The 56,946-nt window shown below is 60.4% G+C and carries 55 protein-coding genes (2 of these 55 running past the window's edge); 26 read left to right on the top strand and 29 right to left on the bottom strand.

Annotation, left to right across the window (positions count from 1 at the left end; all coding sequences use genetic code 11):
• The 4 genes in view from HEP89_RS14610 to HEP89_RS14595 are tightly spaced (at most 9 nt apart) and all read left to right on the top strand, a layout consistent with a single transcriptional unit that may run on beyond the window.
• Positions 1-1,466, top strand: partial view of an ABC transporter ATP-binding protein gene (locus HEP89_RS14610; protein ID WP_168692356.1) — the 3' portion only. Its footprint begins 82 nt before the window's first position; the window shows 1,466 of its 1,548 coding nt (coding positions 83-1,548); the start codon falls outside the window, past its left edge; its stop codon occupies positions 1,464-1,466.
• A complete protein-coding gene (locus HEP89_RS14605) occupies positions 1,463-2,545 on the top strand; it encodes an ABC transporter permease (protein ID WP_168692355.1) in 1,083 nt (360 codons plus the stop codon). The genes HEP89_RS14610 and HEP89_RS14605 overlap by 4 nt, the downstream gene beginning before the upstream one ends.
• A complete protein-coding gene (locus HEP89_RS14600) occupies positions 2,542-3,486 on the top strand; it encodes an ABC transporter permease (protein ID WP_022998093.1) in 945 nt (314 codons plus the stop codon). The genes HEP89_RS14605 and HEP89_RS14600 overlap by 4 nt, the downstream gene beginning before the upstream one ends.
• A gap of 9 nt (positions 3,487-3,495) precedes the next feature.
• Complete coding sequence (locus HEP89_RS14595) at positions 3,496-4,788, top strand: amidohydrolase family protein (protein ID WP_168692354.1); 1,293 nt, start codon at positions 3,496-3,498, stop codon at positions 4,786-4,788.
• Between the two features lie 181 nt (positions 4,789-4,969).
• Here the strand turns inward: HEP89_RS14595 and HEP89_RS14590 are convergent, their stop codons facing one another.
• Positions 4,970-5,740 carry a hypothetical protein gene (locus HEP89_RS14590; protein ID WP_168692353.1) on the bottom strand — a complete coding sequence of 257 codons (771 nt, stop codon included), beginning with the start codon at positions 5,738-5,740 and terminating at the stop codon, positions 4,970-4,972.
• Between the two features lie 87 nt (positions 5,741-5,827).
• Between HEP89_RS14590 and HEP89_RS14585 the strand changes: the two genes are divergently transcribed.
• Complete coding sequence (locus tag HEP89_RS14585) at positions 5,828-6,394, top strand: MarR family transcriptional regulator (protein WP_168692352.1); 567 nt, start codon at positions 5,828-5,830, stop codon at positions 6,392-6,394.
• A complete protein-coding gene (locus HEP89_RS14580) occupies positions 6,391-7,077 on the top strand; it encodes an MOSC domain-containing protein (RefSeq protein WP_168692351.1) in 687 nt (228 codons plus the stop codon). Before HEP89_RS14585 ends, HEP89_RS14580 begins: the two co-directional genes overlap by 4 nt.
• A 1-nt stretch (position 7,078) precedes the next feature.
• Here HEP89_RS14580 and HEP89_RS14575 read toward each other — a convergent pair whose 3' ends face one another.
• Positions 7,079-7,426, bottom strand: coding sequence for a TfoX/Sxy family protein (locus HEP89_RS14575; protein WP_168692350.1), 348 nt, complete (start codon positions 7,424-7,426; stop codon positions 7,079-7,081).
• A 344-nt stretch (positions 7,427-7,770) separates the two neighbouring features.
• Between HEP89_RS14575 and HEP89_RS14570 the strand changes: the two genes are divergently transcribed.
• On the top strand, positions 7,771-8,394 hold the full coding sequence (locus HEP89_RS14570) for a 50S ribosomal protein L25/general stress protein Ctc (RefSeq protein WP_022998099.1): 624 nt from the start codon (positions 7,771-7,773) through the stop codon (positions 8,392-8,394).
• Between the two features lie 160 nt (positions 8,395-8,554).
• A complete protein-coding gene (pth, locus tag HEP89_RS14565) occupies positions 8,555-9,343 on the top strand; it encodes an aminoacyl-tRNA hydrolase (RefSeq protein WP_168692349.1) in 789 nt (262 codons plus the stop codon).
• 51 nt (positions 9,344-9,394) lie between these two features.
• On the opposite strand, the gene HEP89_RS14560 is transcribed toward pth, so the two are convergent.
• Both HEP89_RS14560 and HEP89_RS14555 read right to left on the bottom strand, forming a co-directional pair.
• Entirely contained in the window at positions 9,395-10,000 is a 606-nt protein-coding gene (locus HEP89_RS14560) for an OmpA family protein (protein WP_168692348.1), read from the bottom strand.
• Entirely contained in the window at positions 9,997-11,691 is a 1,695-nt protein-coding gene (locus HEP89_RS14555; protein ID WP_168692347.1) for a DUF4384 domain-containing protein, read from the bottom strand. The genes HEP89_RS14560 and HEP89_RS14555 overlap by 4 nt, the downstream gene beginning before the upstream one ends.
• 232 nt (positions 11,692-11,923) lie before the next feature.
• On the opposite strand from HEP89_RS14555, the gene ychF reads away from it, so the two are divergent.
• The 4 genes from ychF (at position 11,924) to HEP89_RS14535 (ending at position 17,419) form a co-directional block, all read left to right on the top strand.
• On the top strand, positions 11,924-13,024 hold the full coding sequence (gene ychF, locus HEP89_RS14550; protein ID WP_168692346.1) for a redox-regulated ATPase YchF: 1,101 nt from the start codon (positions 11,924-11,926) through the stop codon (positions 13,022-13,024).
• A 160-nt stretch (positions 13,025-13,184) separates the two neighbouring features.
• Positions 13,185-14,483 carry an MFS transporter gene (locus tag HEP89_RS14545; protein WP_168692345.1) on the top strand — a complete coding sequence of 433 codons (1,299 nt, stop codon included), beginning with the start codon at positions 13,185-13,187 and terminating at the stop codon, positions 14,481-14,483.
• Positions 14,484-14,648: 165 nt separating this feature from the next.
• The gene (locus tag HEP89_RS14540; RefSeq protein ID WP_022998105.1) at positions 14,649-15,332 is read left to right on the top strand and encodes a fumarylacetoacetate hydrolase family protein; all 684 of its coding nucleotides are present in this window, start codon (positions 14,649-14,651) and stop codon (positions 15,330-15,332) included.
• Between the two features lie 311 nt (positions 15,333-15,643).
• Positions 15,644-17,419, top strand: a complete 1,776-nt coding sequence (locus tag HEP89_RS14535; protein WP_168692344.1) for an SLC13 family permease — start codon at positions 15,644-15,646, stop codon at positions 17,417-17,419.
• A gap of 8 nt (positions 17,420-17,427) precedes the next feature.
• Here the strand turns inward: HEP89_RS14535 and HEP89_RS14530 are convergent, their stop codons facing one another.
• Positions 17,428-18,327 carry an AraC family transcriptional regulator gene (locus HEP89_RS14530; protein ID WP_168692343.1) on the bottom strand — a complete coding sequence of 300 codons (900 nt, stop codon included), beginning with the start codon at positions 18,325-18,327 and terminating at the stop codon, positions 17,428-17,430.
• Between the two features lie 189 nt (positions 18,328-18,516).
• Between HEP89_RS14530 and HEP89_RS14525 the strand changes: the two genes are divergently transcribed.
• The 4 genes from HEP89_RS14525 to HEP89_RS14510 all read left to right on the top strand — a co-directional run bounded on the left by HEP89_RS14525 (position 18,517) and on the right by HEP89_RS14510 (position 20,904).
• Positions 18,517-19,416: an NAD(P)-dependent oxidoreductase gene (locus HEP89_RS14525; protein WP_168692342.1), complete on the top strand. Its 900-nt coding sequence runs from the start codon at positions 18,517-18,519 to the stop codon at positions 19,414-19,416.
• 118 nt (positions 19,417-19,534) lie between these two features.
• A complete protein-coding gene (locus HEP89_RS14520) occupies positions 19,535-19,897 on the top strand; it encodes a hypothetical protein (RefSeq protein ID WP_022998109.1) in 363 nt (120 codons plus the stop codon).
• Positions 19,898-19,969: 72 nt separating this feature from the next.
• Complete coding sequence (locus HEP89_RS14515; protein WP_168692341.1) at positions 19,970-20,428, top strand: MaoC family dehydratase; 459 nt, start codon at positions 19,970-19,972, stop codon at positions 20,426-20,428.
• Complete coding sequence (locus tag HEP89_RS14510; RefSeq protein ID WP_055655912.1) at positions 20,425-20,904, top strand: MaoC family dehydratase; 480 nt, start codon at positions 20,425-20,427, stop codon at positions 20,902-20,904. The genes HEP89_RS14515 and HEP89_RS14510 overlap by 4 nt, the downstream gene beginning before the upstream one ends.
• Before the next feature lie 113 nt (positions 20,905-21,017).
• On the opposite strand, the gene HEP89_RS14505 is transcribed toward HEP89_RS14510, so the two are convergent.
• Both HEP89_RS14505 and HEP89_RS14500 read right to left on the bottom strand, forming a co-directional pair.
• Entirely contained in the window at positions 21,018-21,260 is a 243-nt protein-coding gene (locus HEP89_RS14505; protein WP_055655914.1) for a hypothetical protein, read from the bottom strand.
• A 114-nt stretch (positions 21,261-21,374) separates the two neighbouring features.
• Positions 21,375-22,397 (bottom strand): methyltransferase, encoded by a 1,023-nt coding sequence (locus HEP89_RS14500; RefSeq protein WP_022998113.1) that lies wholly within the window; start codon positions 22,395-22,397, stop codon positions 21,375-21,377.
• A gap of 288 nt (positions 22,398-22,685) precedes the next feature.
• Here HEP89_RS14500 and HEP89_RS14495 point away from each other — a divergent pair, with 288 nt between their 5' ends.
• On the top strand, positions 22,686-23,582 hold the full coding sequence (locus HEP89_RS14495) for an agmatinase (protein ID WP_168692340.1): 897 nt from the start codon (positions 22,686-22,688) through the stop codon (positions 23,580-23,582).
• A gap of 78 nt (positions 23,583-23,660) precedes the next feature.
• Here the strand turns inward: HEP89_RS14495 and HEP89_RS14490 are convergent, their stop codons facing one another.
• From HEP89_RS14490 to HEP89_RS14425, 14 genes are all read right to left on the bottom strand, one after another.
• On the bottom strand, positions 23,661-24,140 hold the full coding sequence (locus HEP89_RS14490; protein ID WP_022998115.1) for a GNAT family N-acetyltransferase: 480 nt from the start codon (positions 24,138-24,140) through the stop codon (positions 23,661-23,663).
• 117 nt (positions 24,141-24,257) lie between these two features.
• The gene (gene bluB, locus HEP89_RS14485; protein ID WP_022998116.1) at positions 24,258-24,920 is read right to left on the bottom strand and encodes a 5,6-dimethylbenzimidazole synthase; all 663 of its coding nucleotides are present in this window, start codon (positions 24,918-24,920) and stop codon (positions 24,258-24,260) included.
• A gap of 7 nt (positions 24,921-24,927) precedes the next feature.
• The gene (locus HEP89_RS14480) at positions 24,928-25,476 is read right to left on the bottom strand and encodes an adenine phosphoribosyltransferase (RefSeq protein WP_022998117.1); all 549 of its coding nucleotides are present in this window, start codon (positions 25,474-25,476) and stop codon (positions 24,928-24,930) included.
• A 135-nt stretch (positions 25,477-25,611) separates the two neighbouring features.
• Positions 25,612-26,490 (bottom strand): S-methyl-5'-thioadenosine phosphorylase, encoded by an 879-nt coding sequence (locus tag HEP89_RS14475; RefSeq protein WP_062487617.1) that lies wholly within the window; start codon positions 26,488-26,490, stop codon positions 25,612-25,614.
• A 61-nt stretch (positions 26,491-26,551) separates the two neighbouring features.
• Entirely contained in the window at positions 26,552-27,043 is a 492-nt protein-coding gene (locus tag HEP89_RS14470; RefSeq protein WP_022998119.1) for a heme-binding protein, read from the bottom strand.
• A gap of 71 nt (positions 27,044-27,114) precedes the next feature.
• The gene (locus HEP89_RS14465; RefSeq protein ID WP_022998120.1) at positions 27,115-27,999 is read right to left on the bottom strand and encodes a cytochrome c1; all 885 of its coding nucleotides are present in this window, start codon (positions 27,997-27,999) and stop codon (positions 27,115-27,117) included.
• Positions 28,000-28,029: 30 nt separating this feature from the next.
• Positions 28,030-29,295 carry a cytochrome b/b6 gene (locus HEP89_RS14460; protein WP_022998121.1) on the bottom strand — a complete coding sequence of 422 codons (1,266 nt, stop codon included), beginning with the start codon at positions 29,293-29,295 and terminating at the stop codon, positions 28,030-28,032.
• A 25-nt stretch (positions 29,296-29,320) separates the two neighbouring features.
• Complete coding sequence (gene petA / locus HEP89_RS14455; RefSeq protein WP_022998122.1) at positions 29,321-29,881, bottom strand: ubiquinol-cytochrome c reductase iron-sulfur subunit; 561 nt, start codon at positions 29,879-29,881, stop codon at positions 29,321-29,323.
• A gap of 306 nt (positions 29,882-30,187) precedes the next feature.
• A complete protein-coding gene (locus HEP89_RS14450; RefSeq protein WP_062487611.1) occupies positions 30,188-32,026 on the bottom strand; it encodes an ABC transporter ATP-binding protein in 1,839 nt (612 codons plus the stop codon).
• A 2-nt stretch (positions 32,027-32,028) separates the two neighbouring features.
• A complete protein-coding gene (locus HEP89_RS14445; protein WP_168692339.1) occupies positions 32,029-32,457 on the bottom strand; it encodes a hypothetical protein in 429 nt (142 codons plus the stop codon).
• Between the two features lie 394 nt (positions 32,458-32,851).
• Positions 32,852-34,714 carry an EAL domain-containing protein gene (locus HEP89_RS14440; protein WP_077292110.1) on the bottom strand — a complete coding sequence of 621 codons (1,863 nt, stop codon included), beginning with the start codon at positions 34,712-34,714 and terminating at the stop codon, positions 32,852-32,854.
• A 132-nt stretch (positions 34,715-34,846) separates the two neighbouring features.
• Entirely contained in the window at positions 34,847-36,166 is a 1,320-nt protein-coding gene (locus tag HEP89_RS14435) for a HAMP domain-containing methyl-accepting chemotaxis protein (RefSeq protein ID WP_168692338.1), read from the bottom strand.
• Between the two features lie 182 nt (positions 36,167-36,348).
• Entirely contained in the window at positions 36,349-36,747 is a 399-nt protein-coding gene (locus HEP89_RS14430; RefSeq protein ID WP_082444575.1) for a DUF2177 family protein, read from the bottom strand.
• A gap of 104 nt (positions 36,748-36,851) precedes the next feature.
• On the bottom strand, positions 36,852-38,705 hold the full coding sequence (locus tag HEP89_RS14425; protein ID WP_077292108.1) for an ABC transporter ATP-binding protein: 1,854 nt from the start codon (positions 38,703-38,705) through the stop codon (positions 36,852-36,854).
• Positions 38,706-38,905: 200 nt separating this feature from the next.
• On the opposite strand from HEP89_RS14425, the gene HEP89_RS14420 reads away from it, so the two are divergent.
• Positions 38,906-39,388 carry a tRNA (cytidine(34)-2'-O)-methyltransferase gene (locus HEP89_RS14420; protein ID WP_168692337.1) on the top strand — a complete coding sequence of 161 codons (483 nt, stop codon included), beginning with the start codon at positions 38,906-38,908 and terminating at the stop codon, positions 39,386-39,388.
• A gap of 54 nt (positions 39,389-39,442) precedes the next feature.
• Positions 39,443-40,369 (top strand): oxygen-dependent coproporphyrinogen oxidase, encoded by a 927-nt coding sequence (gene hemF, locus HEP89_RS14415; protein ID WP_022998130.1) that lies wholly within the window; start codon positions 39,443-39,445, stop codon positions 40,367-40,369.
• A 1-nt stretch (position 40,370) separates the two neighbouring features.
• Here the strand turns inward: hemF and HEP89_RS14410 are convergent, their stop codons facing one another.
• The 5 genes from HEP89_RS14410 to HEP89_RS14390 form a co-directional block, all read right to left on the bottom strand.
• Positions 40,371-41,483, bottom strand: coding sequence for an HD domain-containing phosphohydrolase (locus HEP89_RS14410; RefSeq protein WP_077292105.1), 1,113 nt, complete (start codon positions 41,481-41,483; stop codon positions 40,371-40,373).
• A gap of 107 nt (positions 41,484-41,590) precedes the next feature.
• Positions 41,591-42,835 (bottom strand): CCA tRNA nucleotidyltransferase, encoded by a 1,245-nt coding sequence (locus HEP89_RS14405; RefSeq protein WP_168692336.1) that lies wholly within the window; start codon positions 42,833-42,835, stop codon positions 41,591-41,593.
• A 4-nt stretch (positions 42,836-42,839) separates the two neighbouring features.
• Positions 42,840-43,100, bottom strand: a complete 261-nt coding sequence (locus HEP89_RS14400) for a DUF6111 family protein (RefSeq protein WP_055655939.1) — start codon at positions 43,098-43,100, stop codon at positions 42,840-42,842.
• Positions 43,100-43,750 (bottom strand): CoA pyrophosphatase, encoded by a 651-nt coding sequence (locus HEP89_RS14395; RefSeq protein WP_152509855.1) that lies wholly within the window; start codon positions 43,748-43,750, stop codon positions 43,100-43,102. The genes HEP89_RS14400 and HEP89_RS14395 overlap by 1 nt, the downstream gene beginning before the upstream one ends.
• Before the next feature lie 39 nt (positions 43,751-43,789).
• On the bottom strand, positions 43,790-44,398 hold the full coding sequence (locus HEP89_RS14390; RefSeq protein ID WP_168692335.1) for a DUF1285 domain-containing protein: 609 nt from the start codon (positions 44,396-44,398) through the stop codon (positions 43,790-43,792).
• A gap of 281 nt (positions 44,399-44,679) precedes the next feature.
• On the opposite strand from HEP89_RS14390, the gene HEP89_RS14385 reads away from it, so the two are divergent.
• Genes HEP89_RS14385 through HEP89_RS14370 form a run of 4 tightly spaced genes read left to right on the top strand, consistent with a single transcriptional unit; the run spans position 44,680 to position 51,576 of the window.
• Positions 44,680-45,699, top strand: coding sequence for a MoxR family ATPase (locus tag HEP89_RS14385; RefSeq protein ID WP_022998136.1), 1,020 nt, complete (start codon positions 44,680-44,682; stop codon positions 45,697-45,699).
• A gap of 34 nt (positions 45,700-45,733) precedes the next feature.
• A complete protein-coding gene (locus HEP89_RS14380) occupies positions 45,734-46,669 on the top strand; it encodes a DUF58 domain-containing protein (RefSeq protein ID WP_055655945.1) in 936 nt (311 codons plus the stop codon).
• Between the two features lie 3 nt (positions 46,670-46,672).
• Positions 46,673-49,492, top strand: coding sequence for a DUF4159 domain-containing protein (locus tag HEP89_RS14375; protein WP_168692334.1), 2,820 nt, complete (start codon positions 46,673-46,675; stop codon positions 49,490-49,492).
• An 8-nt stretch (positions 49,493-49,500) separates the two neighbouring features.
• A complete protein-coding gene (locus tag HEP89_RS14370; protein WP_168692333.1) occupies positions 49,501-51,576 on the top strand; it encodes a hypothetical protein in 2,076 nt (691 codons plus the stop codon).
• A 235-nt stretch (positions 51,577-51,811) separates the two neighbouring features.
• Here HEP89_RS14370 and HEP89_RS14365 read toward each other — a convergent pair whose 3' ends face one another.
• Positions 51,812-52,324 (bottom strand): N-acetyltransferase, encoded by a 513-nt coding sequence (locus HEP89_RS14365; protein ID WP_062487590.1) that lies wholly within the window; start codon positions 52,322-52,324, stop codon positions 51,812-51,814.
• A 376-nt stretch (positions 52,325-52,700) separates the two neighbouring features.
• Between HEP89_RS14365 and HEP89_RS14360 the strand changes: the two genes are divergently transcribed.
• Positions 52,701-53,675 carry a glutathione S-transferase family protein gene (locus HEP89_RS14360; RefSeq protein WP_077292098.1) on the top strand — a complete coding sequence of 325 codons (975 nt, stop codon included), beginning with the start codon at positions 52,701-52,703 and terminating at the stop codon, positions 53,673-53,675.
• 77 nt (positions 53,676-53,752) lie between these two features.
• Here HEP89_RS14360 and HEP89_RS14355 read toward each other — a convergent pair whose 3' ends face one another.
• Entirely contained in the window at positions 53,753-54,238 is a 486-nt protein-coding gene (locus tag HEP89_RS14355) for an NUDIX domain-containing protein (protein WP_168692332.1), read from the bottom strand.
• A 532-nt stretch (positions 54,239-54,770) separates the two neighbouring features.
• Between HEP89_RS14355 and HEP89_RS14350 the strand changes: the two genes are divergently transcribed.
• Positions 54,771-55,709 carry a metallophosphoesterase gene (locus HEP89_RS14350; RefSeq protein ID WP_152505753.1) on the top strand — a complete coding sequence of 313 codons (939 nt, stop codon included), beginning with the start codon at positions 54,771-54,773 and terminating at the stop codon, positions 55,707-55,709.
• A 104-nt stretch (positions 55,710-55,813) separates the two neighbouring features.
• Here HEP89_RS14350 and HEP89_RS14345 read toward each other — a convergent pair whose 3' ends face one another.
• Entirely contained in the window at positions 55,814-56,395 is a 582-nt protein-coding gene (locus tag HEP89_RS14345; protein WP_023014621.1) for a hypothetical protein, read from the bottom strand.
• A 230-nt stretch (positions 56,396-56,625) separates the two neighbouring features.
• Here HEP89_RS14345 and mtnA point away from each other — a divergent pair, with 230 nt between their 5' ends.
• Positions 56,626-56,946: the 5' end (the start) of an S-methyl-5-thioribose-1-phosphate isomerase gene (gene mtnA / locus HEP89_RS14340; RefSeq protein WP_075284768.1), read on the top strand. It continues 786 nt past the right edge of the window; the window shows 321 of its 1,107 coding nt (coding positions 1-321); it begins with the start codon at positions 56,626-56,628; its stop codon lies off the right edge, out of view.

Here is a 56,946-nt window from a genome sequence, read left to right as displayed (position 1 = left end):
GCGACGTATCGCTCGATTTGAAACAGGGCGAGATCCTTGCCCTTCTCGGCGAGAACGGCGCCGGCAAGACCACCTTGATGAACATCCTTTTCGGGCACTACGTGGCCGACGAAGGCCGGGTCATGGTTTCGCCGGACGGCTCCGGCTTGAGCGAACTGGAACCAGGCTCGCCGCATGCCGCGCTCCAGGCAGGCATCGGCATGGTGCACCAGCACTTCACCCTTGCCGAAAACCTGAGCGCGCTCGACAACATCCTTCTGGGCACGGAACGGCTTGCCGCGCTTTCCTCTTCCCGGGCGCCTGCCCGCCGCAAACTGGAAGATCTGATGGCCCGCTCCGGCCTGACGGTTTCCCTCGATGCCCGCATTTCCCAGCTTTCCGTCGGCGAAAAACAGCGGGTGGAAATCCTGAAGGCGCTCTACCGCGATGCCCGCGTGCTGGTTCTGGACGAACCGACCGCTGTGCTGACGCCCCAGGAATCCGACACTCTGTTCGCGACCTTGAAAAAGCTGGCCGACGACGGACTCGGCATCATCTTCATCTCGCACAAGCTGGCGGAAGTCCTTGCCTCTTCGCACCGGGTCGCCGTGCTGCGCGGTGGCCGCAAGGTGGCCGACCTGCCGACAGCCGAATGCGACCGGCGCAAGCTGGCCGAGTTGATGGTCGGCCATGCCATTGTCGAGACAATGCGGTCCCCTGGCACACCGGGCGCACCGCTTTTCGTCTTGAACAAGGCCTCAGCCGGACATGGCCGCGATGCCTTGCACGCGGTCGACCTCACGCTGAAATCCGGTGAAATCCTCGGCATTGCCGGAGTTTCGGGTAACGGCCAGACGACGCTTGCTCGGGTCATTTCCGGTCTGGAACCGCTCACCCAAGGATCCATGACGCTGGAAGGCACGGTGATCGGCCACGCGAGTGCCCGAACCATGATCGACAACGGCCTTGCCCGCATTCCCGAAGACCGTCACCACGACGGCATTGTCGGAGCGATGAGCGTTTCGGAAAACCTTGCCATCGAAGCCATCCGCAAACCGGAAAACCAGCGCCTCGGTCTGCTGCGGTTTTCCGCCATGCGGGAGCGGGCGCGCAACCTGATCAAGGCTTACGATATCCGCTGCCAGAGCGAGGACAGCCCGGCGCGGCTGCTGTCGGGTGGCAATATCCAGAAGATCGTATTGGCCAGAACCCTCGAAACTGTTCCAAAGGTGGTGCTGGCCGCCCAACCCTCGCGCGGGCTGGACGTCGGCGCCACGTCCGATGTTCACAAGCGCCTGCTGGCGGCTCGCGACCGCGGGGCCGGTGTCATCCTGATCTCGGAGGATCTCGACGAACTCATGCGCCTTTCCGACAGGATCGCCGTGATCCACCGCGGACATCTGTCCGCGGCAGAACCGAGCGAGACGCTGGACCGCGGCTCTCTCGGCCTCAGGATGGCCGGTCATAATACGGAGGACGCAGCATGATCCGCTTCGAACCGCGTGGCCCCTCCTCCGTTTCCCGTATGCTGGGTGTATCGATTGCCGCCGCCGTTGCCGCCCTGGTGCTTGCCGCCATCCCCATGGCCTTTGCCGGCTTGTCGGTGTTTGAGGCCTACAGCCTCATGGCCAAGGGCGCCTTCGGCTCACTCTTTGCCTTCACCGAAATGCTGACAAGGGCGACACCGCTGATACTCACCGGCCTGGCGGCAGCCGTCGCCTTCCGGGCCAAGCTCTGGAACATCGGCGCCGAAGGCCAGCTTTATGCCGGCGCCCTTGCGGCGGTTGCCGTCGGCACCGGTGTCATTTCCGCGCCGCCCTACCTTCTCATTCCCATGGTGATTGTTGCCGGTGCGCTCGCCGGCGGGCTGGTCATGCTTGGTCCGACCCTTTTGAAAACACGGCTTGGCGTCGATGAAGTCGTCACCACCTTGCTGCTGAACTTCATCATCCTGCTCTTCGTGCAGATGATGCTGGAAGGCCCGATGAAGGACCCCATGGGCATGGGCTGGCCGCAATCGGAACCCATTCTAGATGAATCGGCCTTGCCCAAGCTGATGGACCGGATGCGTATTCACTGGGGCCTTGTAATCGCCCTCGTTTCGTCGCTCGGCGTCTATTTCCTCTTGAAACGCACCGTCTGGGGTTTCGAAATCCGCGCGGTTGGCGAGAACGCCGCTGCCGCACGTCACGCCGGCATTCCGGTCACCGCAACCTTCATTCGCGTCGGGCTTCTGTCCGGCGCGCTGGCAGGGCTCGCCGGCGTTGGTGAAGTTGCCGGTCTGAAAGGCTATCTGACCGCTGACCTATCACCCGGTTTCGGCTATTCCGGCATCGTTGTCGCCATGCTTGCCGGGCTTTCCCCGGCCGGTGTCGTTCTGGCAGCTCTCTTCATCGCCAGCATCTTTGTGGGGGCTGATTCCATGTCCCGTGCCACTGGTGTCTCCAACTATCTGGCAGACCTGATCGTCGCCATGGCGCTGTTGTGCGTCCTGGTCTCCGGTCTGTTCCTGCGCTTCAAGATCCGCTTCGTCGGCAGCCAGGCAAACCCGGAGGCGGCAGAATGACCGAGATCCTCGACATTCTCATCTCCGCCAACTTCTGGGCGGCCGCGCTCCGCATCGCGACCCCGCTGATCTTCGGCGTCATCGGAGCGCTTGTTTGCGAACGCGCCGGCGTCCTCAACCTCGGCATCGAAGGCATCTTCACCGCCGGTGCCATGGCCGGCTGGATGGCGGTCTGGCTCGGCGCAGGCCTGTGGGGCGGTGTTCTGGTCGCGGCGATGGCCGGCGCCTTCTTCGGACTGATCCACGCCATTCTGACCGTGCCTCTCGGGCTATCTCAGCACGTCTCGGGCATTGGCGTGACGCTGTTTGCCACTTCGCTCAGTTATTTCATCTACCGGACGGCCCTGCCGGATGTCTCGTCACCGCCCCGGATCGAGGCTTTCAAGCCGCTCGACATTCCGGGCCTGAGCGACCTGCCGTTCCTCGGGCCAGCCCTGTTCCAGCAGACGCCCCTGACCTTCCTCGCCCTGCTGTTGGTCGCGGTCACGGCCTATGTGCTCTACCGAACCCCGCTCGGCCTGGCTATCCAGGCGGTCGGCGACAATCCGGCTGCGGTGGAATCGCAGGGCCTCTCGGTCTATGCGATCCGCATCGGGACGGTGGTTGCGGGCTCAGCGATCATGGCGCTTGGCGGCGCGTTCCTGACCATGTCGGCCTTCGACGCGTTTTTCTTCGGCATGGTCAACGGCCGTGGCTGGATCTGCATCGCCCTGACGGTGTTCGCCTCCTGGCGCCCCGGCAAGGCCCTGATCGGCGCTCTGCTCTTCGGGGCTTTTGATGCCTTCCAGGTGCGTCTTCAGACCGAGGTCGGCAGTTTCATTCCCGGCCAGGTGTTCCTGATGATGCCGTATCTGCTTTCCATCGCCGCGCTGATTGTCGTTGCCCGCCGGGCAGACTATCCAAGGGCCCTTCTTGTGCCCTACTTCCGTGGTCAACGCTGAGACAGTCCCATGAGTTTCGATCTCCTCGTCAAGAACGCCAACCTGCCCGACGGCCGCCACGGCATCGACATTGCCTGCCGGAACGGCCGTATCGAGGCTGTGGAAGCCGGGATCACGGCGGACGCCGGCCAGGTGATCGATGCTGGCGGACACCTCGTGTCGCCACCGTTTGTCGACAGCCACTTCCACATGGATGCGACGCTGTCGCTCGGCCTGCCGCGCATGAACCGCAGCGGTACGCTGCTGGAAGGCATCGCGCTTTGGGGAGAACTGAAGGAGATCCTGACCGTCGATGCCGTTGTTGAGCGGGCCCTGAGATATTGCGACCTGGCCGTCTCGCAGGGGCTGCTGGCAATCCGCACCCATGTGGACGTGTGTGACGACAGATTGACCGGCGTCAAGGGCCTTCTGGAAGTGCGCGAGAAGGTGAAGGACTACATCGACCTGCAACTGGTCGCCTTCCCCCAGGACGGGCTCTACCGCTCTGCCACCGCCGAGAAGAACCTTCTGACGGCACTCGACATGGGCGTCGACATCGTCGGCGGCATTCCGCATTTCGAACGCACCATGGACGACGGCGCCCGATCGGTCGCGCGGCTGTGCGAAATCGCGGCCGAACGCGGGCTGATGGTCGACATGCACTGCGACGAGACCGACGATCCGATGTCGCGCCATATCGAGACGCTCGCCTATCAGACCCAGCGCCTCGGGCTGCAGGGCCGCGTCGCCGGATCGCATCTGACGTCCATGCATTCCATGGACAATTACTACGTCTCCAAGCTGTTGCCGCTGATCGCCGAAGCGGAAGTGCATGCCATTGCGAACCCGCTGATCAACATCACGTTGCAGGGTCGGCACGACACATATCCAAAGCGCCGCGGCCAGACCCGTGTTCCGGAGATGCGGTCCTACGGCATCAATGTCGCCTTCGGCCACGACTGTGTGATGGACCCCTGGTACTCAATGGGCTCCGGCGACATGCTGGAGGTCGCCTCCATGGGGCTTCACGTTGCCCAGATGACCAGCCGCGACGCCATCCGCTACTGCTACGACTGCGTCACCGCGCACCCGGCCAAGGCTATGAACCTGGAAGGGTACGGCCTGGACAAAGGCTGCAAGGCGGACTTCGTGCTGCTGCAGGCCCGAGACACGATCGAGGCCATTCGCCTGAAGGCAACGCGCCTTGCGGTCGTCAAGTCCGGCAAGGTGATCGCAACAACCCCGGCCCGGCAGGCGCAACTCACCCTCCCCGGACGTCCGGCCCAGGTCGACCCGGCCTCCTACGCTCCGCACGAGGGCTGACCGTTTTTCCAAGTTCGCCCCCTGCCCCTCAGAGCCCTCTTCCCCGTCATGCCATGGCTCGACCATGGCATCCACGCCGTTTCCCTGCCCCAGTCACGGCCTAGGGACCCGGCCCGGTCGCGGCATGGATTACCGGGTCAAGCCCGGCAATGACGCGGTGAGTGGTTGGTGCTGATGCGGCTCAGTTCCCGGCCATTTTTCCCGGCAGACTGAGATCACCGGAGGCAACGTCGAAGACGTCGACGACGCACAGCAGTGGGGCGTGGACGTTCTGGTTCACCCGCAGGGCCGACGTGACGCCGTCATACGACAGGGTCTCAACAGTGCTTTCATCGGCAAAGGCCACGTTGAGGGTAATTTCCTCTGCCTCCATCACGGGTGAAAATCCAGGGCTGTCGATGTAGATCGGCAGGCCCGGCCAGGTGGCCGGCATCTTCGGGTTGGTACCATCGGGAATATCCTGCACGGAGAGTGCGCCGGCACCGCAGGCCTCGTTCGGTGTCAGCACCACCCAGTGCGAGTGCCATTTCGCACCGTCGTTCAGAAGGTCGCCGTCGCCATCTTCATCAAAAAGCGGTGTGTCGTCGAAATCCGGATGGCTGGTAGCCACCAGCGCAAGGATGCCGTTCCCCCCTTCAAACCCGACCGTTTCCGGTTTCAGTGACGTTGGCCAGACATAGGACTGCACCGGCGCCCCTGCGAGCGCACCGTTTGCCTCCGGCACGCTCGCACCGGCCGTTCCCTTCAGTGTCATGTGGAAGGTTACGACACGCCCCTTGCGGTGCACATGGGCGGCCAGGATGTCGTAGTTCGGGTCAATCTCCTGGTTTTCCGGCGACAGGATTGCTCCCGTCTGGTGAACCGCGTGACTGCCGCCTGCAGATGCCACAGTCGGCAGGACGATCGTTGACATACCTGCGATCAAAACAGCTTGGGAAATGGATTTGTACATCGGCTTTCTCCTTGATTGAGGACGCAGCCTTATTAGTAGCGACTCGAAACTATTGCAAGTTTAATTTCGACTCGCTACATAGAGAGCATGTTTGCTCCAACCGACACACAGACCATTCGCGACCTGATCGACCGGTTGACGCGTCTTGCCGCTGCCGAGGAGTGGAACGGGCCTTTGAACCCGTCACAGTTTGCTGCGCTCAACTATCTTGCCCGGGCAAACCGCTTTTCACGCGCGCCCTCGCACGTGGCCGATTTTCTGGCAACGACACGCGGCACGGCTTCGCAAACCCTCAAGGCACTTTCCCGCAAGGAGCTGATCGCCGAAACGCGTTCGGACGAAGACAAGCGCAGCATTCGTTATGACGTCACCCGGGCAGGCCGGGACCTGTTGCAGGACCCTTCGTCTCTGGAGAATGTCATCGACGCCTTGCCGCCGGACGTCGCTGCGTCGCTGGCCTCGTCCCTGAAAGCACTTGTCCTGACGATGCTGCACGAGCGGGGTGGCCGCTCGTTCGGTCTCTGCAGCACCTGCCGCCATCACGAGGCAAGGGAAACGGGGGGCTATTGCAAGCTTCTCAACGTGCCGCTCTCGCCTGTCGATGCCGCACAGCTCTGCCACGAACACACACCAGCCGAAAGCCATCAGCCATGACCGCCAAAGCCCGCATTGTCTCCCTCTTCACCGGAGAGCCAGAACACCGTTGGGAGGGCAAGGAGCCGTCTGCCATCCGCAAGACCCGCGCAGATGGTATCCTCCAGGTCAGCTCCACCGGCATCACCACCGACCGTCAGGCGGATCTTTCCGTACATGGCGGACCGGAAAAGGCACTGCATATCTATCCGGCGGAGCATTATGCCCACTGGCGGGACGCCTTTCCGGAAAAGGCGGAAATCTATCAGCCAGGCGGTTTCGGCGAGAACATCGCTTCAGAAGGCTTTACCGAGGAAGACCTGTGCATCGGCGACATCCTGTCGGCGGGCACGGTCCGCATGCAGATTTCCCAGGGCCGCCAGCCTTGCTGGAAGCTGAACATGCACACAGACAACCCTACGCAGGCAGCCCATTTCCAGAAGACAGGCCGAACCGGCTGGTATTTCCGGGTGCTGCAGGAAGGGTCGTTTCAGACAGGCGACGAGTTGACCGTCGTTGAACGCCCCTGCCCGGACTGGAACCTGCGCGAGGTCATCCACGCCCGGTTCAACCCTCGGCTGGATCCGGCGGTGGCAAAGGCCCTGTCAGAACTTGAAGAGCTGGCTGAACCCTGGCGTGTCTCCTTCGCCAAAAAAGCCGATCCGGCCTTTCAGGAAGACACATCGAAAAGGCTCAACGGATAGGTCAGGCACCTTTGGGCGGCAGTGTCAAAGCATTGGCGATGGCAAGATCCAGCCAGTTTTGCAGAACTTCGTCGGTGCAATCGTCTTCACCGACGAAGAACATGCCACTCAACGTGCGCCCGCCCTGAACGATCGGTTCAGCACCCGGCAGTGCCAGCCCGGCAGCATGGCTGGACTTGCCCAGACGGAAGATGAAACGTCGTTCGCCCTCCCTGGTGCGATCGGCACCCGCGATCATGTGGCCATGCAGCAGAAAGCACATCGCGCCCATCATCCTTTTTTGGCTGATGCCTGCCCTGTTTCCAAGCGCCTCGCGCAAGCGGTCGTTGAGGTCTTCATCGATGGCCATGGGGTCGATTCTTTCAGACAGGGAAGGTCAGGAAAACGGTTTCGGACAGCGGGAGACATACCCGCACAGAGGACCGCAACCTCTTTCGGACGAGCCATTCGGTCAACCGGAAGGTTCAGCAAATCTGTGTTACAGACCGGTTTGCAGGTGACCAGCTTGAAATTTCCGCAGTTCCCTGCGACAAACGAGCGACTGCGGACTTGCACTTTCCTTGCGCTTTGGGTATATCCGCGCTCGCGCCTGCACCCCTGGAGGAGGCGCTTCTGGACCGATCCCGGACAACATGAGTCTTCTGGCACGGTGGTTCGCCGGTCCGTTACCTATACACTCGAAGGAGTTTTGCCATGGCTGCCAGCTATGAGCTGAAGGCGTCGGCACGGGACCGGGTGGGCAAGGGGGCCGCACGGGCACTGCGTCGCGAAGGCCTTCTCCCTGCCGTGATCTACGGCGACAAGAAACAGGCACTGCCGATCACCATTCCGGTGAAAGAAACCACCATTACCCTGCACAAGGGTGGTTTCCTTACACACATCGGCATCATCGATGTGGACGGCGAAAAGCATCAGGTTATTGCCAAGGATTTCCAGCTGCACCCGGTACGCGACGACGTCATGCACGTCGACTTCCTGCGCGTTGCCAAGGGCTCCACGCTGACGGTTGAAGTTCCGGTTCACTTCCTGAACGAAGAAACCTGCCCGGGCATCAAGAAGGGTGGCGTCCTGAACATTGTTCGCCACACCGTCGAAATGACCGTTCCGGCCGACAACATTCCGGAAGCTCTCGAAATCGACCTGGCCAAGGCACAGCCGGGCGACAGCCTGCACATTTCCGCAGTTAAGCTGCCGGAAGGCTGCCAGCCGACCATCACCGATCGCGATTTCACCATCGCCACGATCGCTGCTCCGGCCGGTATGAAAGAGACCGACGACGAAGCTGAAGCAGAAGAAGGTGAAGGCGAAGCTGAATAAGCTGCAGCCTTGCTTTAAAAATCGGGAGGCGGTCTCCGCCTCCCTTCCCTTTTCGGGAAAACTTGCAGAGCAGCCGCCATCGGCTGCTTTTTTGTTTCAGGATTAGCCAGCCGGTCTGCATTGCGCTAATTGCAGCACGCTCTACCTTGAAAGGCACACCATGAAATTGATCGTCGGCCTGGGCAATCCGGGCGCCAAATACGAAGGCAATCGGCACAATATCGGTTTCATGGCCGTTGATGAGATCCATCGCCGCCACTCCGGCTTCCAGCCCTGGAAAGCCCGTTTTCAAGGTCAGGTTTCCGAAGGCCGCCTCGGCTCGGAAAAGGTCCTGCTGCTGAAACCCAGCACCTACATGAACGAATCCGGCCGCTCTGTCGGCGAAGCCATGCGGTTCTACAAGATCGAGCCGGCAGACATTGTCGTCATCTACGACGAACTCGACCTGCCGCCCGCGAAATTCCGCATGAAGATCGGCGGCGGCCACGGCGGCCACAATGGCCTGAGATCAATCACGGCGCATATCGGCGAAAGCTACCGCCGGCTGCGCCTCGGCATCGGTCATCCGGGCGACAAGAAGCTGGTGTCCAACTACGTGCTGGGTGATTTCGCAAAGGCCGATCGGGACTGGCTGGAGCCGCTCCTGACGGAAGTCGCCGATCAGGCTCCGTTGCTGGCCGAAGGCAAGGACAGCCAGTTTGCCAACAAGTTGACCCTGGCCCTGGAGCCGGAAAAGGCACAGCGCAAGGGCAAGAGCCAGGACGGCAAGGCAAAGGACGGCACGACCAGAGCCGCCAAGGCCGTTGCTCCCGGACAGGGCACCCCTGCACCAGCCAAACCCAAGGGCCAGAGCCATATCCGCCAGGCCCGGCAAGGCAAGTCAGTCAACTTGCCCAAGTCAGGGCCCATGGCTGACATGCTGAAAAAGCTGCTCGGCGGCGGCGACTGAGGCAGTTCCCTCCACGAACACCAGCGCAACCGGGCTGCCTGCCATTGGCGGTCATGACAGCGGCTGAACGTTGATGATCTCCACACGCCTGTTGCGGCCGCTGGCCGGATCGCCCGGGTCGACAGGACGGCTTTCGCCGTACCCCACCGGCACAAGCCGTTCACGGGGGATCGTATAGAACGCAGCCAAAAACTCCGCGACCATGAAGGCCCTTCGTTTGGACAGGTCCAGATTATAGGCCGACGTGCCGCGCAGGTCCGTGTGCCCGGCGATCTGGAAACGCATGTTCCTGAGACGGGGATCCTGCAAGGCCTGTCCGAGCGCCTGCAACGTCAGAATGCCGTCGTTGGTCAGTGAGGCGGAATCGAACTCGAAATTGACCGTCAGATTGATGCGCGGCAGCTCCACTTCCGGCGGCAACTGGCCCTCGATGCTGATCCCGCGAAACGGGTGCGGTTCCTGCTTTCGCATGGACCGGGATTTCGGCGCGCCGGCATCTGGCAACAACGCGTTGATGATCTGATCCGGCGTGACGGACTGGGCGGAGGCGCCGGCTGGCAGCATCATGGGGACCAGCAGCGCCAGAACGGATGCCAATGCCAGGCGGGCGGTTGCAAATTCGATAAGAAAGCGCATGTCGAAACCTTTGAGTGTCACTCTTCCCGGATCGTCAAATGAAGGACGGCTGCAGAAATCTCACGTGGCAGGCTCATTTCGTCCGGCCGGTCCGCCATCCCTGCCCGCAATGCCGTCAGGAAATATCTGTCGTCCGCGGTACCGGCGCCGCCTTCAGCGCTCACAGGCATGGAGAATTGCCCGGCTCCGCCGTTTTCCAGCTCTTCCAGTTGGATGACGGGGCTATGAGCTGCAATCACGATAATGGCTTCCGATCCCGCAGGTGGCTGCACGGTGAACTTCTGACGCCCCTGCCGGCCATCGCCATAGACGAAACGGTCGCCGAATTGCACCTGCTGGCGCACCGGACCGCGACGCGGAAAGAGGTTCACCACAGTGCCGTCGGCCTGCAGATAGACGATATAGAGAAACGAGGCGAAATCCGGCGCAGTCACCTCGAAGGCCAGCGAATCTCCGTAGCGTAGATCCGCGCTGCCTCCCAGGAGCCGAATGCGCGGTCGCGAAGGTTCCGCCAGTGGCCGGGCAAGAGTCTTCAGGGCTTCACACACGGGCCAGGGTCTGACATCGATTTTCTGAAGCTGCTCGGGCGGAAACTCCGCTTCCAGTTTCCGGAGCGCTTCCTGTGTGCTCACGAAACCGGCGAGCAGCGGCATGCCGTCCGGCGTATCTTCGCTCACGTAAAGGCTGCTGCAGCTATCCCCCGCAAAGGCCACCTCATTGTCCCGGTCGGTTCTGGTCAGTCCTGGCACCGGACGCGGCGGCACGATGGACGTGCGCATGATCGACGCATTGTGCATGTCGGCCTTCGTTGCCTCGTAGCTGATCCAGCCATACCCGTCTCCGGACCAGTAAGGCCCCCAGGAGTTCTGGACGAGGAATGCCTGACGCCGTTCATCGTACCCGACGAACACCATCTGGTGTCCTCCGGCGGCCCCGCTGTGACGCCCGAGCGATCCCTGGTAGATCTCTCCCGATTTCAGATATTGCAGCGTCACCCCGTCCGGCGTCTGGGAGGACGGCACCACACCGACCATCAGGAACCCGGTGGCCACGGGGTTACCCGCCGCCAGCTGCTGCTTGATCGCATCCAGATCCCGGTCCGTCGCGTTGCGGCGCTGGCGACCCTTGTCGAACACGAACAGGAAGTCTCGAATGCGGAACCTGTCGGGGGCCATCGTTGCGGTTTCCACCCGTTCCGAACACATCGCGGCGTCCGGAATGTCGTCCTGGTCGGGAGAGCCGTTGCCCTTGAAATAGGCCATCGCCAGAAGCGCATGACTTCCGGCGGTTTCACACGCCTCCTGCCGGTTGCGGATCTGCGAATGGAGAAACGCCGGACTTGGCGTGAAGGTGCGGTTGCCGGGTTCCACGTTGTTTTCAAGCGCAGCGTAATAGCCGCGCATGGCATACCCGATGGCATAGGAAACACAGCTGCCGTATGTCTGCAGCAGGGGTGGTGGCATCATTGGCGACAGGTCGATCGCGTCGGGGATATAGGCCCGTGTGACATTTACCTGTCCGACGCCTTCCAGCAGCGCAGGATCGATCGGCGCATCGCCCAAAAGGCCCGTCAGATCACTCGGATTGAAGCTTTGAGCCGATGCCGGACTTGCCGAGAAGGCAGTGGCACAAGTGGTGACGGCAGCCAGGGTGGCAAACAGGCTGCCGGAAAATGCACACAGAAACCCGTGTTTCTTGCGACTGAAAATCATCGCGTCCCAATTCCCAAAACAATCGCCCAAAACACCCACACGACTATAACCGATAAACAACCGGAGGGAAGCTTTCAGCCGGATCACATCGCCGGACGCCTTTCCTTTTGTCGCTTCATCCTGACATGCTCTTGACAAACACCCGCCCGCAGTCCGCCAAAGCCTTGACCTCTTGACCCGGCTCGGGCATTTAGCGCTGCAAAGTCTCAAGACCAACCGAAAGCGAACTCCCATGGGTTTCCAGTGCGGCATTGTCGGACTGCCGAATGTCGGCAAGTCCACACTCTTCAACGCGCTCACCAAGACGGCAGCTGCACAGGCTGCCAACTATCCGTTCTGCACCATCGAGCCGAATACGGGCGAAGTTGCCGTTCCGGATCCGCGCCTCTACGCGATCCGTGAAGTTGCAGGATCCAAGGAAGTCATTCCGACGCGCATCACCTTTGTCGACATCGCCGGCCTCGTACGCGGCGCCTCCAAGGGCGAAGGCCTCGGCAACCAGTTCCTGGCCAACATTCGCGAAGTCGACGCCATCGCACACGTGCTGCGCTGTTTTGAAGACGACGACATCACCCATGTGGAAGGCACTGTCGATCCGATCGCCGATGCCGAAACGGTCGAGACCGAACTCATGGTCGCCGACATGGAAAGCCTTGAGCGCCGCATTGCACCGCTGAAGAAAAAGGCCTCCGGCGGCGACAAGGAAGCCAAGGCTGTGCTGCCCGTCATGGAAGCCGCGCTGGCCCTGCTGCAGGACGGCAAGCCCGCACGCGTTCTGGAAGTCTCCGGTCCGGATGAAGAGAAGATCCTGAAGGGTCTGAACCTCCTGACTGCAAAGCCGGTTCTCTACGTCTGCAACGTCGACGAGGCATCCGCAGGCGAAGGCAATGCCCTCTCCGCCAAGGTCGCCGAAAAGGCGAAGGCAGAAGGCGCTGCCGCCGTCGTGATTTCCGCGGCCATCGAGGCGGAAATCTCCCAGCTCGACAAGGAAGAACAGGAAGAGTTCCTGGAGACCATCGGGCTTGAAGAGCCGGGCCTCGACCGGCTGATCCGCGCGGGCTACGGCCTGCTGGGCCTGATCACCTATTTCACGGCAGGCCCGAAGGAAACCCGCGCCTGGACCATCACCGAAGGCACCAAGGCCCCGGGCGCAGCCGGTGTCATCCATACGGATTTCGAACGCGGCTTCATCCGCGCGCAGACCATTGCCTACGACGATTACGTCGGCCTCGGCGGCGAAACCGCAGCCAAGGAAGCGGGCAAGGCTCGCGACGAAGGCAAGGAATATGTCGTCAAGGACGGCGACGTCCTGCTCTTCAAGTTCAACACCTGACGAAATCCCGCGCAGGCAGCCAGGCGCCGCCTGCGCGTTTCCAGTCCGCTTCCACCTCCCGGTCAGCCGCCTTCCTCAGAAGGCACGGAAACGGAAGATAAAGACATCCCCTCTAGGGTTACCCGGACAAACGGGAATTCGACCTGCAAGAGGGGCCAATATGGCGGGACGAAGCGACACCAGGATCCGCAAGATCATTGCGGGAACGGTGGGAAACACGCTGGAATGGTACGATTTCGCCGTCTACGGCTATCTTGCCCCCATCCTTGCGCAACAGTTTTTCCCGAGTGACGATCCGACCGTCAGCCTGATCAGCACCTTCGGTGTCTTTGCGGCAGGCTTCCTCATGCGTCCCATCGGCAGTCTGCTGCTCGGCCATATTGCCGACAAGACCGGCCGCAGCCGGGCCCTTCTGTTGTCCGTCGCCCTGATGGCCATTCCGACGACGCTGATCGCCTTCTTGCCGACCTACGACCAGATTGGCATTGCCGCACCTGTGCTGCTGACGCTGCTGCGGTTACTGCAGGGGCTTTCCGTCGGCGGCGAATACACCGGCTCGACCGTCTATCTTTACGAGATAGCCCCGCCCAAGCGTCGGTGTTTCACGGTTTCCTGGGCCCTGGTCGGGGCAACATTCGGCATTCTGCTCGGTTCCGGCGTGGCGGCACTGGCAACCGGCCTCCTGCCGGCGGACGATCTGGGAAGTTGGGGATGGCGCATTCCCTTCGGCTTCGGTCTGCTGGTCGGCCTGACCGGTTTCATGATCCGCAGCGGCACCAAGGCAGAAGAAAAGGATCAACCGCCCTCCTCGCACGATCCTGTCAGTGCTCCGGTTGGCGAGGTCCTGCGTAACCACCGGCCCGCCCTGCTGCGGACGATAGCTTGCAACATCCTCAACGGTGTCGGCTTCTATCTGACGTTCGTCTATCTCACGTCCTACCTGGTCGACTACGTCAAGTTCACCGAAAGCCGGGCCCTGACGATCAACACCAGCGTGATGGTCGTCTTCATGCTGCTGTTGCCTATTGTCGGCTATCTCGCCGACAGGATCGACCGAAGAACCATTCTGCTGTTCGGATCGGGCGGTGTCGCCCTCTTCGCCCTGCCGATGTTCTGGCTGGTGCATCATCCGGATCCGCTCATGGTCATTTTGGGCCAGCTCGGCATGGCCGTTATTCTCACCGCCTTCTTTGCCCCGCTCATGGCCGCCATGGTCGGCCAGTTCCCTGTGTCCGTGCGCGTGACCGGCTATTCCATCGGATATAACATCCCGCTGGCGCTCTTTGGCGGCACGGCACCGCTGTTTGCCACCTATCTGATCGACAAGACCCACCTGCAGCTCGCGCCGGCGTTCTACATGATCGCTGCCGGCTTGCTGGCCTTCGTGGTCATCTGGTTCATGCCTTCGGAGGACGGCAGTATCAGCCAGGACGAAGAAGCGGAGCCGGCTCCAACGTAGTCCAGGGCAATAGGACCACCTGCATTCCGGCCTGAACGCCTCTGGTGTGCCCAACAAATCGCACGGCAAAGGCTGGCTCCACCGGGGCGAACATAACTCCCGCTCGACAGGATGCTGCCGAACCCGGTACAAGCAGGCTTTCGTCAATTCTCGAAAGTGTCTGCGATGTCGACCGTCATTCCGGCTCCCTTCCCCACGATCCTGCCCGTCAGCGAAAGCCAGAAGGGTTTTCCAGTCCGCCGGGTCTATTGCGTCGGTCGAAACTATGCCGCTCATGCCGTGGAGATGGGCCACGATCCGAACAGGGAAGCGCCGTTCTTCTTCCAGAAGAACCCGGACAACCTCGATCCTTCCGGCGAGTTTCCCTATCCGCCCCTATCCAGCGACGTGCATCACGAGGTCGAACTCGCGGTCGTTCTGAAGTCCGGCAAGCGCAGCATCCCGGCAGCCAGTGCACTTGAACATGTTTACGGCTACGCCGTTGCCCTCGACATGACCCGCCGCGACCTGCAGGCGGAGGCCAAGAAGGCGGGGCGCCCGTGGGAAGCCGCCAAGGCTTTTGAACGCTCTGCCCCTATCGGCCGGATCATGCCGGCGGCAGACAGTGGCTTCCTCGACCAGGGCCGGATTGCTCTCAGCGTGAACGGAGAGCTTCGCCAGGAAGGCGACCTCAACCAGTTGATCTGGAAAATACCGGAAATCATCGCCAAGCTGTCCGAGCTGTTCCAGCTTGGTGCCGGCGACGTCATCCTGACCGGAACCCCCGCTGGTGTCGGCTCCGTCCAGCGCGGCGACCTCATGCTGGCGACCATCGACGGCTTGCCGGAGCTGACCGTCAGGGTCATTTGACAGGCCCGGGTGGGCGTGTGCGCGCTCGCGTTGAGATCCCCGGTATTGCCGCATTGCAAGGGCCCGGAAAGCAGCCGCTTTCCGGGCCTGGTCTTATTGGCCTTCTCACGCCCTTGAAAGCTGCGGAACCTTTTGGTGGCAATCCGTGTTTAGAAGTCGTGGTCCCGGTTTCTCCGACAACGGCGCTGTCCAGCTCCGTTCGGCCGGAAATGCAAAGGAAGACGGACCAAGTCCTTTAAGTGGTCTTGAGATTGCGGGTCGGCCATGTTCAGGTCGAACCCGGATTTTGAAGTCGTTGCCGGAGCCTGTTCGTGACCTTTGACCAGATTGCCCTGTTCGTCCTCTTCGGCACTGTCTTCGCACTGCTGGTCTGGGGCCGTATCCGCTTCGATCTCATTGCCTTTGGCGCGTTGATCCTGGGTGCGTTCCTGGGTCTCGTCCCTTCCGAGGAAATCTTCTCCGGCTTCGGCCATTCCGCCGTCATGATCATTGCCCTCGTGCTGATCGTCTCGCGCGGGCTGATGAACTCAGGCGCTGTGGAACTGATTGCGGGCGTGGTGATTTCCGCTTCCAGAGGCCTGTCGCGGCATATCGGTCTCATGGCCATCGTCGGCGCCAGCCTGTCGGCAATCATCAATAACGTCGCTGCTCTGGCATTGCTCATGCCGCTCGATATGGAGGCGGCCAAGAAGGCGGAACGTTCGCCTGGCCTCTCCCTGATGCCCCTATCTTTCGCAACCATCCTCGGCGGCATGATCACCCTGATCGGAACACCGCCAAACATCGTCATCGCGCAGTATCGTTCGGATACCTTTGGCGCGCCCTTTTCCATGTTCGATTTTGCCCCTGTCGGCCTCGTGGTCGCAGTGACAGGCATTGCCTTTGTTGCCCTGTTCGGCTGGCGCCTGCTGCCCCGCCATTTCCGGGACAAGCCGAAACAGGAGGGCTTTGCCGAAAGCCTTTATGCGGCCGAACTGAAGGTCGGGGAAATCTCGGAAGAAAAGCCGCTTACCGTCGGCGATCTTTACCCGGTTGCCGACGAGAAGGATGTCGCCATCATCGGCCTTATCCGCAATGGCCGGCGGGTACGCGGGTTTGCCCGCCGCGAGGCGATCAAGTCCGGAGATTACCTGTTCGTGGAAGGCGACCCCAAGGCTATCGAGGCCTTCATGGGCGCGGCCAAGCTGGAATTCGCCGGCTCAGAACAGCACAAGGGCGGCCTGAACAACGACGCCCTGTCACTGATCGAGGCAATCGCGCCGGACAATGCCAGGATCATCGGCCGGTCGAGTTTCGACATGCGTCTCCTTTACGGCCACAGCGTTACCTTGCTCGGCATTTCCAGGCAGGGTCGCCGCGTACAGAAACGCGTTCGCCACGAAGAGATACGTCCGGGTGATGTGCTTCTGCTGCTGGGTACCCCGGAGCGGCTGGAAAGCGCCTGCGCCTGGCTTGGTGTCCTGCCTCTGGAAGGACGCAAGACGGGCGTCATGCAGCGCAACAAGGCCTGGCTGGCGATCGCAGGCTTTGCCGTTGCGATTGCAGCAGCCGTAGCCGGCCTTGCCTATCTCCCGGTTGCCCTGGCTGCCTGTGTGATTTTTTATGCCGCCGCCGGCCTGATCAGCGGGTCGGAGGTTTATCAGTCCGTGGAGTGGAAAGTGATCGTGCTGCTCGGCTCGTTGATCCCCCTTGGACAGGCATTTGAGGAAGCAGGAAACGCACAGCTGATCGCCGACGGTATTCTCGCCCTCACCTCGACGGCTCCGGCCTGGGTCACCCTCGCCATCCTGATGGTGGTGACGATGACCCTTTCCGACTTCCTGAACAACGTTGCCACCTGCCTGATCGCAGCGCCCATCTCGGTCCAGATCGCCAATTCCCTGCAGGTGAACTCCGACCCGTTCCTGATGGCGGTGGCGGTAGCATCGTCCTGTGCGTTCCTGACGCCGATCGGCCACAAGAACAACACCATCATCATGGGCCCGGGCGGCTATCGCTTTGGCGACTACTGGCGCATGGGCCTGCCGCTCGAGATCCTCGTCCTGGCCGTCAGCATCCCGGCCATCCTGCTGTTCTGGCCGCTCTGAAGCAGAGCTCAGGCAGCAGGCTTCAGAGGCAGGCAGATGTCGGTCAGAAGGTCCGCCGGCGCCGTGTCGCGCGGGTTGTTGAGATAGACTTCCAGACAGGGCGCATCGTCCGGTTCACGGCCGGACTGCGTCAGCCACTCGCCGTAAAGCCACTCGTAGGCCCATTTCATGTCGGCGTAAGGTCCCTTGTAACGCAGCACCGCGTAGTCACCGGCACGCGTTTCCCGCCTTTCGAGCGGAGCATCGACCGGGAAGCTATCGTTTATGACCGCTCCGGCAGCCGACTGCAGATCATCTTCGGCAACATGGGTCGGGTCGGAATAATAGAGCGCCTTCATCGCACCGATCCGGCCGACCAGCTGACGGCTCACCAGAATGCCGAAAAGTGTCTCAAACGCCTTGCCGATCTCCATGTAGGCGCCTCGGTGAGGCAGCACGGCCAGGGTTTCGGACGGAAGGGTTTTGACGGAAACGTCATGCATTGGAGCAGGTCCTTTCTGTTTGGGAAGTGGTGCACCACCGTTGGCCGGCTGAACCCGGCGCGAGGAAACGGAGGAGCGGTAGGCGGTAGGGGTCTGGCCGTAAGCCTGTTTGAAGCTGCGTGAAAAAGCCTCCAGGCTGCCGTAACCGGCCCGTTTTGCGACGACGGGCAAGGCCAGGTCCGTATAGGCAAGGTCTCCCGCGGCACGATGAAGGCGCAGACGCTTGACCGTCGCGAAGATGGATTCGCCATAGGTCGACTGCCAGACCCTGTGCCAGTGTGAGGGAGAAAGGGCTGCCACCTCGGCAAGCGTCGCCAGATCAGGATCCTCGTCGAGGTTGGCGTAGATATATTCGATCACCCTTGTGAAACGGCGGACATAGCCGTTGTCCCGCGGTGAGAGTGTGAGCTTTTCGTGATTGGTCATGGACTTGGCCCCGTTCGATTGATGGGACCCTAGCACCATGCTTTTTGATAAATCTTGCTGACTTCCAGCCCCTCACACCGGCACATTCCGGAAGAACAAGGTCTTTCTTCCAGAAAGACAAAACAGGCACTGGCTTCCGGCGTCGGAATGGCCATGATGTACGCAACTCAAAAACAGGGGAGTTGAACCATGACCACCCAGAAACGCATTCTGTTCACCGGCGGTTCCGGCAAGGCCGGACGGCACGTCATTCCCTATCTGCTGGCGCAGGGACATCGCGTCGTCAATGTCGACCTGAAACCGCTTGATCATCCAGGTGTCGACAACCTCATCGCCGACATCACCTCATCGGGTGAAATGTTCAACGTCATGACCAGCTACGCCAATTTCGATGAACTGGAACCGGGCAACGGGGTGCCAACTTTCGATGCGGTGGTCCATTTCGCGGCCGTGCCGCGCATTCTCATTCATCCGGACAACAGAACCTTCGAAGTCAATACGATCGGCACATACAACGTCGTTGAAGCCGCCGTGAAGCTCGGCATCCGCAAGATCGTGATCGCCTCTTCGGAAACCACCTACGGCGTCTGTTTCGCCGATGGCGTGGTCGACCCGAAGGTGCTGCCCGTCGAAGAAGATTATGACGTCGACCCGATGGACAGTTACGGGCTTTCCAAGGTGGTCAACGAACAGACCGCCCGCGCCTTCCAGCGCCGGTCCGGCTTCGATATCTATGCGCTGCGGATCGGCAATGTCATCGAGCCGCACGAATACGACCGGTTCCCGGATTTCTTCGCCAATCCTGCGCAACGCCGCAGAAACATCTTCTGCTATATCGATGCGCGCGACCTCGGTCAGATCGTCGACCGCTGCCTCGAAAAGGACGGGCTCGGCTACCAGGTCTTCAACGCCGGCAACGACACGAATTCCGTCGATATTCCGAATGTGGAAATCCTCAAGCGCTTCTTCCCCGACGTGCCGCTGAGCCGGGAACTCGGCGAGCACGAGGCCCTGTTTTCGAACCGCAAGATCCGCGAGGTTCTGGGCTTCCAAGAAGAGCACAACTGGCGCAAATACGTGACCGTATAACCGGCGATCCAGGCAAGAACGAAGGCTGGCGGATTTAGTTTTACTTCCGATACGGCTGGGACTAGCTTCTGAACGCAACACTGTCGGGCAGCAAGGCTGCCCACCTGGGAAACGTGCCATGAAGCTACTGAAATCTGCCACTCTCGGCCTTGCCCTCCTGGCGTCTGCGACTGCAGCCGTCGCACAGGGAACCGGCTCGCAAGGGTACTTCCAGATCTACAACAACACCGAAGACAACGTAGTCGTCGGCTTCTACACCAATGACGGCGACGGCTGGTCTGACAACTGGCTGTCCGGACCGCTATCGCCGGGTGAAAGCGCGAAAGCCGAGTTCGCCGCCGACACCGGCAATTGCGCGCAGACCTTCCAGGTCGGCTGGCTGGCCGACGACGATACCGAAGTTCTCGACGATCCGATCGACATCGATATCTGCGAAGCCAGCAACGTCTACATGGATGATAACGAGATCTATTACGACTGATCTTTTCTTCCAATCTCAAGGCGGAAACGCGGACCATCGCGTTTCCGCGGACTGCCAACACCACCGGAATTCATGACCGATCTCCTTTATTTTGAAGACTTCGAACCTGGTCAGGTCTTCGAGCTGGGCTCCCTCACCGTCAGCAGGGACGAAATCATCGATTTCGCTGCCGAGTTCGACCCGCAGCCTTTCCACCTCGACGAAGAGGCCGGCACGGCATCCATCCTCGGCGGGCTCGCCGCCTCCGGCTGGCATACAGGTTCGATGGTGATGCGCCTGCTTGCCGAAAATTTCCTGACCAGGACAAGCGGCCGTGGTTCGCCGGGTATCACCAAGCTGCAGTGGAAGCGTCCCGTTCATCCAGGTGACTGCCTAACGGCCCGGGTCGAAATACTCGACACAAGAGACTTGCGGTCGAAACCGGACCTTGGCCTTGTCAACATTCGCGTGACGGCCAAGAACCAGAAGGGCATTGAAGTGCTCGTCTGGGAAAACCCGAACCTGTTCGCAAGACGGGAGGTCGCCCGGTGAGTGCCTTTTTCGAAGATATTGAAGTCGGTGACACGCTTGACCTTGGCGAACACACCTTCACCCGGGAAGACATCGTGCGTTTTGCGGAAAAATACGATCCGCAGGCTTTTCATCTCAGCGAGGAGGCCGCCGCGCAGACCCATTTCGGGCGCCTGTGCGCTTCCGGTTGGCACACGGCAGCGGTTTTCATGAAGCTCTGGGTCGCAAGGCACAAGGCACTTCAGGAAGAAGCGCTGGCGGCAGGGCAAACACCAGCCAATATCGGCCCCTCGCCCGGGTTTGAGGATCTCAAGTGGATCAGGCCGGTCTTTGTTGGTGACACGCTGCGATACCGGCGTGTGGTCACCGGCAAGACCGAAAGCCGGACCCGCCCGGACTGGGGTCTCGTTCATTCCGACATGCAGGCCTTCAATCAGGACGGCACGCTGGTGTTCTCCTTCAAGGGCACGGTGTTCGTCGAACGCCGCAAGCGCTAACCGGACAATCAGTCGGCCCTGTTAAAACGCAAAAGCGCGCTGCGTCCTCAAGACGGCAGCACGCTTTGCGGTTGGCAATCCTGACTTGCCATGTCTCGCATGCGAGCTGTGCCTCAGCGGCAGACGTCCAGGATCCACAAGAAGGCCATCGGCACCATGGTCAGCGCCGGCAGGATGATCGCCGGGTATCCGAAGGCATAGATCGACACCGCCCAGATCATCGCGAGATTGGCGATGAACCAGTATTTGGCATCTTCCGCGCCATAAAGCGCTTCCTTGAGAAACAGGTTCAAGACGGGCACGGCCAGAAGCAGCCGTAGCACCAGGACTTCCTTGGGGGCAGATGAAGCAGACATCTCTTCTCCGGATCTTAGGGAAAACACGTAGAGTTTGTCCCTAATCCGTTTGCCTGTTCCAGGCACTGCGGCAAACGGACATCATGCCCATTTGCCGCAGTTTGCCGCGTGATGCTATTCCGGCTTGCGGCCGTGCACCAGCATCGTCATGCCCGGGATCATCACTTCAACTGCGATATCCGTGAAGCCGGCGGCTTCCATCAAGCCGGCAACGTAGGAACTCGTGATCGAACGGGCTTCCGGGTTGAAGGCGGTGTGCTGAAGCTGCCAGAGCGCCGCCAGCTTCGGCCCGTCGCGGTTTTCGTCGACCATGAAATCATGCACCATGAAGTCACTGCCCGGTGTCAGAACCTCGAACGCCTTGCGCACAAGCCCGGGAATGGCCGTGCCCGGGACGCCGGAAAAGAGATAGGACATCAGCACTGCGTCCGCGCTGTCCGGCCATGTGTCCTTCAGGGCATTGCCCGGCGCATAGCGGATGCGGTCCTGCAGGCCTTCTTCGGCAATGAACTCTTCGCCCACCTTGGCGACATTCGGAAAATCCAGAACGGTTGATCGCAGTCCCGGATACGCCTTGCAAAGCGAAATCGAGAAGGCCCCGGTGCCACCGCCAACGTCCAGCAACTGCTTGGCAGCGGACAGATCCACAAGCTTGGCAAGTCCCCGCCCGGGCCCAAGCGAGCCTGCATGCTGGGACCGGGAATAAAGCCGCGCTTCTTCCGGGTCGCTGAACCACGTCTCGTAGGAAGCAACCTGGTCGTCTTCCAGACTGTCCGTCAGGGCGTCGTTGAGCTGGGTCATGAAGGGGTACATCTGCTTGTCGATCTGAAACCGCAGATAGTCGCCGAAATCATACTTCCGTCCTTTCACCAGAAACGCCTCCGCTGCGGGCGAATTGGTGAAGCCTGCTCCCTCCCGGCGCACCAGCCCGAGGCTCGTAAGCGCGGTCAACAGTGTTGTGGCGCGATCAAGATCAAGCTCGCTTTCTTCAGCAACTTGCTGTGGCGTCAAGGTCTTTTCGGAAAGCAGTGAAAACAAATCTACATGAAGTGCAGAAAAAAGAGCCTTTGAGCCCATAAATCCGAAAGCAATATCTGAAATTTCCTCAGCCGTTTCCAAGGACCTGGCGACGGGCATAAATTATCCTCCTCAGGAATTCTGAGCACAAATGTGCGGAATTTTTCCGTTCAGGAAAAATGAACTTGGGAATGAGCAAGTATAACTATTGTGCGCCGCAATGCAAATTCCGCTCCCCATCCGGCAAGAGCTGACGCGGGAGCCGGTTTTTGTCCTTGAACTTTGGCAGATCCCGGTCTTCGATTAAGCTGAGGTCGATGCTGTCAGGCATCGAAAGCGTTCTCAAACGCCTGGTAATTTGCCTTTCTGCAGTATACCGCCCGCAAGAAACCGAACAGGACCGACCGAGTGCCTTTTCTCGACTTTCCCGCACAGCTTCCGGAAAACCGGACACCACGTGCCGTGATCTTCGGTGCCGGACACGGCAGCACTTACCCTGGCAAGGACAGCAGCGGGTACACCGGAGCAGCCGATGCCATTCGCGCAGCCAGTCAGGAAGATGCCGGTCTCGTCGGCCACTGGGACTTCGATCTCGGCGGACCGCTTTTCGAAGGTCATCCGGTATGCTGCACCGACATCGGCAATATCGACACCCGGCTGCACGACAACGCAGGCAACCGGGCACGGATCGAGGCACAAACACGCTCGATCCTGGCACTGCCAGCCGTTCCGATCCTGCTTGGCGGTGATGATTCCCTACCGATCCCCTTCCTCGCCGCCTTCGCTGATCAGGGGCCCCTGTGGGTGCTGCAGATAGATGCCCATATCGACTGGCGCGATGAGATCGATGGCGAGCGCTACGGCTACTCCAGCCCGATGCGCCGCATCAGCGAGATGCCGCATGTTGCGGGCCTCGTTCAGGTTGGCCTGCGTGCCGTCGGCAGCGCCGGCAAAACCGAAATCGAGGCTGCACAAACCTATGGTAGCCGCTTTGTCACAGCGCGCGAGGTCCACGCAGAAGGCATCTCGGCCGCGTTGAAGCATATTCCACAAGGCGCGCGCTGCGTCGTCACGCTGGACTGTGACGGCCTTGACCCGGCCATCATGCCCGGCGTTGCCGCGCGCACGCCCGGCGGGCTCACCTACACGCAGGTGATCGATCTGATTGCGGGTCTGGGCAGACGCGCAAGGATCGTTGGGTTTGACCTTGTCGAATTCTACCCGCCAAACGATATCGACGGCCTCAGCGCGCTGACCGCCTCAAGACTTTTGGTCAACGCCGTCGGCGCGATCGTCCGGCAATAACAGGATGCTCGGACAGGTATTCGGGCTGGCAAGACCGATGCAGAAAAGGTGGGAAAGAAAGGGGATGTCGCCAGCACCTCAAAGGCTGCGGGCAAACAGGACTTCGTCGCGGATTTCGATACCGTAGTCGCCACGCAGCGGGATTTCCGGCTTCTTCTCGCGCTCGGCGTCGATGACACCTTGCGCGATCCGCTCCAGACGGAAGCCGCGCCGTTGATAGAAGCGGAAGGCGTCGAGGTTGTCGTTGGACGTACGGACGGTCAGCCGGTTGATGCCGGACGCCTTTGCTTCATCGACCACCGCGTTCAGCAGCAGTGTTCCGGTGCCACCCCAGCGGCTGAGCGAGTCGAGCGTGAGGATTTCCCATTCGCTTTCCCGCTTGATCAGCGTGACGAGCCCCACAAGATCGTCGCCTGCGTAGGCAACATAACCCGGCAGGCTCGACGCATCGACGATCTCGCCGTCCAGTAGCATTTCGGGGCCTGCCCATCGGTCTGCCAGAAGCTGGAACACAGCTTCCTTGTCTTCCTCGTTGATCCGTCGGATGATCACGCTCATGGTCTGCCCTGCCTCCAGATCAGCGGCCCTTCAATCGTCGCCAATTGAACAACCATTTGCCGATCGCTTCCATAATTTGCGAGCACCCTTTCTGCGGTCGTCTGGCCGCAGGATGCCCTATCGGTGAATGACGCGGGATGCCAGAGGCGTGCGCGCCTGCCAACGCGCTCGCTCCAGCTCCGGGTCGATATGCTCTTCTTCCGGATAACCGACGCATAGATAAGCCACGAGGCGCCAACCGGCGTCAACCTGCAGCGCCTCTGTCACCGCGTCCGGATCAAGGATCGACACCCAGCCAACCCCGACACCTTCGGCACGAGCCGCCAGCCAGAATGTGTGGATCATGCTGACCGTGGAATAGGCCAGCGTTTCCGGCATGGTCAGCCGGCCCAGTCCGTGGCCCTGTTCCGGGTCGTCGTCGCAGAAAATCGCCAGATGCACGGGGGCTTCCTTCAGCCCCGCCAGCTTGAGCTGGCGATACGCGAGCGCCTTGTCGTCACTGTAGGTCCTGGCGGCTTCTTCGTTTTCGGCTTCGAAGCTCGCGATGATCCGCCCACGCGCCTCGGCGCTGTCGACGACAACAATTCGCCAGGGTTGACTGTTTCCAACAGAGGGCGCGAGGTCTGCCAGTTGCAGAAGATGGTCGAGAGCGCCTGCCGGCAACGGCTCCTGCTTGAAACGGCGCACGTCCCGTCGCCATTTCAGAAGGGTCTCGAAATCCTTCTGAAATTTCGCTGAAAAGTCCGGTATCACGTCTCTGCCCTCGGCTCCTCCCGCCATGACAGACCTAGTGACCCGGAAATTCCACAAGGGTGCGCACTGGAACGTTCATCGCTTCCAGTTTCTTGCGCCCACCGAGATCTGGCAGATCGACGATAAAGCACGCCGATTCGATGTTGGCGCCCATGGACCGCAACAATTTGCAGGCAGCCTCTGCCGTTCCACCGGTAGCAATAAGGTCGTCAACCAGGATGACACGGTCACCCGGCTTGATCGCATCCTTGTGCATTTCCATCTCATCCAGGCCATATTCCAGGGAATAGGCGATCCGGACGGTTTCGTGCGGGAGCTTGCCCTTCTTCCTGATCGGTACGAAGCCGGCGGACAGCTGGTGCGCGACCGCGCCCCCGAGAATGAAACCGCGCGCCTCGATGCCCGCAATCTGATCGACCTTGGAGCCGGCCCAGGGCTGTACCAGGGCATCGACCGCCCGGCGGAAGGCACGGGCATCGCCGAGCAGCGTCGTGATATCCCGGAACAGGATGCCCTCTTTCGGATAGTCCTTGATCGTGCGGATTGCACTGACAAGCTCATCCTGAATGGTCTGTGCGGTCATCGGGATATCTCTCTGTTAAAATAGTTCCAGGCATCTGCCCCGGCCGGTGGTTATAACAAGTTTGACCTGCCGGTCGAAGCAATTTCGCTTTGTCTCAAGGGGTTATGCCGGCCACACTTTCGGCCGGCAATCCGGTCAGGTCCGGTTCAGGATTCGTCCTGCGACAGCGTCGAGCTTCGCCACCAGCGCCGGGTCGCGTTTGTCCGGCGCGGTCATCATGGCAAACTCCAGCGCAGTATCGGACCCGGCCGGGCAGGACTGATGTTCGCGCGGCAGATCCCTAGCGACACGGCCAACAAGCCTCTGGGCGTTTTCCGCGTTCTCGTGAAGAACCTTGATGATGGCCTGAATATCGACTTCGCCGTGGTCCGGGTGCCAGCTGTCATAGTCGGTGACCATCGCGATGGTGGCGTAGGAAATCTCCGCCTCGCGGGCAAGCTTTGCTTCCGGCATGTTGGTCATGCCGATGACGTCGCAGCCCCAGGACCGGTAGAGCTGGCTTTCCGCTAGAGAAGAGAACTGCGGGCCTTCCATGGCCAGATAGGTACCGCCCTTGGCATAGGCGAGGCCTTCCGCTTTCGCGGCTGCCGCCACTGCATCGACCAGCTTCGGGCTGACCGGGGTCGCCATGGACACATGCGCGACACAGCCGGTACCGAAGAAACTCTTCTCCCGCGCAAACGTCCTGTCGATGAACTGGTCCACCAGCACGAAGGTGCCCGGAGCATGTTCTTCCTTGAGCGATCCGCAGGCAGAGACAGACAGAAGATCGGTGACACCGCAGCGCTTCATCACGTCGATGTTGGCGCGGTAGTTGATGGTTGTCGGCGAATAGACGTGTCCGCGCCCATGACGGGGCAGGAAAACCACCTTGAGACCATCAATGGTGCCGATACGCACTTCATCGGACGGCGTGCCCCAGGGGCTGTTGACGGCGATCCATTCGGAGTTTTCCAGACCCGGAAGGTCGTAGATTCCAGACCCGCCGATAATGCCCAATACTGCGTCTGCCATAACCACTCCAAACAGATTCAAAATCAATTCCTGCGGGACACTGGCCCGCATCAGCGATGGTTTATTTCAATTGATCCGCGATGGCGTCAAGCCCGGCCTTGGCGCATTTCGCCTCGTTCTCGCCGCCACCGCCTCCGGCAACGCCAATCGCTCCGAGAAGCATTCCGGTCGCCGAGACGATGGGCAGCCCCCCAGCCAAAGGCAACGCCCCTGGAATAGCAGCAAGACTGGCCTCTCCGCCCGGTCCGGCGAGCGAACCAAGATCCGAACTGGGAAGGTTGAAAGAAGCGGCGGTCCAGGCCTTGCGACGGGCGGTTTCGGCAACATGCGCACCGCCCATGTTGCTGCGCAGTGTCACTTGCTCGACGCCGAAACGGTCCACCACGGAAGCTCCGGCCTGAAAACCTGCCTCGTTGCAGACCTCGACGGCGCGCAGCGCAGCGCGCATGGCAAGATGCATGTCCAGGACCTCGACCATGTGGGTTGCGGCCGATTGCGAATTTGCGGGGACAGGAAGCAGGAGAATTGCCAGAAACATCAATGCGCGGCGCATTGCATTACCCCTCAAAGAAAAAGCCGCCGGAAGGTCCGGCGGCTTTCATCATGCACTTAGGCGGCAATCAATCAATGCTCAACGTTGCGCCACAGTTTCTTCTTCGTGAAGTAGAGCATGCCGGCGAAGACGATCAGGAAGATCATGACCCGGAAGCCGATCTTCTTGCGCTCTTCCAGATGCGGCTCGGCGGCCCACATCATGAATGCAGCGACGTCATGCGCATACTGGTCGACCGTCATCGGTGTGCCGTCGGTGTATTCGACCAGCTCGTCGGACAACGGTGCGGCCATGCCGATCGGACCACCTGTCAGATGCTCGTGCGCACAAGCTTCAGCGGTAACGGAACCACCCAGGAATGCCGGGTTGTAGTTGCCGGTGAAGTCCTCACCCAGACATGCCGGGTTTTCTTCCGGATAGCTGGTGAGAAGCGCGTAGATGTAATCCGGGCCCTGCTCCTGATACTGGGTGAAGGCGTCGAAGACGAACCACGGGAAACCGCGGTGCGCCGCACGGGCCTTTGCCAGCAGCGAGAAGTCCGGCGGGTAAGCGCCGCCGTTGGAAGCGCGGGCAGCCTGCTCGTTCGGGAACGGAGACGGGAACTTGTCCGCCAGAATACCCGGACGCTCATACATGTCGCCGTCGTCGTTCGGACCGTCGATGACGGTGTACTCGGACGCGATCTGCTTGGCCTGATCTTCGGTGAAGCTCGGGCCACCGTCTTCAGCAAGGTTACGGAAAGAAACCTGCTTCAGGCCGTGGCACGAAGCACAGACTTCCCGGTAGACCTTGAAGCCACGCTGCAGCTGGCCACGGTCGTAGAAACCGAACGGACCCGAGAAGGACCACTGCTCCCGCTCGATGTGCGGGGCGTTGCCTGCTGCGAAGACCGGGGTCGCGATGGCGACAGCCGCCACCGCAGCGAAGGAACGAACCATTTTGATCATGGTGCTCATTGTCTCAATTAACTCCTGATCCGGGCCGCGTTACTTCGTTTCCGGTGCTGAAGTCGCACCAGCCGGTTTGCCGGCTCCGCCCTTCAGAACCGCTTCGGAAATCGAGGCCGGCAAGGGCCGCGGTTTTTCCAGGAACCCGAGCATCGGCAGGATGATCAGGAAGTGGGCGAAGTAGTAGGCGGTGCAGACCCGGGCGAGCAGAACGTAGGTGCCTTCGGCCGGCATGGCGCCGAGATAGCCAAGCGCAACGGCGTTGGCAGCGAAGATCCAGAAGAACTGCTTGAACAGCGGGCGGTAGGTGCCGGAGCGAACCTTGGACGTGTCCAGCCAGGGCAGAACGAACAGAACTGCAATGGCACCGAACATGGCGACAACACCGCCGAGCTTGTCCGGAATGGCGCGCAGGATCGCGTAGAACGGCAGAAAGTACCATTCCGGAACGATGTGCGCCGGGGTCACGAGCGGGTTTGCTTCGATGTAGTTGTCCGGGTGACCCATGTAGTTGGGCACGTAGAAGACGAACCATGCGAACAGGATCATGAACACGATGATCGCGAACAGATCCTTGATCGTGTAGTACGGGTGGAACGGAACCGTGTCCTGCTTGGTCTTCGGCTGAACGCCTGTCGGGTTGTTGTTGCCCGTGGTGTGGAACGCCCACACGTGCAGGATAACGACACCGAAGATCATGAACGGCAGCAGATAGTGCAGCGAGAAGAAGCGGTTCAGGGTCGGGTTGTCGACCGCAAAACCACCCCACAGCCAGGTGCGGATTTCTTCGCCGACCAGCGGAATGGCCGAGAACAGGTTGGTGATAACCGTTGCGCCCCAGAAGGACATCTGGCCCCACGGCAGCACGTAACCCATGAAGGCGGTGCCCATCATGATCAGGAAGATGATCACGCCGAGGATCCAGGAGATCTCGCGCGGCGCCTTGTAGGAACCGTAATAAAGACCACGGAAGATGTGGATGTACACGGCGATGAAGAACATCGACGCGCCGTTTGCATGCAGGTAACGCAGCATCCAGCCGAAGTTCACGTCGCGCATGATGTGCTCGACGCTGTTGAAGGCTGCATCGGTGCTTGGCGTGTAGTGCATCACCAGCACGATGCCGGTGATGATCTGCGCGATCAGCACGAAGAACAGGATGCCACCGAAGGTCCACCAGTAGTTCAGGTTCTTCGGCGTCGGGAAATCAACAAAAGAGCCGCGAACGAGCGAGATGACCGGCAGGCGGCTTTCCAGCCACTTTGCCGGAGCGCTCTGCGGTACATAGTTTGAATGTCCAGCCATGGCTGTCTCCTAAAAATCTATGCCGTTAGCCAATCTTGATCGTCGAGTCGCTGACGAACTCGAGCGGCGGAATCAGCAAATTCTCGGGAGCCGGGCCCTTACGGATACGGCCGGCGGTGTCGTAGTGAGACCCATGGCACGGGCAGAACCAGCCGCCGAAGTCGCCGGAGCTGCCGATCGGCACGCAGCCGAGGTGGGTACAGATACCGACCTGGACGAGCCATTTCTCGTTGCCTTCGACGCCACGGTTGGCGTCAGACGCTTCCGCGTCCGCCGGCAGGTTAGAATTTCGTGCAAGCGGGTCGGGAAGATCAGCCAGGGGAACAGCCTTGGCTTCTTCCACTTCCGTTTCGGTACGGTTGCGGATGAATACCGGCTTACCGCGCCATTTGACTGTAATCGACTGCCCCTCTTCCACGGCAGAGATATCCACCTCGATGGAAGCCAGAGCCAATGCGGAGGCATCCGGGTTCATCTGATCGATGAACGGCCATGCCAGCGCGCCAGCGCCAACGACGCCCATGGCGCCGGTCGCAATATAGAGGAAATCGCGGCGGGTCGGTTCCGCCTGATCCGTATGTGCCAAGGTCGCGTCCTCTCGAAACCTGTTCAACCTGTACCGAAAGCCCGCATCACGTCCGGGACCCCTTCTTTGCCCAAGAAGGGAACGGAACCATGCCGGGCTCATCGGGGGCCGGATACGGGCTATTCCGCACCGGCCAAGCGGCTTGTCTTTTTGCACCCTTCGAAACGCTTGTCCAGTTCAACAAACGCCTCGAAACGCATATGTCGCAGGCAAAACAACCGCCGCGCCGCTTTTCTGCCCTTTTTTGGGGAATGAGTGCAAGAGCGGAATCCGATTGAATCCCGCTCTTGCCATTGGTCTTTGGATTTAGGCGGCCTGAACCGAGGACAGAAAGCCCCCCGACTGGTGCTCCCAGAGCTGTGCGTAAAGTCCGCCCCGCTCCAGAAGCTCCTGATGGGACCCCTCCTCGATGATTCGACCCTTGTCCATCACGATCAGCCGATCCATGGCCGCGATCGTGGACAGACGGTGGGCAATCGCAATCACCGTCTTGCCCTGCATCAGATCGAACAGGCTCTCCTGAATGGCCAGCTCCACTTCACTGTCGAGAGCGGATGTCGCCTCGTCGAGAGCCAGGATCGGCGCATCCTTCAGCAGGGTTCGGGCAATGGCCACCCGCTGGCGCTGGCCACCGGACAGCTTGACGCCCCGCTCGCCGACATGGGCATCGAGACCCTTGCGGCCCTCCATGTCCTCCAGCTCGTCGACGAAGGACAGTGCATGTGCTTTTTCAAGCGCTGCCAGCACCTCTTCCCGCGTCGCATCCGGACGGCCATAGGCCACGTTGTCGAAGATCGACCGATGCAGCAGCGATGTATCCTGCGTCACCACGCCAACCTCGGCTCGGATGTCGTCCTGACGGACATTGGCGATGTCCTGGCCATCGATCAGGATTCGGCCGCCCTCCAGGTCGTAGAAGCGCAGGATCAGGTTGACCAGCGTCGACTTGCCTGCACCGGACCGACCGATCAGACCGATCTTCTCACCCGGATGGATCGTCAGGCTGAGGTCCTCGATCACGCCGGCTTCCTTGCCATAATGGAACCGGATGCGATCGAAACGGATCTCGCCCTGCCCGACCTCGAGCGCCTTGGCGTTCTTGACGTCCATCACCTCGCGTTCCCGCGAAATGGTGGAGATGCCATCCTGCACGGTGCCGATGTTCTCGAACAATCCTGCAAGCTCCCAAAGAATCCAGTGGGACATCCCCTGAAGACGCAGCACGAAGGCAACCGCAATGGTGACTTCGCCGATGGTCACAGTGCCGGCCTGCCACAGAATGATCGAAAGACCACCGATGGAGGTCAGCAGTAGCATATTGATGAACACCAGGACGATATTCAGTCCTGTCACCAGCCGCATCTGCAGAAAGACCGTCTTCAGGAAGCCAAGCATGGACGTGCGCGCATAGGCTTCTTCGCGCTCCGCATGGGAGAACAGCTTCACCGTGGTGATGTTGGTATAGGCATCAACCACGTGACCGGTCATCAGGGAGCGTGCATCAGCCTGCTCCTTCGACACGTCCCGCAACTTCGGAATGAAGAAGCGGATCGTGAGCAGATAAGCAGAGATCCACACCAGAAACGGCAGACTGAGCCAGATATTGGCTCCCGCGACCACGATCACGGCCGCGGTGAAGTAGACTGCGACATAGACCATGATATCGGCCATGCGCGAGACGACCTCACGCACGCCAAGCGCTGTCTGCATCAGTTTCGTCGCGATCCGGCCCGCGAAATCGTTCTGATAGAACGACACGCTCTGGCGCAGCAGGTATCGATGCACCCGCCAGCGGATGGACATGGGATAGTTGCCCATCAGTCCCTGGTGAAACAGCAGCTGCCAGATAACCTCCAGCAGCGGACGCAGCACCAGCAGGATCACCAGCATGAAGAGGAGCGTGCGCCAGTTCTGACTGACGAATGTATCCGGATCGGATTTTTCCAGCCAGGTGACCAGGTCACCCAGGAACGTGAAGATATAGACTTCCACGATCGCGACCAGCGTGCCGAGAAGCGACACACCGGCCAGGATCGGCCAGACAGGTTTGGTGTAGTACCAACAGAAGGCCCAGAAGCCCTTCGGGGGCACTTCGAGAACAGTCTTCTCGAAGGGGTCCACGAGTTTTTCGAAACGCTCGAACATGATTACCTCTCGGCCCCGCTCAACCGTAACACATTGAGATGCACCAGGGCATCGTCAGTGCGCACAGGTTTTCTATGCGGGCGAATTATGCGGCCAGTCGCGAACAGCAGCAGACTGGCGATGAAACTTGTAAAGGCGAGAGCCACGATGAAGGTGCCCCAGAAAAGCGCGCCGAGTTCATCGGCAAACTGCGTCACCGGAATATGACGGCCGGCGATTTCCAGAGCCTCGATCCGGCTCAGATTGAAGACGATGACCGGAATGAAGAACACGACGGCGATCGCAAAAGTGGTTCCCAGAAAAACGCCGGCGGCGACAGCGGCACGCATCGCACGGCGAGGAAAAGCCTGTCGTGGCTCTTCTGGTAAAGACACTTCAATATCCGGACGGCCTGTCGCTGAGGACAGGTCCGGCGTGAAATGGAATGACATCGGATCATCTCCGAAATGGGATCGTAAACGTGGTGACGGCAGACATGCGCGGCAACGCATGCAGCTCAATGGGAACGGCTTCAGCCGGTCACCGCAAAAGTCAGGAATTTGAAGAAGGTCTGTGGCTTCCTAGCGGAAGCGGACAGTGATACCTGGGCAAGCCTGGAGAGCGGCATATGGGTGGATCATGCAACGATCTGTCATTTAGTGCCCTCCTGGTTGCGCAGCCGGGCGGCTGCTGGGGAAACAAAGCCAACCACCATGAGTTGACTGGGGATGTTGGTACCTGCTTTCGGAGAACTTGAAAAGCAAAAATGCGTCAATTTGCAGCACGAAATATCGATCTGTTGCCCATCGGCCACAGACCCGCAAACCTCTCCCAACGGCAAAGTGGTTAGGACTGATACTCCAGCAGCTCGAACTCGCGCATGTGAATTTCCGCTTCATGCGGCGATAGCGGATCCGCAATGACCTTGCCCTGCACCGTCGTGCAGCCGAATTGCTTGAGCAGATCGACCTGCTTTGTCGTATCGACCCCCGCCGCAGAAATCTTCAGCCCCAGATTGCCGGCAAGCCGGGTGACCGACTGAACCAGCTGCCGTTTTTCCTTGCTGTCCTCAAGCCCTGCAATAAGCATCGGACACAGCTTCAATTGATCCGCGTTCAGATAGATAAGCTGACCGGCACCGCCATGTCCGCCGCCGAACTTGTCCAGGGCAACCCTGCAACCGATTTCCCTCAGAAGGTCGACGGATCCGGCGAGGCCGTCCGGTTCGTCGAAACGGATGATTTTTTCGTCCAGCTCGACCACGATGTCGTCGGTCTTGAAACCAGCCTCACAGGCAGCTTGACGAAGTTGTTCAACGAAGCCTTTTTCCTTCAGGCTGGCTCCGCTCAGGTTCACCGACAGGAAGAACGCCGTATTCGAGAGCTCTCGAAGTCGCCGGACCTGGGAAAGACCCTCCAGCAGCGCGAAACGCTCGATCTGGGCGATTCTCTTGGCATCTTCGTGCGTCGACAGAAGGCTGACCGGGTCCACGAGCCCTTCGGAAGGATGCAGCCAGCAGGCCGTAACTTCGTATCCGATGATCCGCCGGCTCTCCAGGTCGTACTGCGGTATCATCATCAAAGACAGACCGCCGTTTTCAAGATCCTCGTCCAGCTGTGCCTGGATCATGCGCCGGTGGCGATGTGCCGCTCCAAGCGCATCCGTGTACCAGGAGATCTGGCTACGGCCCGAACGTTTGGCAGCATAAAGAGCAATATCGGCACAATTGATCAGTTCCGACGCACTCGCAGTCGCCGTTTTCGCCAGCACTAGCCCGACACTGCCGGCAACCCGCAACTCGTGACGGTCCACTCTCACCGGCTTGGCCAGTCCCTCAAGGATCCGGCTGCCCAGATCTTCCATTTCGCCTGGGCCGGATGGGTCCGCGACCACCGCGACGAATTCATCCCCGCCGATACGTGCGACCAACCCCTTGTTGCCCAGCACACGGCTCATCACCATGGCCACATGGCGCAGGACGGTGTCGCCTGCTCCGTGTCCATGGCTGTCGTTGATGTCCTTGAAGTGGTCCAGATCAAAATGGATGATTCCGATCTGAGCGCTGCCGGCCGTACCCTCCGCAACGCGCTCCTTCAGGTAGGCATTCAGCTTGGCCCGGTTGGCAACGCCGGTCAGGTCGTCATGCTCCGCTTGATGTTTCAAACGGATGCGCGCGTTCTCCAGCTCCTTCACATGCTCAACCTGGCTGGTTACATCCCGGCAAATCAGAATGATCTTGGTTTCTTCCAGCGTCTTTCCCTCGACGACAGCAAAGGTCAGCTGGTTCCAGAACAATTCGCCGTTCTTGCGCCGGTTGAGGATCAGCTCTTCGGTTCCCGACCGGAACTTCGTCAGGTCGTAGCGGAAGTTTTCGATCTCGTCCGGGGGGAGCTGGTTTTCCGGCGGCAAGATGAATTCCTGAGGCCGCCGGCCGCGAATTTCCTCAGCGCTGAAACCGGTGATGCGGGAATAGGCCGGGTTCGTCCATTCGATGTGCCCGTCGATGTCCTGCATGACCAGGCCTTCATGGGCATGTTCCACGACAAGCTGAAGGATTGCGGCATCGTTGCCAAATCTGGAAACGCTGGAAGGAGCCGAGCCGTCCCGTTGCTTTCGGCCGCATAAATAGCACACGGCCATGAGAACCAGAGCGGTTCCCAATGCGAGCAGGAGATGTTGACCCGGCACATTCGCTAAGAATTCTGCCATATTCCGTCTTCAGCCAAGATATTAGTTACGCTTACTCTACGGGAGCAAAACTGAACCAATCTCTAAACTGCAAGTGATTTTATTGGGTTACTGTCATTTATACCAATACACAAGGCATTCCGAGGCTGCCTCTCAGGCAGCCCGCACGCTTTGCAGAAATTGCCGAACCTGTTCTTGCAGGCTGTTTGACAATTGCCCGAGTTCGGCAGCGGCACCGTTCATTTCATCGGTAGCCGTCCGGCTGGTCTCCATAACGTCGCTCAAGGTGTCGACGTTTTCGGCCACTTGATCGGAACTGGTCCGCGCCGTCAGTGCATTGCTGCTGATCTCGTGGGTGGCCGTTGTCTGTTCCTCGACCGCTTCGCGGATTTTTCCGGAAATCTCGCTGACGCGGCCAATGGTTTCCGCGATCGAACGGATGGCGGTTTCGGAAAGCTCCGCGACTTCCTGCACCGCTGTCACCTGCGCGGAGATGTCTTCGGTCGCCCTGGTCGTCTGCTCGGCAAGGGCCTTGACCTCATTCGCAACGACGGCAAATCCCCGCCCGGCTTCGCCAGCCCTTGCAGCTTCGATGGTCGCATTCAGCGCAAGCAGGTTGGTCTGGCTTGCGATCTGGCTGATCAACTCGACGATTTCACCAATGGCACGGCCGGTTTCCGCAAGCCGACCGACAATCTCGTCGGTTTTCCGGGCTTCCGCCACCGCGGTGCTGGCAATGTCCGTTGCCTGATCGACGTCCTCACGCACACGGCTCAGCGAACCGGACAGCCGGTCTGCCGAACTCGTCACGAAAGCGACGGAACTGCTGGCTGCCGATGTTGCCTGATGTACTTCCTGAACCGCCTGCATGGACGAGTTCACCGCCCTGTTCAGATCCGCCGAATTGCCTTCAACGCTTTTGGCAGCCGTCGACAAGGCAGAAACCACACCGATGACGGACTTCTCGAAATCATCGGCAACATCCTGCATCAGCGCCTTGCGCTCTTCGCTGAGGGCTTCCTGGTGGGCAAGTTCCTGCCTTGCCTGCTCTTTGGCCCGTTCGGCGAGATTGGCCCGGAAAGCGGTCACGGACCGTGCAATTGCTCCGATTTCGTCGCTCCGATGGGCACCGTCGATCTGGATGTCGAGATTGCCTTCGGACAGCATGTCGAGGCCAGTCTGCAACCGGTTCATCGGCCGGGCGAGCCCCACGGCCAGAATGACGGCAAATGCCAGAAAGGCCAGACCGACCGGCAGCACGACCAGACCAATGGTGATCATCTGATCCAGGATAAGCCCGTCGATCTTTCCGGCAACATTGCCTGTCAGAAAGTCCTGCGCACCGGCGGGTGTCCCGATCTTTTCCATGAAGGCCTGGCGGAAGGTATAGAAAGCAAATGCGGTACCGGCCATCATGATGGCGGCAGCCGTCAGAACCATGGCGACGAACCGGCCCTTGATTGAAAGCGTCACGTGGAAACCCCGACAGTAATTTTTCAGCCCCGCTTACGGCCGCTGTTGATCAGCGCCGTTATCGCAAGATGAAACACTACCGCTCTGCACGTAAAAATTCAGTAACGGCCAGTCCTCGGAGAACTACGTAGTCTTGATATTTTTGAGGAGACTGTTGTGCCCTGCGTTTCGCGTCTAACGGATCAGGACATCAGCCGGGTGATCGTGAAACCCGCACCGGCCGAAACCGCGGACAGGACCGTCCCCCAGGCAACGTCGACGAGAACTACAGAAACCGGCCACTCCCTGAGCGTTGCGTAGTTGGTGACGTCGTATGTGCCGTAGGTGAAAAACCCGAACAGCGCTCCGAAAACAATGGCGGTCACAAGGCTGTCTGCCTTGAGCGCGGGCGCAACCGCGAAGATCACTATGCCGACGACATACACCAGATAGAAAACACTCGCGGCGGCGATGTTGGGCTTTTCCATCATCAGATGGCCGATACGGTCAAGGTAGAACCGGGTGGATACCTGCGTCAGCCAGACGTAGTCCACGGCAAGAAAAACGAGCACTGTTGCGATGTATGCCGTGACGTATTTCAAGATCGGCCCCCTGGTTTTGCACTGCCTTGTTTCGTCGGTTCTACGCCTCGGCAAGAGCACTGGATCAGCAGGAATTGAGCCGAGCTGCTACGGCGAACTTCAACTCAGGCGAATTCGCTTTCCGGTTCCAGAAATCCGCCGGACTGGCGGTGCCAGAGCTGCGCGTAAAGGCCGTCTGCATCTTCCAGGAGCGTCTCGTGTGTCCCCTGCTGAACGATCCGGCCCCTGTTCATGACAATCAGTCGGTCCATGGCCGCGATGGTCGACAGGCGGTGCGCGATCGCGATCACGGTCTTGCCTGTCATCAATCCTTGCAGGTTCTCCTGGATGGCGGCCTCGACTTCCGAATCGAGGGCCGAGGTCGCTTCGTCCAGAACGAGGATCGGGGCGTCTTTCAGGAGCACGCGCGCGATTGCAATGCGCTGACGCTGCCCGCCGGACAGTTTGACACCACGCTCACCTACAAAGGCGTCGAACCCCTTGCGGCCGCGCCTGTCTTCCAGCCTCTGGATGAAACCGGACGCGTGGGCCTTGCGCGTCGCCTCCAGCAACTCTTCTTCACTGGCCGACGTACGGCCATAGAGGATGTTCTCGCGGATCGAACGATGCAGCAAGGACGGATCCTGGGTCACCATGCCAATCGACCGGCGCAGCGATTCCTGGTTCACATCGCGCACGTCCTGTCCGTCGATGAGGACACGCCCCGCCTCCACGTCGAAGAACCGAAGCAGCAGGCTTGTCAGCGTGGTTTTGCCCGCCCCCGACGGGCCGACGATACCGACGCGCTCACCCGGCTGGATCGTCAGGTCGAGATGATCGATGACACCGCCCGCCTTGCCGTAGTGGAACCGGATTTTATCGAACCGCACTTCCCCCTCAGTCACTTTCAGCTCCGGCGCCGCCGGTTTGTCTGTCAGGGTCACTGGCTTGACGATGGTTTCCATGCTGTCCTGCAGCGATCCGAAGTGGCGGAACAGGCCGTTGAGCTGGTTGAACAGCCGGTTCAAAAGGATATTCAGCCGCAGGATCAGGCTGAGCGTGAAGGCCACATGACCTGCGCTGATGCCGCCGTCCTGCCAGATGGACAGTGCCAGGCCCGCAATCGAAACGATCATCACTCCGTTGACCAGCGTCATGATCATGCGAATTGTGGTCAAAAGCCTGGTGAAGACCCGTATCTTGGCAATCATCGTCTCAACCGAGGCCCGCGCTCCCCGGCTTTCTTCTTCCGATGATCCGAACAGCTTGACCGACTGGATATTGGTGTAGGTATCCACCAGACGTCCGGTCACGCCCGAATAGGCATTTGCCGAATCCTTTGCCGCAGCACGAACCCGTGGCACGAAGATGATGGCGGTTGCAGTGAAACAAAGCAGCCAGATGGCCACGAGCGCACCCAGCCAAAGGTCCAGATCCGCGACCAGCACGAGCGTCGTGATGGCATAAACGACAATGAACCAGACCACCTGCAAAAGGTTGGTCATGAAATCGCCCGCCGACATGCCCGACTGCATCACCTTCTGCGACAGGCGCCCGGCGAGATCGTCCTGGAAATAGGAAAGGCTCTGCTTCATCACCCGCTGATGGCACTGCCAGCGCACCAGATTGAAGAACCCGGGCACGATCGCCTGTTCTTCCACCAGCGCCATCAGCGAATTGGTGAGCGTGCGCACGACCAGCACCACGAAGGCCATGGTCATGAGTGTCCAGAAATGATCGGAGAAGAATGTCGCCCGATTGCCTTCTTCCAGAAGATCCACGATGCGGCCAAGAAAATTGAAGATCGCCACTTCAACAAAGGCGGTCGCCCCGCCTATGGCGAGCATGGCGATGAACGGCCAGCGCACCTGCGTGACGAAATACATCAGGAAGGCAAACCCGCCATGGGGCATGTCGGATTTGGACGGCTCCCGGAAAGGATCTATCCAGGATTCAAAAGCGCGAAAGAGCGGGGACACGTGGCGTCTCCATGGAGGCTGGAGCGATTCTTCACGTCATCCTACGCGCCAGGCGCGAAATTGGCCCAATGAAAATATGTAACGATTTGCCCCAAACCCGCAGCTCCCGGCCTTGTACCGGGCATTGAAACCGGTCTTCCTGTGACAAATGTTATGCCTGCTGCTATTGAGCCGGTCTCCCGAAACCAATGCGGATCCCCATGCCAGACATTGCCCTTTACCAACCGGACATCCCGCAAAATACCGGAACGATCCTGCGTCTTGCCGCCTGCATGGGCGTAACTGTGCACTTGATCGAACCTGCGGGATTTCCGATCTCCGACAGCGCTCTCAAACGGGCCGGCATGGATTACCTGGAAAGGGCCGCGATGGTCCGCCACATCTCGTTTGCCGCATTCGATGACTGGCGACGTTCGAACAAGCGCAGGCTGATCCTGCTGACGACAAAATCGAAAGTGCCCTACGCGGATTTCGCGTTTCAGCCAGACGACATATTGATGATGGGCCGGGAAAGTTCGGGCGTGCCGGAGGACGTGCACACGCTTGCCGATGCCCGGCTGACGATCCCCATGGCCGACGGCATGCGCTCGCTCAACGTTGCCGTCTCAACAGGCATGGTGCTGGGTGAAGCCTTGCGGCAATCAGGCACATTTCCTAAAAGCCCAGGGTACACTCAAAGATAGCAATCACATGCATGCCCGCCGGCCCGGCAGGCCCCAACCAGTCCAGGCAGTCACATGAACGCACCCACACCTGAAAACCGCGGCGGTCCCATCCCGGACGGCATCGAGGACAAGAAGGCAACCGCACCGGCCTGGTTCAAGGAGTTGCGAGACAGGATCTGCAAGGCTTTTGAAGACCTGGAGGACGAGATCGGCGATCTCGCCGGTCCGCTGGCCGACCAGCCCGCCGGGCGCTTCGAACGCACGCCCTGGGAGCGCACCGACAGCACCGGGGCAAAGGGCGGCGGCGGCGTCATGTCCATGATGCATGGCCGCGTTTTCGAGAAGGTCGGCGTCCATATTTCCACCGTACACGGTGAATTCTCGCCCGAGTTTCGTGGTCAGATCCCCGGTGCCAACGAGGATCCGCGCTTCTGGGCCTCCGGCATCAGCCTGATCGCTCACCCGCAGAACCCGCATGTCCCCGCCGTTCACATGAACACCCGCATGGTGGTCACCACCCGTCAGTGGTTCGGTGGCGGCGCAGATCTGACGCCGGTACTGGACGCACGGCGAACGCAGGACGACCCCGATACCGTTGCCTTTCACGAAGCCATGCGCGCTGCCTGCAACGCACACGATGTTGCCGACTATGATGCCTACAAGGCCTGGTGTGACGACTATTTCTTCCTGAAGCATCGCAACGAAGCGCGCGGCATCGGCGGCATTTTCTACGATTACCTCAACAGCGGAACCTGGGAAGACGATTTTGCCTTCACCAGGGATGTCGGCCTGGCCTTCTTGAACATCTATCCGGAACTCGTCCGCCGCAATTTCCAGAAGCCGTGGAGCGACATGGAGCGCGAGGAACAGCTGGTCCGCAGGGGCCGATACGTGGAGTACAATCTGCTTTACGACCGCGGGACGATTTTCGGACTGAAGACCGGCGGCAACGTTGCCTCGATCCTCTCGTCCATGCCCCCCGTTGTAAAATGGCCCTAACTCAGAAGGCCGAGGTGCCTTTCACCTTCTGAGGCTGCCGGCTGACTTCGCCGAAATCCCGATCGAGGACCATCTGGGCGAATTGCTTCAGCATGACCTGGTCGAGTTTCTTGCCCATCTCCAGCATGACGCCAATGGCAGCGCGAACCGGCATGCCGTCCTTGTAGGACCGGGTCTCGGTAAGCGCTGTGAATATGTCGCAAATGGTCATCAGGCGGACTTTTGGCGAGATCCTGTCTCCCTTCAGCCCATCGGGATAACCTGATCCATCCAGAAACTCGTGATGCTGGATGGCCATCTTCTTGATGTCGACCGACACTTCGAGCCGCGGTTTCAGAATCTCGCGACCGAACATTGGATGTTTGTCGATAATGGCGCGCTCGGCGTCCGTCAGCTTGTTGGCCTTGTCCAGGATGGTCAGCGGGATGCGCATCTTGCCGATATCATGCAGCAGTCCGCCGGCAATCACTTCCTGGCAATCCGCCTTGCTCCAGCCGAGATGCTTCGCAAAAGCCCCGGCGAGACCGGCCACCATCAGGGAATGACAATAGGTTCCGCTGTGGTGAGATTGCACGGCTTCCAGCCAGGGTGAAAGTCCGTCAAGTGACAGCGACGACAGGATCTCCGCCGCCCCCTCGTTCATCAGGCTGATCTGGATGTTGGATCCTTCCGTTGCAGACAGCGCGATGCTTTCCAGGAAGGAGTTGCCTTTCCTGTAGGCCTCAAGTGTCTTCGCCGGAAGTCCCTTTGGAACGTTGGCAAGCGGGTCGTCGGGAATGATTGCCTTGAGTTTGCGCACCAGAATTGCCAGTGGCGTGTCACGCTCCATGATGTCGGTCTTGCCGAGCGCTGCCGCCTGGATCACTTCACGCCGGTTCTTCTTGGACACCAGGCAGATCACCGGGATTTCCGCAATGCTGGCCCAGGATTTCTTGAGCGCGGTCAGCCCCGCATCAGTCGCGTCCAGCAACTCCACAACAGCGACACGGCCATCGCCGACCGTCTTCGCAGACACCTTTGACATGTCGATCAGGCGCGCGGGAAAGAAGAACGGAAGTTTTCTGACCGGAGAATCGAGTGGAAGCGGGCCGTCTGAGATCAGGACAATTTCCATTCATCGCCTCATTGTATTCCGCACACGCCTTCTCACGACAAGTTAACCGGAAAACCCGCCCACAGGAATTCACCATCACGATGTGACGCAATCTCAATAAGATTTCATTAAGTCGCAGCGCCTGCCCGCGACAGCAAATCCTGTTTGGAGAGCGAAAAACCGCTGTCGCGCCAATCGGCCTCCAGAGCCTTGAGGCTATCCCCCAACGCGCGCCCGGGTGAGTGCCCGGCTGCAATCAGATCTGCGCCTTTGATCGGGAATTCAGGCACGGCAACCTCCCGCAACCGCTCCAGCAGCCCACCAAAGATTTCCGTTGGATCTGATCCTTGCGCACGCAACCCCGCCCAGCGCGCCAAAAGGCCGTCGACCGCGCCCTGACGGCCGAACTGATACACCAAGTGCTCGGCTTCGGGCAGACCATCGGCCTGGCGAAGACATTTCATCGCCGCCCAGGCGGTCCGCATCCGGTCCCTTTCGGCATTCGACAGCCGAAGCCGGTCGCTAACGCGCTCCACGTCCTCGCGCACGAAACCGGCAAGCACCACCAGCCCGAGCTCCGGATCGGTCACATCACTTGCGGTGGCTTCCAGGCTGCGCAGTGCCAGGTAATCGTCAATGCGGGCAAGGCCGCCCGTCGCAATTTCCCATAGGCCGCAATCGTTCATCATTTTCAGTGCGGATCCTGCCAGAGGCGCGCGCAGCAGCCGCCGCATCTCGTGGCCGATACGTTCTGCGGACAGATGCCGCAAGCCGTCCCGCTGGCGCAGGCACGCCCCGAGCCCGTCCGCATCCATCTCTCCGGCACCATACGCCGCGTAGATCCGGAAGAAACGGAGGATGCGCAGATAGTCTTCCTGTATGCGCTTGTCCGGCTCACCAATGAAACGGACACGCCGGTTCAGACAATCGTCCAGTCCACCAAGCGGATCGTGCAATCGGCCATCGCAGTCGACATAGAGCGCGTTGAGAGTGAAGTCGCGACGTTCCGCGTCGCGCGTCCAGTTCCTGCCGAAAACGACACGGGCCTGACGGCCGAAGGTTTCCACGTCCTCCCGCAGCGTCGTGACCTCGTAAGGATAGCCGTTGCTGACCACCGTCACCGTACCGTGGTCAATGCCCGTTCCAACCGGCTTCAAGCCCGCGGCCAGCGTGCGTTCCATCACCGTTTGGGGCGAGGCGGTCGTCGCGATATCGACATCTGGAACAGGGTGACCGAGTAACGTGTTGCGCACGGCTCCACCGACAACGCGGGCTTCGTCGCCGTCTTGCTCGATCGCCGCAAACACCGCCTGAATACCCGGTGTTTTCAGCCAGTCCGCCTGTTGCAGGATCTGATCGGCAGTCGTTGTCATCGCTTTATTCGTACCGGCCCGGAACAAACACCCCATCGCGCATTTCCGATGGCCGCCAATTGGCCCCATCCGGTGCGTGATCGAAGGATGCCATGCCGACCAGGCCGGTAATGACCAGAACGAGTCCCACCAGCGTGAGCCACGCCATCGGCTTGGCAGACCAGCGGCCAGGCTCGGTGTTGCGCTTGCTCAGCCACAGCCAGAGTCCGTAGGTGATGAAAGGAAGAAGAAAAAGTAACAGATGCAGTATGAACACACGAACCATCAGCGGTAGACCGTTTCGTACAAGGAGCGGATAATGCCCGCGGTGACGCCCCAGATATAACGTTCTCCGAAGGGCATTGCGTAGAAGTAGCGGCGTTTTCCCTGCCACTCGCGGCTGAGTTTCTGGTGGTTCGCGGGATCCATCAAAAAGCCCAATGGCACTTCGAAGACGCTCTCGACTTCGCCGGGATTGGGCCGGAAGGCAGCGCCGTCTTGAATGGTGCCAACCACGGGAATAACCCGGTATCCCGAACCGGTGAGATAGGGCGCAAGATTGCCGATCAACTCGACGCGCTCCGGAGCAAGGCCGATTTCCTCGTCCGCCTCCCGCAGCGCTGCTTCAACAGGTCCATTGTCAGTCGGATCGATCTTGCCTCCGGGAAGGGCAACCTGTCCGGCATGGGATTTCAGGTGACCGGTTCGCTGCGTCAACACCACATTGGGCCCGTCGCTGCGTTCCACGATACCGATGAGAACTGCCGCATCGCGCGGTGGACCGTCCCACTTTGCATAGGGACCAAGGTCCGGGTTGAGAATGTGGTCACCGGTCTCGCGTTCGATGTCGCGAAGCGCTGCATCATCCAGCCGCGTCCTGAACAAGGAAGTCCAGTGCCCGGAATCCGCAGGTGGTTTGGTCAGGAATGCAGTCATGCAATCGGGGTTTCCGGTCGTACGAAACAGTTCATTCGGTCAGTCCTGAACGCTCAGGAAGGCGGGATCTACCGAAAAGAACCGGCCACCGCTCCAGACCCCCATCCGGGTGCCGTCATCTGTTTCCTGCTCTTCCATAAGATCCGCCAGTTGATACATCAGCGCTCTGGTGAACAAGGCCTCCAGGCGCCCTCTGACGTGAACATAGGGTTTCAAACCGTCGCTGTCCGGTTCTTTTTCAAATCGAAGAGGATGGTCCGCACCAACGGCGACCAGATCACCGAGATTTGTCCGCAGCGTGAGCTGCTGCTCTTGAGCCTCGCCTTCCACCGCCATCTCGACGGCCAGAAGCGGGGCATCCTCCACGGTTATCCCGATCTTCTCGACTGGCGTGACCAGATAATGCCGGCCGTCCTCGTCCTTGCGCAGCACAGAGGCAAACAGCTTCACCAGAGGCATGCGGCCAATCGGCGAACCGAGATAATACCACGTGCCATCACGGGCAATGCGGATGTCCAGATCCCCGCAAAACGGCGGATTCCACTTCTCGACCGGAGGTGGTCCCTTGCCGCCCGTGTCCGCCCGGCTCATCAGTGCCTTTAAACCTTCGGGCAGTGCCCCGTCCGTTTTTGCGGTTGCCTCCGCCATGGATGTTTCGCCCTTGTCGTCTTCATCAAGGTACCGGAATTTTTGACAATTCCGCTACCGCCCGGATCTTCTTCGCCTGCTCCCGGCTTCCCGCAGGCCCGACCTTTTCCCCAAAGTGAGGAAAGATTCTTGGACCTTTCCACTGTATGGCGCACAATTGCGCCTTATCTACTGATTTATATGGTGTCAGACTGCTTGAGTCGCAGCAACAAAGGTCAGGGGTGTTGTTAGCCCCAGGGCCGGACAGGCAGTCGAAACGCAGATTGCGGGAAAGGTGATCCATGAGCGTTATTTCTCCCTCCAGCCCAAGCGAAGAAGATCTCGCCGCCGTCGCCGAACAAGCCGAACGCGCCGTCAATCGGATCAGCGATGCCAAGGTCGATATCGCCCGGATCATCTTCGGTCAGGAAAATGTGGTGGAGCAGTCGCTCGTCACCATATTGGCTGGCGGCCACGGCCTTCTTGTCGGTGTGCCCGGCCTTGCCAAGACCAAGCTGGTGGAAACGCTCGGCACCGTTCTGGGCCTCGACGCCCGACGCATCCAGTTCACGCCAGACCTGATGCCGTCCGACATTCTCGGTGCCGAAGTAATGGAACAGGGTGCCGACGGCAGCCGTTCGTTCCGCTTTATTCCCGGTCCGGTTTTCTCTCAGTTGCTGATGGCTGACGAAATCAACCGTGCCAGCCCGCGCACCCAGTCGGCGCTTCTGCAGGCCATGCAGGAGTATCATGTGACCGTCGCCGGACACCCGCATGACTTGCCGCGCCCCTTCCACGTGCTTGCCACGCAGAACCCGCTCGAACAGGAAGGCACCTACCCGCTGCCGGAAGCCCAGCTCGACCGGTTCCTGATGCAGATCGACGTACATTACCCGGATCTTGAAGCCGAACGCCGGATCTTGCTGGAAACCACCGGTGCCGATCAGGCCAAGGCCCAGGTAGCCATGCGCGCGGAAGAACTGATGGAATACCAGCAGCTCGTTCGTCGCATGCCGGTAGGCGAATCCGTGGTGGAAGCAATCCTGAAGCTTGTGCGCTCCGCACGCCCGGACAACAGCTCCGCACCTTCCGATCTCACCAACCTGATCGCCTGGGGTCCGGGACCGCGTGCCAGCCAGGCACTGATGCTGACCGTCAGGGCACGCGCGCTTGTCGACGGGCGTCTCGCACCTTCCGTCGATGACGTCTTGGCTCTAGCCGAACCGGTCCTTCAGCATCGCATGGCGCTGACGTTTGCGGCCAGAGCCGACGGTCACACCGTTCGCGACGTCATTCGACGGGTCAAGGAACTGATCGCCTGATCCCCTCCCCTTAACCAGCCAGGAAGCCGACCGCATGGATTCGAGCAGTACGCAGGGCAGCAACCAGACAGGCATTGATGCCGATACCTGGCCGAACGTCATCGGCGAGGCCCGGTCGGTCGCCGATGCCCTGCCGGATCTGCTGGTCGAGGCAAGCCATGTTGCCAGTTCCATCATCGCCGGCTGGCATGGCCGTCGACGTGCGGGCCCGGGGGAAAGCTTCTGGCAGTTCCGCCCGTTCAACATGGGTGAACCGGCAAAGCGCATCGACTGGCGCCGTTCCGCACGCGATGATCATCTTTATGTTCGCGAACGCGAATGGGAGGCCGCACACACGGTCTGGCTCTGGGCAGATCTTTCGCCCTCCATGGTCTTCCGCTCCCGCCTTGCAGGTGTCGCCAAGCGCGACCGCGCCATTGTGCTGATGCTTGCACTTGCCGACATGCTGGCTGAAACAGGCGAACGGATCGGACTTCCCGGCCTGACCAGAGCCTTTTCCGACCGGCGTGCCGCTGAACGCCTCGCCGATGCACTCACCCATCTTTCCAAACCGATCGCCTATCCGGACACCACTGCCGTGCAACGGTTTGCCGATGTGGTTCTGGTGTCCGATTTTCTGGACCCGATCGAGGACGTCGCGGCATGGGTTGCCCGTGTTGCCAGCACCGGTGCGCGTGGTCACCTGGTTCAGGTCCTCGATCCGATCGAGGAAACCTTCCCGTTTGACGGCAGGGTCGAATTCACCGATCCGGAAAAGGGGTTTCGGCTGACCGCCGGACGCGCGGAAAAGTGGCGCGAGGATTATCGCAACCGGCTGGAAGCCCACCGCGCGGAAATTCGTGACATCGCTAGGCGTGCCGGCTGGACATATGTCCTGCACCACACCGACCGTCCGGCATCCGAACCTTTGCTCGTGCTTCACAGTGCCCTGTCCGGTGCGCTGGACGTACTGCCAAAAGGAGGCATCTGACCCGTGTTCGCAGGATTGCCTCTGACATTCACCGCCCCCTGGATCCTGACCGCGCTGGCATTGCTTCCGGTTATCTGGTGGCTGTTGCGCCTGACACCGCCGCGCCCTCGCGAAATCCGGTTTCCGCCGACCCGGCTGCTGATCGGCATCGATCAGCATGAGGAAACACCGCAGCGCAGCCCCTGGTGGCTGACACTGCTCCGCCTGCTGATGGCAGCCATCCTCATCATTGCCCTGGCCGGACCGATCTGGCGTTCCAGCGAACCGCTTGAAACCGGCGAAGGTGTCCTTTGGGTTCTGGTTGACAACGGCTGGACATCCGCGAAGGGATGGACCGCGCAGGTCAATGCAGCCGAGCAGATCCTGAGCGAAGCAGAACAGAGCGGTCAGCCAATCCTGTTTGCAGCCTCCGCCGAAGGCCCCGGCCAGAGTTTCACACCGGAGGCAGCAACAACGGCTCTGGAAAAACTGCGCGCACTTGAACCCCGTCCCTATCCGCCGCAGCGCGCCGAACTCAGCATCGGCCTGCGCAAGGCAGCCCAGGAGACACCGCCCGGTGCCGTGATCTGGCTGTCGGACAACACCAGCACCAAAGGTTCGTTTCTAACCGATCTCGCACAGATTTCCGGCACGGCTCCGATAACGGTCCTGACAGGTCTGGACACGCCCATGGGATTGAAGGACCTCAACAACGACGCCGACGCCCTGTCGTTGACCGTTGTGCGCCACCCGGATCAGAGACTGGGCTCCGCAACACTTCAGGCTCTCGATCTGAAAGGCCTTGTCCTTGGCGAAGTGCAAGCGAATTTTGACGCTGGCGCGACCGAAACACAGGCGCGCTTCGAACTGCCAAGCGAATTGCGCAACGACATTGCCCGGGTCGAAGTCACCGGTGAGGCCGCCGCGGGCGCCGTCCAACTGGTGGATGACAGCTGGCGCCGACGCACGGTCGGACTGATTTCAGGCCAGTCGGGCGATCTGGATCAGCCGCTGCTGTCGCCCCTTTATTATCTGGAGCGCGCCCTTGCGCCCTTCTCGGACATACGTCGCCCGCGCGATGCGGATATTGCCGACGCTGTACCTTCGCTGATCGAGCAGGGCATTTCCGTGCTGGTTCTCGCCGACGTTGGCCGGTTGCCTGAATCGACGACCGAGACGCTTCGCGACTGGATTGAAAACGGCGGCACGCTTGTCCGCTTCGCCGGCCCTCGGACCGCGGGTGGCAGTGACGATCTCATCCCCGTTCGTTTGCGCGCAGGTGACCGGTCCCTTGGTGGTTCACTCAGCTGGAAACAGCCACAACATCTGGCAGACTTTCCGGAAGGATCGCCCTTCGCGGGCTTGCGGGTCCCACAGGAAGTTACTGTGACCCGGCAGGTACTGGCCGAGCCGACATCGGATCTGCCTGAACGCACCTGGGCCATGCTCGAAGACGGCACTCCCCTTGTGACGGCGGCTCCCATCGGCGCGGGGTCGATGGTGCTGTTCCACGTCACAGCGGATTCCTCCTGGTCGAACCTGCCGCTGTCTGGCGTCTTCCTGAACTTGCTGCGGCGGATCCTGTCGGTCTCGAACGTGGCCGCCGCCTCTGAAACCGCCGAAGATGGCACGCCGGCAACGAGCGTGTTGCCGCCCTTGCGCCTGCTGGACGGTTATGGCCGTTTCGGCCCGCCGCCGGTAGAAGTCACGCCAGTGAACGCGTCCGTTTTCCGGGATGCGGAAGCTAGCCGCAGAACACCGCCCGGTCTTTACGGCACGGAAGACGGCTTCCGTGCGCTCAATCTGATGCAGCGGGACGATGAGCTCCTGCCGCTGGACCTCTCGGCGCTGGGCGACCGAACCGTGCAAACTGCCTACCCGACCTCCGATCCCTTTGATCTGAGAGCCCTGTTCTTCACGCTGGCTTTCCTGCTGATGATCCTCGATACAATTGCCGTTTTCCTGCTGGCCGGTGGCCTGAGCCGTCTCGGCTTGCGCAGCCGCGCCGCCGCCACGGCTCTTGTTCTGGCTTTCGGTGCGGGCCTCCTGGCCCCTGCCGGCATTGATCAAGCCAGGGCGCAATCAAGCTCGGATGATCTTCTGGCCTTGGAATCGACCCTGGAAACCCGCCTGGCCTACGTGCTGACGGGCAATCCTGAGATCGACGATGCCAGCTCTGCAGGCCTTTCGGGGCTGACCCAATTCCTGTCGGAACGCACCGCGCTTGAACCTGGGGCACCGATTGCCATCGACATCGAACGCGACGAACTTGCGTTCTATTCCCTGCTCTACTGGCCAATCGATGCGGCTGCCGACAAACCGAACGATCAGACAATTGCCCGCATAGACACTTTCATGCGCAACGGCGGAACGATCCTGTTCGACACGCGCGATCACATCAATGCCTCGGCCAACGGCTTCGCCTCGACGCCGGCAACGCTGAAGCTGCGTGAAATCCTGGAAGACCTGGACGTTCCTCCGCTTGAGCCGGTGCCGCCCGATCACGTTTTGACGAAGGCTTTCTACCTGCTGGATTCGTTCCCGGGACGGTATGCGACCAGCCCGCTCTGGGTGGAAAGCCTGGAAGAAGTTGCAGCCAGGGGCGACCGGCCGGTGAGGGCCGGTGACGGCGTGTCACCGATCCTCATTACCGGCAACGATTTTGCCGCTGCCTGGGCAATCACCGAGGCAGGTGAGTTCATGTATCCGACGGTGCCCAACAATCCCATACAGCGGGACTACGCCTTCCGTTCCGGGGTCAACATCGTCATGTACAGCCTGACCGGCAACTACAAGGCCGATCAGGTGCACATTCCCGCTCTGCTTGAGCGTTTGGGACAATAGGAGACTAGATGGTCTGGTCACTCGCCTTCGATCCCCTCGTTCCGCTCTGGGCCCTTGTGGCAGGCGGCGTTATCGCTGTTCTTCTAACCGCCTTTTCCGGCTTTCTGAATTTGCGTGGCTGGTTGCTGCGCACCCTGACAATGGCCTTGCTGTTGCTGGCGCTGGCCAACCCCGCTGTAGAGCGGGAAGACAGGGAACCGCTCTCAAGCGTAGTTGCTCTTGTCGTCGACAAGAGCCAGAGCCAACGCCTCTCCGATCGCCAGTCGACAACCGATGAGGCCGTGGAAGAACTGACCCGCCGCATCAGTGCCCTTGATGGTTTTGACCTGCGCGTTCTGGAAGCGCGAAACTCCGGTTCAGGTGATGGCACCGAGGCTTTCCAGACCCTGGCAAACGGCCTTGCAGACGTTCCGCCGGATCGGGTTGGTGGTGCGATCATCGTGACTGACGGGCAGATCCACGACATCCCCGGCAACGCAGGCGCCCTGGGGTTCGACGCCCCGGTTCATGGCCTTATCACCGGTACGGTTGATGAACGGGACCGGCGCATCGTACTCGACAAGGCCCCACGGTTCGGCCTGGTTGATTCAGAGCAGATCGTCAGCCTGACAGTCGTCGACCAGGGCCGTGGCACGGGACCTGGCGACCAGGTGCGCCTGACCGTCAAACGCGATGGCGATGTCGTCACCGAACGCACGGCCCGGACAGGCGAGAAGATCGACATTCCGGTTGAGATCGCCCATGGCGGCAACAATATCTTCGAATTCGACGCCGAGCCGCTGACCGACGAACTCACGACGCTCAACAACCGGGCCGTTGTGACCATCGACGGCATCCGCGAGAATCTGCGTGTGTTGCTTGTTTCCGGGTCACCTCATGCCGGTGAACGCACCTGGCGCAACCTTCTGAAGTCCGATGCCTCGGTGGATCTGGTTCACTTCACCATCTTGCGCCCGCCGGAAAAACAGGACGGAACGCCGATCAACCAGCTTTCGCTGATCGCTTTCCCAACCCGGGAACTCTTCTCGGTGAAGATTGACGAATTCGACCTGATCATCTTCGACCGCTACGTGCGCCGCGGCGTTCTGCCGATGCTGTATTTCGATAACATCGCCCGCTATGTGCGCGACGGCGGTGCGATGCTGCTGGCCGGTGGTCCCGATTACGCCGAAGGTGGCAGCCTATACCGCACGCCACTGGCGCCGATCCTTCCGGCCCGTCCGACCGGCACCATACTTGAACAACCCTACCACGCGTCCCTCGCCGACCTCGGCAAGCGCCACCCGGTCACCCGTGGGCTGCCCGGATCCGAACAGGACCCGCCCGCATGGAGCCGCTGGTTCCGCGTCGTCGACACCGAGCTCGACGCCGGCCAGACGCTGATGTCCGGACCGAGCGACACGCCGCTCTTGGTTCTCAACCGCGAAGGCGAAGGCCGAGTGGCCATGCTGCTGTCCGATCACGTCTGGCTCTGGGCACGTGGTTATGAAGGCGGTGGTCCGCATGTTCCGCTGCTGCGCCGTCTGGCCCACTGGCTGATGAAGGAACCGGATCTGGAAGAAGAAGCGCTGAATGTATCCATGCGCGGACCGGAGCTGGTCATCGAACGCCAGACCCTTGGCGAGACCGTCGGGGAAGTCACGGTCGTCTCGCCGACAGGCGACCGGTCGCAGATCGTTCTGACCGAACAGGAACCGGGCCTGTGGCGTGGCGGCATGCCTGCCGGTGAAACCGGGTTGTTCTCGGTCACCGAAGGCGACATGAGCGCGCTGATCCACGTTGGGCCCCAGAACCCGCGTGAATATACCGACGTTCTGTCCACCACCGAGCCATTGGCCCCGCTCAGCGAAGCGACGGGTGGAGCGTCTGAGCGCTTGCGGGATGTCGGCGGAGACCTGACCGTCCCACGCATTGTTTCAATGCGTCCGTCAGCGAGCTACGCCGGCAATGGCTGGCTGGGGCTGAAGGCCACTGAGGCGAGCGTCCTCAACGGCATCGACCGCTATCCGCTGATGATCGGACTGCTTGGTCTTGCCCTCTTGCTGGGTGCCCTGTCCCTGACCTGGTATCGCGAAGGACGGTAGCTTTCGTGCGACCGCCCTTGTGGCGGTCGGCAATCCGCTTGAGCTAAGTACGAACCGATCTGTTGTGTTTGGGGCCCATCCTTCGAGACGGCCTGAAGGCCTCCTCAGGATGAGGAAGAGAATATTGATAGGCCGGTAGCTTCCCCTCAACCTCATCCTGAGGAAGGCCGAAGGCCTGTCTCGAAGGATGGGCCACACCCACAGTTAACCCGCCCCGCGTCACGCAGAAACAACCTCAGGAAGCGACCGCAGCAGAGGCTCCGCCGTGCACCATTCCGCTCGGAATGTCGCCGTCATTCAACAGCGCGACGAGGAGCCGCGCCGGGTCGACGGGCCCGGGCAGCGTAATGCGTCCGAACGGAACCTGCTGAAAGCCGAAGGGGCTGTAGTAAGGCGCATCACCAACCAGCAGCACGACCTTGTCTCCGGCCGCAGCCGCCGCTTCCATCGCCGTACGCATAAGCGCCTTGCCGAGACCCCGGTTCTTGAAGTCGGGAGATACGGTCAACGGACCGAGCAGCAGGGCATCGGTGTCGCCAATCCTGATCGGTGTCAGTCTGATTGACCCCGCCACCTGCTCACCCGCAAGGCCGACGAAAGAGACATCCGGACGGTGCGGCACGCCTTCGCGGATCCGGAAAGCTGTTCGCGCGAACCGGCCTGGGCCGAAAGCTTCGGCCTGCAGATCGTCAATTGCGGAGGTGTCGGTCGCGTCTTCGGGCCGGATGACCCATGTGGTCTGTTTCATTTGGCTGGTTCCAGCAAGCATGCAGTCTTTGGAGAAATGCGCGCCTGCCAGTGCCTGGATAAAACGTAAGGAAGATCCAGGATCAGGTCAGCCGCGACGGTGCGGACGAGAGTTATCTCGTCGGCTGGTTCGTCGTCGAAGCGTAAGACCTGCGGTCATCTATCCCAGTCTCGTTGCGATATCAGCATGTTCGAAAGCCGATATTTCCAGAAAGAGGAGAAGCGGTTACCACGCAATGGCTGCTTCGGTCCAGCCTTTTTTGTCCCTTCTCACCAGTCCGCTGATTGTTCACCGAGCCGGAACAGAGCATTCAATTGATTGATTTTCCGCCTGTGTGCACAACCTAACCAGACGAAGCACAACAAGGGAGCGCATCATGGGACTGCTGGTCGACGGCGTCTGGAAAGACAAATGGTACGACACGAAATCCACCGGTGGACGCTTCGTCCGCAAGGACGCGGCATTTCGGAACTGGATCACGGCGGACGGGACTGCCGGCCCCACGGGCAACGGCGGCTTCAAGGCTGAAGCGGATCGCTATCATCTGTTCGTTTCCTATGCCTGCCCCTGGGCGCATCGCACGCTGGTATTCCGAAAGCTCAAGAAACTGGAAGACCTGATTTCCGTCTCCGCCGTACAGCCGCTCATGCTGGAGAACGGCTGGGAGTTTCCGGAGATAGATCCGCTGACCGGCGCGAAATACGCCTGGCACGTCTACACCAAGGCCGACCCGCACTACAGCGGCCGTGCGACCGTGCCGATCCTCTGGGACAAGCACCAGAACACGATCGTGAGCAACGAGTCCTCCGAGATCATCCGGATGTTCAACTCGGCGTTCAACGACCTGACCGGCTCACACCTTGATTTCTATCCGACTGCCTTGCGCACCGAAATCGACAGTATCAACGAGCGCGTCTATCACGCCGTCAACAACGGTGTTTACAAGTCCGGTTTCGCGACCACACAGGAAGCCTATGAAGAAGCCGTCACGGAACTGTTCAAGGCACTGGACGAGCTGGAAGACCGCCTGTCCCGTCAGCGCTATCTGGTCGGAGACCAGCTGACGGAAGCCGACTGGCGACTGTTCACGACGCTGGTGCGCTTCGACGCGGTCTATGTCGGGCATTTCAAATGCAATATCCGCAGGATCGACGACTATCCGAACCTGTCGAACTACCTGCGGGAGCTTTATCAGGTCCCGGGTGTTGCAGACACGGTCGACATGACAACGATCAAGCAGCACTACTACGGTTCACATGAGAGTGTGAATCCGACGAGGATCGTCCCTGTCGGGCCTGCGCTGGATTTCACCCGCCCTCACGACCGCGAGCGTTTCAAGGCTGCTGCCTGATCATGTAGGAAACTTCCAGGTGAGCCGGTTACGGCTTACCTCGGAAGACGACATGACCGACCTGATGGTGGCAGGCCTCACCACTTGCCGCTTTCCGGTTCGCGGCCGGAGCGAAACTCGTCAAGCCGCCGGGCCGTGGACCGCGTAAGCCCCTCCGGCAAAGCCTCCAGTTCAAAGAATGCCGCTTCCTCGATTTCCGCATTGGGCTTAAGGAAGGTGTCCGCCTGTCTCCACTCGGGCATGTGATAAAGCCCGACATGATCCCGGCCTGTCGCTTCTTGGTTCAGGAAGATATTGAGAAGCTGCGGGCGGCTTACCGAGACGACACCTGCTTCTTCCAGAACCTCCCGGCAGGCAGCCTCTTCCATCGTCTCGCCCTTGTCCACGCCCCCACCCGGCAGGTACCAGCCCGTGACATAACTGTGCCGCACCAGAAGGACCCGGCTGTGCTGGTCTTCAACGATCACGCGCACCCCAAGCGTGAACGGGTTTCGGACAAGTCCAATTCCCTGGATCAGGCGCGTGGTCACCGACGTCGGCAAGACTGATAATATCTTCAACATTTTCAGGACGTTACCGGATCCAGAGGGGAAATAAAACTTTTTTAACCCATGCAATCCCCGCAGGGCTGACCCGTGAGAATAACGCTCCTCCTTTGTGCACCGCATGCATATATATCGGGCAAGTTGATGAATTCGAGGGCAGCCCTTCTGACCGCCCGAACCTGAAGGAAAAATAAAATGTTGAACGCTCTGTTTGGAAAACGCCGCCGCAACCGCAACAATTACCAGTGGAAGCCGGCTATCGACCTGACCAACCCGCGCATCGTCGCAACCCTGACCACTTTCCCGACCAACTAAGGTCGGTCGAAGGAACCTGTACGGAGAAGACCCATGTTCGGATTCGTGAATGTTGTTGGCGCGACGCTGCGCGAAACCACGCGCTCCGCAGACAATAACACCGAGAAAGCGCCGAAAGCCGCAAAGGCAGTCAAACCGGTCAAGTAACCGGTTTCCCGGCAGTTCCTGAACTCACTTGAAAGCGCCGCGTCATTTCCCCTTGACGCGGCGCTTTTCGTTTTGAAGATGCGCGACCATGTCCACATTCACGCTCGCTCATCTTTCCGACCCTCATCTCGGCCCGCTTCCGGACCCCAAGCTGCTGCAGCTCTTTTCCAAGCGGATCCTTGGTTACCTCAACTGGCGCCGCAACCGGTCGAGGATCATGGGCGGCAGTTATCTCGAACAACTCGTCGATGACATGCAGGCGCAGGCGCCCGACCATATTGCAGTCACCGGCGATCTGGTGAATATCGCGCTGCCCCTGGAAATTTCCGGTGCGCGGACCTGGCTTGAAGATATCGGCCCGCCGGAGGATGTCTCCGTCGTTCCGGGCAACCACGACGCCTATGTGCCTGGAGCCGTGCGCAGGGCCCGCGCGGCATGGTGGCCGTACATGCGCGGCGATGGCGCAGGCAATGTGCCGTCAAACGGCACCAACTCGGAAGCAACCTTTCCCTATGTTCGCAAGCGGGACGGCATCGCCCTTGTCGGCGTGACGACCGGTCGTGCCAGCGGCCCCTGGTTCGCAACGGGCCGTGTCGGCAGCAAGCAGAGCAAGCGTCTGCGGGCAATTCTGGACGACCTTGGCCGGGACGGTTTCTTCCGCGTGGTGATGCTGCATCACCCGCCATTCCCCCATGCCACCCGTTGGCACAAGCGCCTGTCGGACGCCTCCAGGGTGCGCGCCGTCGTCAAGAGAGCCGGTGCCGAGCTGATCCTGCACGGCCACACCCATGTCGACAGTTTCGAGCATATCGAGGGACCGGACGGGCTTGTCCCGGTGGTTGGGGTGCCATCTGCCACAAGCGCGCCTGGCGGCAAGAAACCGGCGGCGCGCTACAACCTGTTCCGGATCGAAAAGACAAACGAGGGCTGGTCCTGCCAAATGGAAGAGCATGGCTTTGCCGCGCCAGACGAGCCGGTGAAACTGCTCACGGAACGAGAAGTCGCCATTCCGGGTGGCAGGCCCTGAGGCCCTTCCTGCAGGCCTGACGAGTTGCCCAGAAAGACACTCACAGGCTTGCGGTAACCAGGACCGAGACTGGAGAGTGCTGGACGTCTTTCACAAAAGACGCCTTAGAGCGGATTGGCGAACCAGGCAAAGACAATGAGGCCGATGACGCCCGCCGCAAGACCGATCCCGAAGGCACCTGCGACCGCCATCCAGGGTGTACGGCTTTCCTTGACGCGCACGACCTTGCTGTCGAGTGCGACCTGCCGCAGCCGGTTGTTGAGCCAGTCGCCTTCCAGCGCCTTTTCCCGCTCCAGCACGCGTTCGGCAATATATTCGGTCAGGCAGTCTGCCATGTCGTCGATGTTGGCCGTTTCCAGAATGACCACCCGGCCGAGGCGCGTGTCCTTCAGGAACCGATAGGTGCGCCTGTCACCGCCTACGGCCACGTGGCTGGTCGCATCGATCCAGAGCCGTGGCGTGGAACCGGAGATGATCTGAAGGGAAAACTGGTCGTCGTCTTCCGGGATTTCCCTGAAAACATCCTTGAGTTCGTCTGCAAGCATGTCCAGCCGGGCACGCTCGGTCTCCTGGAGCTCAACAACCACGTCCGAACGTTCGACTTCGCCAAGCTGAACCTTCCGGATCGCATCGCGCAAGGACCGCATGCGCGTATGTGGGACAACGTTATCCTGCATTTCAGACATGGGGTACACGTGACTCCGTTGTACTGCCGTTGGTGAATCAAGTCTTAACTGACTCTATCCCGAGTGAAACAGCCGCATGGCCTCCACCTGCGAGCTATCCACTGGCAATGATCCAAACATGGTTAACGGAGATTAAGGTATTTTTGACAGTCACGCCAGTAACGCGCGACTGGCCTGAAGCCTGTTCATGGGTTATGCAAAAAACATATTGCGATTGCGGAGTTTCGCTCATGAACGTGGACGGCAAGAAATATCGCACGATCTGGCTGGCGGAAGATGGCGGCTCGGTCGAGATCATCGATCAGACAAGATTTCCGCACACGTTCGAGACCATCCGACTGCATACAATGGAAGACGCCGCCCATGCGATCCGGTTCATGCAGGTGCGCGGCGCGCCTCTGATTGGTGCAACAGCCGCCTACGGTGTCGCGCTGGCCATGCGGACTGACGCTTCAGACGACAATCTCCATGCTGCCTGCTCGTCCCTGCTGGAAACCCGGCCGACAGCGGTCAACCTGCAATGGGCCCTCGACAAGGCGCGTCGGACACTG

It is taken from the genome of Labrenzia sp. 5N (assembly GCF_012395805.1).
GTDB classification, from domain to species: domain Bacteria; phylum Pseudomonadota; class Alphaproteobacteria; order Rhizobiales; family Stappiaceae; genus Roseibium; species Roseibium algicola.
Note: the sequence above shows the minus strand (reverse complement) of the source record. Positions and strands in the feature narration are given on the sequence as shown.

Excerpts from the sequence above, each read along its gene's own strand:
- HEP89_RS14405 (WP_168692336.1), bottom strand. The coding sequence starts at position 42,835 with ATGACAACGACTGCCGATCAGATCCTGCAACAGGCGGACTGGCTGAAA.
- HEP89_RS14380 (WP_055655945.1), top strand. The coding sequence starts at position 45,734 with ATGGATTCGAGCAGTACGCAGGGCAGCAACCAGACAGGCATTGATGCC.
- HEP89_RS14585 (WP_168692352.1), top strand. The coding sequence starts at position 5,828 with ATGTTTGCTCCAACCGACACACAGACCATTCGCGACCTGATCGACCGG.
- HEP89_RS14410 (WP_077292105.1), bottom strand. The coding sequence starts at position 41,483 with ATGGAAATTGTCCTGATCTCAGACGGCCCGCTTCCACTCGATTCTCCG.
- HEP89_RS14505 (WP_055655914.1), bottom strand. The coding sequence starts at position 21,260 with ATGTCTGCTTCATCTGCCCCCAAGGAAGTCCTGGTGCTACGGCTGCTT.
- HEP89_RS14475 (WP_062487617.1), bottom strand. The coding sequence starts at position 26,490 with ATGGCAGACGCAGTATTGGGCATTATCGGCGGGTCTGGAATCTACGAC.
- HEP89_RS14360 (WP_077292098.1), top strand. The coding sequence starts at position 52,701 with ATGGGACTGCTGGTCGACGGCGTCTGGAAAGACAAATGGTACGACACG.
- HEP89_RS14350 (WP_152505753.1), top strand. The coding sequence starts at position 54,771 with ATGTCCACATTCACGCTCGCTCATCTTTCCGACCCTCATCTCGGCCCG.
- HEP89_RS14420 (WP_168692337.1), top strand. The coding sequence starts at position 38,906 with ATGCCAGACATTGCCCTTTACCAACCGGACATCCCGCAAAATACCGGA.
- HEP89_RS14355 (WP_168692332.1), bottom strand. The coding sequence starts at position 54,238 with ATGTTGAAGATATTATCAGTCTTGCCGACGTCGGTGACCACGCGCCTG.
- HEP89_RS14445 (WP_168692339.1), bottom strand. The coding sequence starts at position 32,457 with ATGTCATTCCATTTCACGCCGGACCTGTCCTCAGCGACAGGCCGTCCG.
- HEP89_RS14345 (WP_023014621.1), bottom strand. The coding sequence starts at position 56,395 with ATGTCTGAAATGCAGGATAACGTTGTCCCACATACGCGCATGCGGTCC.
- HEP89_RS14500 (WP_022998113.1), bottom strand. The coding sequence starts at position 22,397 with ATGCCCGTCGCCAGGTCCTTGGAAACGGCTGAGGAAATTTCAGATATT.
- HEP89_RS14365 (WP_062487590.1), bottom strand. The coding sequence starts at position 52,324 with ATGAAACAGACCACATGGGTCATCCGGCCCGAAGACGCGACCGACACC.
- HEP89_RS14450 (WP_062487611.1), bottom strand. The coding sequence starts at position 32,026 with ATGTTCGAGCGTTTCGAAAAACTCGTGGACCCCTTCGAGAAGACTGTT.
- HEP89_RS14570 (WP_022998099.1), top strand. The coding sequence starts at position 7,771 with ATGGCTGCCAGCTATGAGCTGAAGGCGTCGGCACGGGACCGGGTGGGC.
- HEP89_RS14400 (WP_055655939.1), bottom strand. The coding sequence starts at position 43,100 with ATGGTTCGTGTGTTCATACTGCATCTGTTACTTTTTCTTCTTCCTTTC.
- HEP89_RS14575 (WP_168692350.1), bottom strand. The coding sequence starts at position 7,426 with ATGGCCATCGATGAAGACCTCAACGACCGCTTGCGCGAGGCGCTTGGA.
- HEP89_RS14595 (WP_168692354.1), top strand. The coding sequence starts at position 3,496 with ATGAGTTTCGATCTCCTCGTCAAGAACGCCAACCTGCCCGACGGCCGC.
- HEP89_RS14490 (WP_022998115.1), bottom strand. The coding sequence starts at position 24,140 with ATGAGCGTGATCATCCGACGGATCAACGAGGAAGACAAGGAAGCTGTG.
- bluB (WP_022998116.1), bottom strand. The coding sequence starts at position 24,920 with ATGGCGGGAGGAGCCGAGGGCAGAGACGTGATACCGGACTTTTCAGCG.
- HEP89_RS14440 (WP_077292110.1), bottom strand. The coding sequence starts at position 34,714 with ATGGCAGAATTCTTAGCGAATGTGCCGGGTCAACATCTCCTGCTCGCA.
- HEP89_RS14530 (WP_168692343.1), bottom strand. The coding sequence starts at position 18,327 with ATGACCAATCACGAAAAGCTCACACTCTCACCGCGGGACAACGGCTAT.
- HEP89_RS14470 (WP_022998119.1), bottom strand. The coding sequence starts at position 27,043 with ATGCGCCGCGCATTGATGTTTCTGGCAATTCTCCTGCTTCCTGTCCCC.
- HEP89_RS14385 (WP_022998136.1), top strand. The coding sequence starts at position 44,680 with ATGAGCGTTATTTCTCCCTCCAGCCCAAGCGAAGAAGATCTCGCCGCC.
- HEP89_RS14390 (WP_168692335.1), bottom strand. The coding sequence starts at position 44,398 with ATGGCGGAGGCAACCGCAAAAACGGACGGGGCACTGCCCGAAGGTTTA.
- HEP89_RS14555 (WP_168692347.1), bottom strand. The coding sequence starts at position 11,691 with ATGATTTTCAGTCGCAAGAAACACGGGTTTCTGTGTGCATTTTCCGGC.
- ychF (WP_168692346.1), top strand. The coding sequence starts at position 11,924 with ATGGGTTTCCAGTGCGGCATTGTCGGACTGCCGAATGTCGGCAAGTCC.
- HEP89_RS14600 (WP_022998093.1), top strand. The coding sequence starts at position 2,542 with ATGACCGAGATCCTCGACATTCTCATCTCCGCCAACTTCTGGGCGGCC.
- HEP89_RS14605 (WP_168692355.1), top strand. The coding sequence starts at position 1,463 with ATGATCCGCTTCGAACCGCGTGGCCCCTCCTCCGTTTCCCGTATGCTG.
- HEP89_RS14465 (WP_022998120.1), bottom strand. The coding sequence starts at position 27,999 with ATGAGCACCATGATCAAAATGGTTCGTTCCTTCGCTGCGGTGGCGGCT.
- HEP89_RS14525 (WP_168692342.1), top strand. The coding sequence starts at position 18,517 with ATGACCACCCAGAAACGCATTCTGTTCACCGGCGGTTCCGGCAAGGCC.
- HEP89_RS14520 (WP_022998109.1), top strand. The coding sequence starts at position 19,535 with ATGAAGCTACTGAAATCTGCCACTCTCGGCCTTGCCCTCCTGGCGTCT.
- HEP89_RS14480 (WP_022998117.1), bottom strand. The coding sequence starts at position 25,476 with ATGACCGCACAGACCATTCAGGATGAGCTTGTCAGTGCAATCCGCACG.
- HEP89_RS14370 (WP_168692333.1), top strand. The coding sequence starts at position 49,501 with ATGGTCTGGTCACTCGCCTTCGATCCCCTCGTTCCGCTCTGGGCCCTT.
- hemF (WP_022998130.1), top strand. The coding sequence starts at position 39,443 with ATGAACGCACCCACACCTGAAAACCGCGGCGGTCCCATCCCGGACGGC.
- HEP89_RS14580 (WP_168692351.1), top strand. The coding sequence starts at position 6,391 with ATGACCGCCAAAGCCCGCATTGTCTCCCTCTTCACCGGAGAGCCAGAA.
- HEP89_RS14590 (WP_168692353.1), bottom strand. The coding sequence starts at position 5,740 with ATGTACAAATCCATTTCCCAAGCTGTTTTGATCGCAGGTATGTCAACG.
- HEP89_RS14395 (WP_152509855.1), bottom strand. The coding sequence starts at position 43,750 with ATGACTGCATTCCTGACCAAACCACCTGCGGATTCCGGGCACTGGACT.
- HEP89_RS14460 (WP_022998121.1), bottom strand. The coding sequence starts at position 29,295 with ATGGCTGGACATTCAAACTATGTACCGCAGAGCGCTCCGGCAAAGTGG.
- HEP89_RS14540 (WP_022998105.1), top strand. The coding sequence starts at position 14,649 with ATGTCGACCGTCATTCCGGCTCCCTTCCCCACGATCCTGCCCGTCAGC.
- HEP89_RS14545 (WP_168692345.1), top strand. The coding sequence starts at position 13,185 with ATGGCGGGACGAAGCGACACCAGGATCCGCAAGATCATTGCGGGAACG.
- HEP89_RS14515 (WP_168692341.1), top strand. The coding sequence starts at position 19,970 with ATGACCGATCTCCTTTATTTTGAAGACTTCGAACCTGGTCAGGTCTTC.
- pth (WP_168692349.1), top strand. The coding sequence starts at position 8,555 with ATGAAATTGATCGTCGGCCTGGGCAATCCGGGCGCCAAATACGAAGGC.